We start from the raw sequence: 57,671 nt of genomic DNA, 5'->3' as shown, positions 1-57,671 counted from the left end.
ATCGAGGTGTGCCGGCTCATCAGGGCCGAGTCCGGTGTACCCATCGTCATGCTGACGGCCAAGAGCGACACCGTCGACGTGGTGGTGGGGCTCGAGTCCGGGGCCGACGACTACATCGTCAAGCCGTTCAAGCCGAAGGAGCTCGTCGCCCGTATCCGGGCGCGGCTGCGGAGGTCGGAGGAGCCCGCGCCGGAGCAGCTCGCCATCGGCGATCTGGTCATCGACGTGGCCGGTCACTCGGTGAAGCGGGACGGGCAGTCCATCGCCCTGACGCCGCTCGAGTTCGACCTGCTCGTCGCGCTGGCCCGTAAGCCGTGGCAGGTGTTCACCCGTGAGGTCCTGCTGGAGCAGGTCTGGGGCTACCGGCATGCCGCCGACACCCGGCTGGTGAACGTGCACGTCCAGCGACTGCGCTCGAAGGTCGAGAAGGATCCCGAGCGCCCGGAGATCGTGGTGACCGTGCGCGGTGTCGGGTACAAGGCGGGGCCGAGCTGATATGAGCGTAGGCAGTACTGCTCCGAAGCCCGGGGACCCGGGAGTCCGGTCGGGGCGGGCTGCCGGACCGAGGCGGGGGGGCTCGCGATTCGGCCGCCTGTTCCATGGCGGACGTCTGCTCCAGGACGGGGCGCCGGGTGGACCGGTGCTCCGGCTCTTCGCACGCTGGGTGCGTCGTCCGCTGCTGCCCGCCGTACGGCTGTGGCGGCGCAACATCCAGCTGCGGGTCGTCGCGGGCACCCTGCTCATGTCGCTCGGCGTGGTGCTGCTGCTCGGCCTGGTCGTCATAGGCCAGGTCCGCAACGGTCTGCGCGACGCCAAGGAGCAGGCCGCCCAGAGCCAGGCCGCCGGCGGTTTCTCGGCTGCCCAGGACAAGGCGGCGACGACCCCCTATGTGCCCGGCGGGCAGGACGGCGGCCGCGCCGGTGCCTCGCTGACCTGGCGTTCCACGCTGGTCGAGCAGCTCGCCAGTGGTGGCCAGAGCGCGTACAACGTGGTCGCCCTGTCCCTGGAGGACTCGGACGGGCCCGCGAGCCGTGGCGCCCGCGCCTCCGGCGAGGTCGACCCGGCCACGAGCATCCCCGACGACCTGCGGCACTCCGTGGCCCAGGGCGCGGGCACCTTCCAGACGTACACCCGGATCCACTACACCAACGGCAAGGACTCCGAGGCGGGGCTCGTCGTCGGCAAGCGGCTCAACGACGCCGAGGGCACCCAGTACGAGCTGTACTACCTCTTCCCGCTGACGCACGAGGAGGACTCCCTCGCCCTGGTGAAGGGCACGCTGGCGACCGCCGGGCTGTTCGTGGTCGTGCTGCTCGGTGCCATCGCCTGGCTGGTGGTGCGCCAGATCGTCACGCCCGTGCGGATGGCGGCGGGCATCGCCGAGCGGCTCTCGGCGGGCCGCCTCCAGGAACGGATGAAGGTCACCGGCGAGGACGACATCGCCCGGCTCGGTGAGGCCTTCAACAAGATGGCGCAGAGCCTCCAGCTGAAGATCCAGCAGCTGGAGGAGCTCTCACGGATGCAGCGGCGCTTCGTCTCGGACGTGTCGCACGAGCTGCGTACCCCGCTGACGACGGTACGGATGGCGGCGGACGTCATCCACGAGGCCCGGGTCGACTTCGACCCCGTCACGGCGCGCTCCGCCGAGCTGCTCGGCGATCAGCTCGACCGCTTCGAGTCGCTGCTCGCCGATCTGCTGGAGATCAGCCGGTTCGACGCGGGCGCCGCGGCGCTGGAGGCCGAGCCGATAGACCTGCGCCAGGTCGTCCGGCGGGTGATCGGCGGTGCCGAGCCGCTCGCCGAGCGCAAGGGCGGCCGGATCGTGGTCGTCGGCGACGAGCAGCCGGTCGTGGCCGAGGCGGACGCCCGCCGGGTCGAGCGGGTGCTGCGCAACCTCGTCGTCAACGCCGTCGAGCACGGCGAGGGCAAGGACGTCATCGTCCGGCTGGCCGCCGCGGGCGGCGCGGTCGCGGTCGCGGTGCGGGACTACGGCGTGGGCCTCAAGCCGGGCGAGGCGACCCGGGTCTTCAACCGGTTCTGGCGGGCGGACCCGGCACGCGCGCGTACCACCGGCGGTACGGGCCTGGGCCTGTCGATCGCGGTGGAGGACGCGCGGCTGCACGGAGGCTGGCTCCAGGCGTGGGGCGAGCCCGGCGGTGGCTCGCAGTTCCGGCTGACCCTGCCGCGGACGGCGGACGAGCCGTTGCGCGGGTCCCCGATCCCGCTGGAGCCGGAGGACTCACGGCGTAATCGTGAGCAGGCGGCCGCCGGGCCGCGGGAGTCGGAGAACGGCACACGCCGGGTGACGCTGCCGGTGCAGCCCGTGGGGGACCGTCCGGCCCTGTCCGTACCGCCGCGGATGCCCGTGGTGCCGCGGGCCATGGCGGATCCGACGGCCCTGCCGGGCAGTGGTGCGCGGGTGGTCGCGCGGACGGCGGCCGAGGCCGACAGCGGTGAGGCGATGGCGTCGGCGAACGCCGAGGGGGAGGACGGAACAGGTGAGCGCTGACGCCCGAGGACTGCGGTCGTCCGGTGTCGTGCGGGCAGGTGTGCTGCTCGCCGGCGGTGGTCTGCTGGTGACCGGTTGCGCGACGATGCCCGACAGCGGGGACGTACGGAGTGTGAAGGCGTCCAACCCGGGCGACTCGCAGGTCCGGGTGTACGCCGTGCAGCCGCGGGAGAACGCGGAGCCCGACGAGATCGTCGACGGCTTCCTGGAGGCCATGACCAGTGACGACCCCGGTTTCGCCACGGCCCGGAAGTATCTGACCAAGGACGCCGCGCGCTCCTGGAAGCCCGCGCAGAGCATCACCGTGCTCACCACGGCGCCCGACCGTGAGCAGGCCGACCGGCTCGCGGACCCGGAGAGCCAGGGGCGGACGTATCCGATCCGCGGCCGGCAGATCGCCACGGTGGACGCCCGGCACGCGTACCAGCCGATGAGCCCTGCCGAGTACAAGGACTTCATCCACGTGGTGCAGCAGCCCACCGCCGACGGCAAGGGCAAGGAGTGGCGCATCGACCACCTGCCGTCGGGGCTGGTGCTCAGTGAGGCCGACTTCCAGCGCAACTACCGCTCCGTCAACAAGTACTACTTCGCCTCGGGGGAGGACTGGGTCGTCGCCGACCCGGTCTACATCCGGCAGCGGCAGGACCCGGTGACCCGGATGGATCCGGTGACCCAGACCGTGAAGGCGCTGCTTGAGGGGCCCACGAACTGGCTTAAGCCGGCCGTGGATTCGCGTTTCCCCTCCGGTACGGCGCTGAAGGAGGGCGTCACCACGCTCGCGACGGACGACCAGTCCACGCTGAAGGTGCCGCTCAACGCCAAGGCGGACCGGGTGGGCGGCGAGGTGTGCCGGCGGATGGCGGCTCAGTTGCTGTTCACGCTCGGCGATCTGACGTCCGTACGGGTCGAGCAGGTGGAGCTGCAGCGTGCCGACGGCGGGCGGCTGTGCGTGCTGTCCAAGGCGCAGGCGGAGGAGTTCGCCCCGGTGCACGATTCGGGCAGGGCGGAGAACCCGTTCTTCGTCGACGAGCACGGCCTGTTGAAGACGCTGCCGGTCGGCGGCAAGGAGGACGCGGAGGCGGACGCGACGCTGGGGCCGTTCGGCAAGGGCGTGATGCCGCTGCGGTCGGTCGCGGTGGACCGTGAGGAGAGCCGGGCGGCCGGGGTCGGCAAGGACGGGCGGGAGCTGCGCGTCGCGTCGATCCTCTCCGATGACGAGCTGCCCCCCGCGCTGGTGTCGAGCGGTGCGGTGCGGCCCGAGGACCGGTTGTCCGCGCCGAGCTGGGACGGGCGGGGCGATCTGTGGGTGGCGGACCGCGACCCGGTGAAGCCGCGCCTGTGGGTCGTCCCGGGCGGTGACGGGGAGCCCGTCGAGGTCCGGGCCCCCTGGCTCGCGGACGGGGCGCGGGTCGAGTCGCTGCGGGTCTCCGCGGACGGTGTACGGATCGCGCTGCTGCTGAAGGAGAAGGACGGCCGCACCACCCTGAAGATCGGCCGGGTGGAGCGCGAGGGCGGCGGGACGCAGCAGACCGTGTCGGTGGCGGATCTGCAGCCCGTGGCGCCGCGGATGGAGGCCGTCACCGCCGTGTCCTGGGCCGGTCCGAGCCGGCTGGTCGTGGTCGGCAAGGAGGCGGGCGGGGTCCAGCAGGTCCGCTACATCCAGACGGACGGTGCGACCTCTACGGCCTCGGTGCTGCCGGGCCTGAACGGGGTGACGGCGGTCGCCGCGCCGAACGACGAGCGCGCTCCGGTGGTCGCCGACTCGGGCAACGACGGCATCGTGCGGCTGATGCCGGGCGCGAACTGGCAGCGGATGATCAAGGTCGCGGGCTCCGCACCGGTCTATCCGGGGTAGCCGCCGACGTACCGCCGGCCGGTCACCCGCCCGGCCCAGCGCCGTCCCACCGGCGCCGGCCAGCCCCCGCAGCCTCTTTGTCCACAGGGGTGGCCGGAGGGGACCGGCAGGAGGACAGTGGAGCCATGCGGGGGTGGTTGCGCGAGATCGCCGGACTGGTGCTGCCGGTCGCCTGCGGAGGCTGCGGCAGGCCCCGTACGGAGCTGTGCCCGCGGTGCCGGGAGGAGCTGGCAGGCCCCGGCCCTCGCCGGGTACGGCCCGTTCCCGAGCCGGCCGGACTGCCGGTCGTCCATGCCACTGCGCCCTATGCCGACGCCGTACGGTCCGTGCTCCTGGCCCACAAGGAGCGCGGCGCGCTGTCCCTCGCCGGACCCCTGGGGTTCGCCCTCGCCGACGCCGTGGAGGCTGCTGCAGGGCGCTGTGACGCCTCGGAGGCCGGCCCCCTTCTCCTGGTACCGGTGCCCTCGTCATGTCGCTCGGTGCGGGCGCGTGGCCACGATCCGACCCGGCGCATCGCGCTGGCCGCGGCGGGCCGGCTGCGCGGTCGGGGGCGGGCCGCCCGGGTGATTCCGGTGCTGCGCCAGCGCCGGCCCGTGGCGGACCAGTCGGGGCTCGGTGCCCGTGGGCGGTTCGCCAATCTGGCCGGGGCGTTGGAGGTCGTGGCCGGCGGCGCACGGCTCATGGAGGGCGGGCGGGTGGTGCTCGTGGACGATCTGATGACCACGGGTGCCTCGTTGACGGAGGCGGCGCGGGCACTGAGTGCCGTACACCTGCCGTTCATTCGAGGGCGGAGCGCGGGCACGGCGCAAAACGGCGCGGCGGAAAGCGGATTCGTACGGCCCGCGGCGGCGGTAGTCGCATGTTCTCCGTCGTCGTTCGAGATAAACCGGAACTGATGGAGATCTTGCATCGTTGCAGGTGGTGAGAGGTGAAAACACCCGAACGGAGGTATGTGGCTGCAGCGGGTGCCGACACCCGTCCGAACGAGCTATGTTCGGTTGTGAGGAATGGCGAATGCTACGCCTCAGCGAATGCACGGGTGCGCCTACAGGACAGGAGTTCAGGGCGAATTAACCTCGGGTCGGTGGGGTGGGGATCTTGCCGGCTGGGGAGGAGGAGGTGAAAGTCGCCAAGTCCGAGGCTCCGGCATTCACCGGAGTCTGGTGCAAAGGGAGATGCTCAGCGGCCCAGGAGCCGTTCTGAGCGATCCGGGAACGGAGTTCTGCGTGGACATCGTCGTCAAGGGCCGCAAGACCGAGGTGCCCGAGCGGTTCCGCAAGCACGTGGCCGAGAAGCTGAAGCTGGAGAGAATCCAGAAGCTCGACGGCAAGGTGATCAGCCTCGACGTCGAGGTGTCCAAGGAGCACAACCCGCGGCAGGCCGACAGGTCCGACCGTGTGGAGATCACCCTCCACTCCCGAGGCCCGGTGATCCGGGCAGAAGCGGCGGCAGGCGACCCGTACGCAGCGCTGGACCTCGCCAGCGACAAGCTCGAGGCGCGACTGCGCAAGCAGCACGACAAGAGGTACACCCGCCGTGGCAACGGCAGGCTGTCGGCGGCCGAGGTCGCCGATGTGGTGCCGGGCGTCGCCCAGCTCAACGGAAGCGGCGAGCTCGTGAGCGAGGAGTCCGGCGGGGTGCCCACCACGATGATGGGCTCGATCGAAGTGCAGGGCGAAGGCCCGCTGGTGGTCCGCGAGAAGACCCACAGCGCCGCCCCGATGACCCTCGACCAGGCGCTCTACGAGATGGAGCTCGTCGGTCACGACTTCTACCTGTTCGTCGACTCCGACACCAAGCAGCCGAGTGTCGTCTACCGGCGGCACGCGTACGACTACGGCGTCATCCATCTGGAGAGCGACCCGCTCGCCGAGGGCGGCGGCGCCGGTGGTGCCCTCGGCGGCTGACCCGCAGCCGCAGCACCACACCCCACTCTGTCCGTCACGGTGCCCCTGGAGCGCCCCTTGCGCCCCCAGGGGCACCCCCGTGCGATCCCGTGGTGACCACGGGATCACCGCGCCGTCGTCCGGGCATGAAATCATGGCGTGCACGCCAACCGCTGCTTTGAGAGCAGTGGTTGGAGGACCGAACACGAATTCAGGCCACGGCCTTCAGGGGGAGGAACGATGGCGGACAGCTTCGGGCCGGTGCACAGCGGGCGAGAGCCCAATGGCGCGGCCACCCCGGAGGGATCGGATTCGGACAGCGGGGAGTCCCGCAAGGAGCCGATCCGGGTCCTCGTGGTGGACGACCACGCCCTTTTCCGCCGAGGCCTCGAGATCGTCCTCGCCCAGGAGGAGGACATCCAGGTCGTCGGCGAGGCGGGAGACGGGGCGGAGGCCGTCGACAAGGCCGCCGACCTGCTGCCCGATATCGTGCTGATGGACGTCCGGATGCCGAAGCGCGGCGGTATCGAGGCCTGCACCTCCATCAAGGAGGTGGCCCCCAGTGCGAAGATCATCATGCTGACGATCAGCGACGAGGAGGCCGATCTCTATGATGCGATCAAGGCGGGCGCGACCGGGTATCTCCTGAAGGAGATCTCCACCGACGAGGTCGCCACCGCGATTCGCGCGGTGGCCGACGGCCAGTCGCAGATCAGCCCCTCGATGGCGTCCAAGCTCCTCACCGAGTTCAAGTCGATGATCCAGCGGACGGACGAGCGCCGGCTGGTCCCGGCGCCCCGGCTGACCGACCGCGAGCTGGAAGTCCTCAAGCTCGTCGCGACCGGGATGAACAACCGGGACATCGCCAAGGAGTTGTTCATCTCCGAGAACACGGTGAAGAACCACGTCCGCAACATCCTGGAGAAGCTGCAACTGCACTCCAGGATGGAGGCGGTCGTCTACGCGATGAGGGAGAAGATCCTCGAGATCCGCTGAGCCGGAAAGATCCTCGAGATCAGGTGAGCGCGGCCGTCAGCGGGGCGATCAGCTCCGGGCGGTCCGCGCGCTCGATCCGTACCGCGTCGCAGCCCACCCACTCGGCCGCCTCGCGCAGCGCCTGTGCCATCGGAGCGACCGCCTTGGGGGAGTCCAGCGACACCTGCCGGGCCACCAGCGTCCTGCCCTCGCGCGCCGGGTCGACACGGCCCAGAAGCTTCCCGCCCGACAGCAACGGCATGGCGAAGTAGCCGTACACCCGCTTCTGCTTCGGCACGTACGCCTCCAGGCGGTGTGTGAAACCGAAGATCCGCTCCGTGCGCGGCCGCTCCCAGATCAGCGAGTCGAACGGGGAGAGCAGCGTCGTACGGTGCCGGCCGCGCGGCTCCGTCGCCAGCGCCGCCGGGTCGGCCCAGGCCGGCTTGGACCAGCCCGCCACCGTCACCGGCACGAGCCCGGAGGCCTCGACCACCGCGTCGAACGCCTCGCCCTTGAGCCGGTGATAGTCGGCGATGTCCGTGCGCGTGCCCACGCCCAGCGCCTCGCCGGCCTGTCGGACCAGCCGCCGCAGGCACTCGGTGTCGTCCAGGTCGTCATGGAGCAGGGCGTCCGGGATGGCCCGCTCGGCCAGGTCGTAGACCCGCTTCCAGCCGCGCCGCTCGGTGCACACCACCTCGCCGTACATCAGCGCCCGCTCCACGGCGATCTTCGACTCGGACCAGTCCCACCACTCGCCCTTGTTCTTCGCGCCGCCGAGCTCGGTCGCGGTCTGCGGGCCCTCGGTCCGCAGCTGCTTGATCACGGCGTCGTACGCACCGTCCGGCAGGTCGTGGTGCCACTGCGGGCGGGAGCGGTAGGCACGGCGCCGGAAGGCGAAGAGCGGCCACTCCTCGACCGGCAGGATGCAGGCCGCGTGCGACCAGTACTCGAAGGCGTGGCCGTCGGTCCAGTACGCGTCCTCGACCGTCGTACGGCCCACCGCGCCCAGGCGTGCGTACGGGATCAGCTCGTGCGAGCGGGCCAGGACCGAGATCGTGTCCAGCTGCACCTGCCCGAGGTGACGCAGGACGCCCCGCACCCCCGCCCGACGGTCGGGCGCGCCCAGGAATCCCTGGGCACGCAGCGCGATCCGGCGGGCTTCGTCCGCGGACAGTTCGGCGATGGGAGGCGGCACAGTGGTCATGATCCGCACCCTAGAGGGCGGCACTGACACTCAGGCCTCGGACGGGGGAAACGGCAGATACGGCAGCGGGGAGGGCAGGCCCAGATCGGACGGGAGCAGCGCGCCGATCCAGACGTCGCGCAGGGTGCCCTTGTTCGGCAGCGCGGCCCGCAGCGTGCCCTCGATCGTGAAACCTGCCTTCTCGGCGGTCGCGCGCGAACCCGCGTTGCCGACCTCGGCGCGCCACTCCAGGCGCGTGCAGCCGAGCTCCGTGAAGGCCCACCGGGCCAGGGCGAGGACGGCCTCCGTCATGTAGCCGCGGCCGCGGTGCTCCTTGGCTGTCCAGAATCCGACCTCCCACGCCCCCGAGCGGGGGTGGTGGAGCGCTGCGGCGGCCAGGATCGGACCGCCCTCCCGGAGTCGTACGGCGAAGCTGTAGTCGGTGTCGTCGCGCCAGCCGTCGGGGACGAGGCGGTTGAGGAAGAACTCGGCGTCCTGACGCCCGTAGGGCGAGGGGATGGTCGTCCAGCGCTGGATGTCGGGGTCCTGGCAGATCGTGTGGACCTCGTCGGCGTCCTCCGGCACGAACCTGCCGAGGGTCAGACGCTCCGTGGTCAGTGTCTTCGGCTCCATGACGGAATTCTGGTGACGGGACCGGCGGGAAGCGAGCACTTTTCGGGCCCGGCGGCACCTTCGGCGCGTCTCGAGCGTTCTCATTCGGGGCAGCCGTGACGCTCCGGGCCTTCGGGCCTCCCGGCGCAGCGGCGGTCTCGCTTACGATGGCCGTTGCGGTGGGGACCACCTGCCGTGCCCGCGCCAGAGTCCATCACACGACCCAGTGCCAGGCCCGACCGGCAAGGAGACCAGCCTCAGTGTCCGTCTTCAACAAGCTCATGCGTGCAGGCGAAGGCAAGATCCTGCGCAAACTGCACCGCATCGCGGACCAGGTCAACTCCATCGAAGAGGACTTCGTCAACCTCTCCGACGCCGAGTTGCGTGGGCTCACCGAGGAGTACAAGCAGCGGTACGCCGACGGTGAGAGCCTCGACGACCTGCTCCCCGAGGCGTTCGCGACCGTCCGTGAGGCCGCCAAGCGCGTCCTCGGCCAGCGTCACTACGACGTCCAGCTGATGGGCGGCGCGGCGCTGCACCTCGGCTACGTGGCCGAGATGAAGACCGGTGAGGGCAAGACCCTCGTCGGCACGCTCCCGGCGTACCTGAACGCGCTGTCCGGCAAGGGCGTGCACCTGATCACGGTGAACGACTACCTGGCCGAGCGCGACTCCGAGATGATGGGCCGCGTCCACAAGTTCCTGGGCCTGCAGGTCGGCTGCATCCTCGCCAACATGACGCCGGCCCAGCGCCGCGAGCAGTACGCCTGCGACATCACGTACGGCACGAACAACGAGTTCGGCTTCGACTACCTGCGCGACAACATGGCGTGGTCCAAGGACGAGCTCGTCCAGCGCGGCCACAACTACGCCTGTGTCGACGAGGTCGACTCCATCCTCGTCGACGAGGCCCGTACGCCACTGATCATCTCCGGCCCGGCCGACCAGGCCACCAAGTGGTACGGCGACTTCGCCAAGCTGGTCACCCGCCTCACCAAGGGCGAGGCCGGAAACACGCTCAAGGGCATCGAGGAGACCGGCGACTACGAGGTCGACGAGAAGAAGCGCACCGTCGGCATCCACGAGTCCGGCGTCGCCAAGGTCGAGGACTGGCTGGGCATCGACAACCTCTACGAGTCGGTGAACACCCCGCTCGTCGGGTACCTGAACAACGCCATCAAGGCCAAGGAACTCTTCAAGAAGGACAAGGACTACGTCGTCATCGACGGCGAAGTCATGATCGTCGACGAGCACACCGGCCGTATCCTCGCCGGCCGCCGCTACAACGAGGGCATGCACCAGGCGATCGAGGCGAAGGAAGGGGTGGACATCAAGGACGAGAACCAGACCCTCGCCACGATCACCCTGCAGAACTTCTTCCGCCTCTACGACAAGCTCTCCGGCATGACCGGTACGGCCATGACCGAGGCGGCCGAGTTCCACCAGATCTACAAGCTCGGCGTCGTCCCGATCCCGACGAACAGGCCCATGGTCCGCAAGGACCAGTCGGACCTGATCTACCGGACCGAGGTCGCCAAGTTCGCCGCCGTCGTCGACGACATCGCGGAGAAGCACGAGAAGGGCCAGCCGATCCTCGTCGGCACGACGTCGGTCGAGAAGTCGGAGTACCTCTCCCAGCAGCTCTCCAAGCGCGGCATCCAGCACGAGGTGCTCAACGCCAAGCAGCACGACCGTGAGGCGACGATCGTCGCCCAGGCCGGCCGCAAGGGCGCCGTCACCGTCGCCACGAACATGGCCGGCCGAGGCACCGACATCAAGCTCGGCGGCAACCCGGACGACCTGGCCGAGGCCGAGCTGCGCCAGGCGGGCCTGGACCCGGTCGAGCACGTCGAGGAGTGGGCCGCGGCCCTTCCGGCCGCCCTGGAGCGCGCCGAGGCGGCCGTGAAGGCGGAGTTCGAGGAGGTCAAGGACCTCGGCGGGCTGTACGTCCTGGGCACCGAGCGCCACGAGTCCCGCCGGATCGACAACCAGCTGCGCGGTCGTTCCGGCCGTCAGGGCGACCCGGGCGAGTCCCGCTTCTACCTGTCCCTCGGCGACGACCTGATGCGCCTGTTCAAGGCCCAGATGGTCGAGCGCGTCATGGCCATGGCCAACGTGCCGGACGACGTGCCGATCGAGAACAAGATGGTCACGCGCGCCATCGCCTCGGCGCAGTCCCAGGTCGAGACCCAGAACTTCGAGACGCGTAAGAACGTCCTGAAGTACGACGAGGTCCTCAACCGGCAGCGTGAGGTCATCTACGGCGAGCGCCGCCGCGTCCTGGAGGGCGAGGACCTGCACGAGCAGATCCGCCACTTCATGGACGACACGATCGACGACTACATCCGCCAGGAGACCGCCGAGGGCTTCGCGGAGGAGTGGGACCTCGACCGGCTGTGGAACGCGTTCAAGCAGCTCTACCCGGTGAAGGTCACCGTGGACGAGCTGGAGGACGCGGCCGGCGACCGCGCGGGCATCACCGCCGAGTTCATCGCCGAGTCCGTCAAGGACGACATCCACGAGCAGTACGACGCCCGTGAGAAGTCGCTCGGCTCGGACATCATGCGCGAGCTGGAGCGCCGCGTGGTCCTCTCCGTGCTCGACCGCAAGTGGCGCGAGCACCTCTACGAGATGGACTACCTCCAGGAGGGCATCGGCCTGCGCGCGATGGCGCAGAAGGACCCGCTGGTCGAGTACCAGCGGGAGGGCTTCGACATGTTCACCGCGATGATGGAGGGCATCAAGGAGGAGTCCGTCGGCTACCTGTTCAACCTGGAGGTCCAGGTCGAGCAGCAGGTCGAGGAGGTCCCGGTGCAGGACGCGGCCAAGTCCCTCAGCAAGGAGGACGCGGTGCCGGCCGCCGCCGGGCGCCCGGAGATCCGCGCCAAGGGGCTCGACGCCCCGCAGCGTCCGGACCGGCTGCACTTCACCGCGCCGAAGGTGGACGGCGAGGGCAGCATCGTCGAGGGCGACTTCGTCAGTGACGACGCCTCCGCGGGTGGCGACGGGATGACGCGCGCCGAGCGTCGCAAGGCGCAGAAGAGCAGCGGCGGGCGTCGCCGCAAGAAGTAACCCCTTGTGGGGAGGAGGGGCCGGGCACCTGGTGAGGTGGCCGGCCCCTTCGTCATGTGGGGCGTCGTGTCCGGCGTCAGGGCCCGCGTCATGTCCGGGTCGCCCGCGACTGCGTCGGCACGCGCGCGTGGAGGCCGTCCAGCTCGACGGCGGCGCAGCGCCAGCGGCGGTCGGCGCCGAGCTCGAGCCGGAAGGCCATGGCCCGTACGCCGCGGGCCGTGGCGATGCTGGCGAACGCCTCCATGGCGCCAGGGGCGGGCTGGACGCGGCAGCTGCGGAGTACGGGGCGGATGCCGTGACCCGCGAAGGGAGCCGTGGGGGCGAGCTGAACCAGCTGCTCGTACGCCTCGCCCACGGTCTGGCCCAGCATCCAGTGGACGGGCCGCTGACCGCTCAGGACGAGCAGCAGGCGCTCGGCGAAGTGGGCGTGGGCGGGGAGGGTCCGGGGCGCCGTACGGACGCGTGGTGTCGTACCGGGGCTTCCGGGGAGGGTGCCGGCGGCGCCGCGGGGGCCGGTGCCGGCGGGGCCCCGTGGAGCGGAGCGAGGGCGTGGGGTGCGGGGGGTGCGGGGGCGGGTCGTGGCCATGGGCGTGGCGTCCGGTCCGGTGCCGGGCGTGACCACGGGCGTGAGCACGGGCGTGGTGTCGGACGTGGTGTCGGGCGTGCGCGTCGTCGTGGCGGTGATGTCCATGAGTGGTCCCCGTTCGCCTCGCACCCGGCGGTCTACCGGGCGGTAACTTCTGTTGGGGATCTTGTACGGGGATGCTCGGCGCCCTCGCAAGACGCCGTGGGTGCCCGCGCGACGTTCGGCAGGTTCACCTATCAGAGTGAGGAGGCGGTCCGCCGGGTCTGTCGGTGCAGGGGTGGGGGATGCCTCGGGTGGACCGGCCGGACGGCGGCCTGGAGACCCCGAAGGGGGACTCCGCACGTATCCTGAGGGCGTTTCCGACTACGAAAGCGGCCAGCCATGCGCGTGTACGTCCCCCTGACCCTCCCCGGTCTCGCACAGGCGCACAAGGCGGGCGAGCTGGGCCCCGGTCCCCTGACCGCGTACGCCGTGACCCCCGCCCTGCGCGAGTGGTACGTCTCCGACGACATCGAGGAGCTCGAGTACGCGGCGCTCAGCCGGGCTGCGTCGGCCTCCCTGCGGCTTCTCGCCGGGGACCCCTCGGCCGCGCGGCGCCGGATCGTCGTCGCCGTCGACGTGCCGGACAAGGAGGCCGTCGTCGACCCCGACCGCGGCCTGGACGCCGGCTCGCTGGGCGAGGTCCGGATCGCCGGAGCCGTACCGCTGGCCAAGGCGGCGGCGGTGCACGCCGACGCGGACGACGCCGAGGCGGACGTATCGGCGGCGGCGGACGCGCTGGGCGCGGCGGACCAGGGCGACGACGACGCGCAGTTCACGGTGGACGGGGCGGAGGACCACGAGCTGCTGTGGTTCGGGGTGCAGGAGATCCCCGGGCTGCTGGGCTGACAGCTGTCCTCACCGCTCTCCTGACCGCTCTTCTGGGGGCCTGTCGGTGAAGGCCGGTACCGTCTTCGCATGGGGACGCACGGGAAGAACGGGAAGCGCCAGGGGAAGCACCTGGTCTGGGACTGGAACGGCACGCTGCTCGACGACATCGAGGCGGTCATCGGGGCGACGAACGCGGCCTTCGCCGAGCTGGGCCTGGAGCCGATCACGCTCGCGCGGTACCGGGATCTGTACACGGTGCCGGTGCCGAAGTTCTACGAACGGCTGATGGGGCGGCTGCCCACGGACGCTGAGTGGGCGCTGATGGACGGCGCCTTCCACCGTCATTACTGGCAGCGGGCCGAGAGCTGCGGGCTGACGGCCGGGGCGGCGGAGCTGCTGGCCGCGCGGCAGGAATCCGGGTTCACGCAGTCGCTGCTCTCGCTGGCGCCGCACGCCGAGCTGGTACCGCTGGTGCGGAGGCACGGGATCGAGGAGCGGTTCGTGCGGGTGGACGGGCGGGTGGGGTCGTCGACGGCCGGGAAGGCCGGGCACATGGTGCGGCATCTGGCCGCGCTGGAGGGCGTGGATCCCGAGCGGATCGTCGTCATCGGTGACGCGGCGGATGACGCGCGGGCGGCGGCGCATGTGGGGGCGCGGGCGGTGCTGTACACCGGGGGGTCGCACAGCCGGGCGTCGCTGGAGGCGGTGGGAGTGCCGGTCGTGGACTCGCTCGCGGAGGCGGTTGCCGTGGCGGAGGGCCTGGTCTAGGGGCGGGTGGAGCCGGGTGCGGCTCGGTGGGGGTGCCGCCCGACCTTCGGCCGGGCTGGGGCTCCCACCCTCCCCCAGAGCTTCGCCTGGGGGTACCCCATCTCGCTGCGCTCGCCCGTGCAGCTGAGACTTCGGCTGACGGCCTCCCCGTCGGGGCCGAGCGCCATCGGCGGCTACAGGGTGGGTGGGCGCACAGCCCCTGGCGGAGTGGGTGGGCACGACCACCCACCCAGGGACGGGCAGGATGCCGGATCGTCCCCGGCGTCAGCCCGCTGCCCTCAGGATCTTCAGGAATTCGCGCATCCAGGTCGGGTGGTCCGCCCAGGCCCTGGAGGAGACCAGGGTGCCGTCGACCACCGCCTCCGTGTCCTGGAAGCTCGCGCCCGCCGCCTGCATGTCGAGTTCCAGCGCCGGGTACGCCGTGACCCTGCGGCCCTCCAGGCCGCCGATCGCCGCCGTCAGGAGCGGGCCGTGGCAGATCTGGGCCACCGGCTTGTCCGCGTCGAAGAACGACTTCAGGATCTTGCGGAGCTCCGGGTCGTTGCGGAGGTACTCCGGCGCCCGGCCGCCCGGGATCACGACGGCCACGTAGTCACCCGGATCCACCTCGGAGAACGCCAGGTCGGCGGGCCAGGTGTAGCCCGGCTTCTCGGTGTACGTGTCGAAGCCCGGCTCGAAGTCGTGCACCACGAACCGCAGCTGCTTGCGCGCCGGGGCCGCGATGTGCACCTCGTACCCCTCTTCGAGGAGGCGCTGGTACGGGTACATGACCTCCAGCGACTCCGCCGCGTCCCCGGTCACGATCAAGATCTTCGCCATGATGACTCCCAGATCCGTGGTGCCCCGCGTACACGTTGCCCGCGGCGGCCCGCTTTGCCAAGAGGACATGTGTCGCTGTCCATAACGTCAAACTTCCACCCCCTCTTTTGTACACATACGGACCATGACGGGTCCGGGGTGGAGAGCGATAGGCTTTTCCCGTGATCAGCGCGATACGCCGAGGGGGCAGCGAAGCCCCCGGCTCTCGCCCGGTCCGCTACCGCGGCCGGGCCGACATGGCGTTCGCTGATCCCTTCCGTCCGGGCCTCCCGCCGGCAATGGCCGATATCGGCTCGGACTTCTCTCATCCCGGCATAACGTCGACCTCGACCGGTAACCCCGCGTCGTGGCGTTGTGCCATCTCTTCCACAGACGTCACGCAACGGCGCGCGACAGGAGCCAGAGGACATGCAGACCAAGCTGGACGAAGCCAAGGCCGAGCTGCTCGCACGGGCCGCCCGGGTAGCTGAGACCGGCCCGGTCGGGGGGCAACTTCCGACGGGGCCCGAGACAGGGGAGCGCCCTGACAGGGACACCCTGCTCGACTACCTCCAGCGCTACTACCTGCACACCGCGCCCGAGGACCTCACCGACCGAGACCCGGTGGACGTCTTCGGCGCCGCTCTCTCGCACTACCGGCTCGCGGAGAACCGCCCCCAGGGCACCGCGAACGTCCGCGTCCACACCCCGACGGTCGAAGAGAACGGCTGGACCTGCAGCCACTCCGTCGTCGAGGTCGTCACCGACGACATGCCCTTCCTCGTCGACTCGGTCACCAACGAGCTCTCCCGCCAGGGCCGCGGCATCCACGTCGTGATCCACCCGCAGGTCCGCGTCCGCCGCGACCTGACCGGCAAGCTCATCGAGGTCCTGACCACCGAGCCCAAGGGCGAGCAGGCCCACGACGTCCTCACCGAGTCCTGGATCCACGTCGAGATCGACCGCGAGACCGACCGCGCCGACCTCAAGCAGATGACCACGGACCTGCTGCGCGTCCTGTCCGACGTCCGCGAGACCGTCGAGGACTGGGAGAAGATGCGCGAGGCCGCGCTGCGCATCGCCGAGAACCTCCCGAAGGAGCCCACCGCCGACGACCTGCGTCCCACCGAGGTCGACGAGGCGTGCGAGCTGCTGCGCTGGCTCTCCGCCGACCACTTCACCTTCCTCGGCTACCGCGAGTACGAGCTGGTCAACGGTGACGCGCTGGCCGCCATCCCCGGTACCGGCCTCGGCATCCTGCGCTCCGACCCGCACCACACCGGCGACGACGACCACCACGCCCACCCCGTCTCGCCGTCCTTCAGCCGGCTGCCGGCCGACGCCCGTGCCAAGGCGCGCGAGCACAAGCTGCTGATCCTCACCAAGGCCAACAGCCGCGCGACCGTGCACCGCCCCTCGTACCTCGACTACGTGGGCGTGAAGAAGTTCGACGCCGAAGGCAACGTGATCGGGGAGCGCCGCTTCCTCGGCCTGTTCTCCTCGGCCGCGTACACCGAGTCCGTCCGCCGCGTGCCGGTGATCAGCCGCAAGGTCCAGGAGGTCCTGGAGGGCGCCGGCTTCTCGCCGAACAGCCACGACGGCCGCGACCTGCTCCAGATCCTGGAGACGTACCCGCGCGACGAGCTCTTCCAGACCCCGGTCGACGAGCTGCGCGAGATCGTCACCAGCGTCCTGTACCTGCAGGAGCGGCGCCGGCTGCGGCTCTACCTGCGCCAGGACGAGTACGGCCGCTACTACTCGGCTCTCGTCTACCTGCCGCGCGACCGCTTCAACACCACCGTCCGTGAGCGTCTGACCGACATCCTCAAGGAGGAGCTCGGCGGCACCAGCGTCGACTTCACCGCCTGGAACACCGAGTCGATCCTCTCCCGGCTCCACTTCGTCGTCCGGGTCGCGCCGGGCACCGAGCTCACCCACCTCACCGACGCCGACAAGGAGCGCATCGAGGCCCGGCTCGTGGAGGCCGCCCGCTCCTGGGCCGACGGCTTCGCCGAGGCCCTCAACGCCGAGACCGGCGAGGAACGCGCCGCCGAGCTGCTGCGCAAGTACGGCAACGCCTTCCCCGAGGGCTACAAGGCCGACCACTCGCCGCGCGCCGCCGTGGCCGACCTGGTCCACCTGGAGCAGCTGACCCGGACCGGCAAGGAGTTCGCGCTCTCGCTGTACGAGCCGGTCGGTGCCGGCCCCGGCGAGCGCCGCTTCAAGATCTACAAGTCGGGCGCTCAGATCTCCCTCTCCGCCGTGCTTCCGGTGCTCAACCGGCTCGGCGTCGAGGTCATCGACGAGCGTCCGTACGAGCTGCGCTGCGCCGACCGTACGCACGCCTGGGTCTACGACTTCGGCATGCGTATGCCCGCTCCGACGGCCAACGGCGCCTCCTTCGGCGACGACGCCCGCGAGCGGTTCCAGGAGGCGTTCGCCGCCACCTGGACCGGCGAGGCCGAGAACGACGGCTTCAACGCGCTGGTGCTCTCCGCCGGGCTGACCTGGCGTCAGGCGATGGTGCTGCGCGCCTACGCGAAGTACCTGCGCCAGGCCGGTTCGACGTTCAGCCAGGACTACATGGAGGACACCCTCCGCAACAACGTCCACACCACCCGGCTGCTCGTCTCCCTCTTCGAGGCCCGGATGTCGCCGGAGCGCCAGCGCGCCGGCGTCGAGCTCATCGACGCGCTCCTCGAAGAGCTGGACGCCGCCCTCGACCAGGTCGCGAGCCTGGACGAGGACCGCATCCTGCGCTCCTTCCTCACCGTCATCAAGGCGACCCTGCGGACGAACTTCTTCCAGAGCGCGGTCGACGGTCACCCGCACTCCTACGTGTCGATGAAGTTCGACCCGCAGGCCATCCCCGACCTCCCCGCGCCCCGCCCGGCGTACGAGATCTGGGTGTACTCGCCGCGCGTCGAGGGCGTCCACCTGCGCTTCGGCAAGGTCGCCCGAGGCGGCCTGCGCTGGTCCGACCGCCGTGAGGACTTCCGTACCGAGATCCTCGGCCTGGTCAAGGCGCAGATGGTGAAGAACACCGTCATCGTGCCCGTCGGCGCCAAGGGCGGCTTCGTCGCCAAGCAGCTCCCGGACCCGTCCGTGGACCGCGACGCCTGGCTGGCCGAGGGCATCGCGAGCTACAAGACCTTCATCTCGGCGCTGCTCGACATCACCGACAACCTGGTCGCCGGCGAGGTCGTGCCCCCGGTCGACGTGGTCCGCCACGACGAGGACGACACGTACCTCGTCGTCGCCGCCGACAAGGGCACCGCGACCTTCTCCGACATCGCCAACGAGGTCGCCGTCTCCTACGGCTTCTGGCTCGGCGACGCCTTCGCCTCGGGCGGCTCGGCCGGCTACGACCACAAGGGCATGGGCATCACCGCCCGTGGCGCCTGGGAGTCCGTGAAGCGGCACTTCCGCGAGCTGGGCCACGACACCCAGACGCAGGACTTCACCGTCGTCGGCGTCGGCGACATGTCCGGCGACGTCTTCGGCAACGGCATGCTGCTGAGTGAGCACATCAGGCTCGTTGCGGCCTTCGACCACCGGCACATCTTCATCGACCCCACCCCGGACGCGGCCGTCTCGTACGCCGAGCGGCGCCGCCTCTTCGAGCTGCCCCGCAGCTCCTGGGCCGACTACAAGACGGAGCTGCTGTCCGCGGGCGGTGGCATCCACCCCCGTACCGCCAAGTCGATCCCGGTCAACGCGCAGATGCGCGCGGCCCTCGGCATCGAGGCGGGCGTCACCAAGATGACCCCGGCCGAGCTGATGCAGACGATCCTCCACTCGCCCGTCGACCTGCTGTGGAACGGCGGCATCGGTACGTACGTCAAGTCGTCCGCCGAGTCGAACGCGGACGTCGGCGACAAGGCGAACGACGCCATCCGCGTCAACGGCGAGGACCTGCGGGTCAAGGTCGTCGGCGAGGGCGGCAACCTCGGTCTGACCCAGCTCGGCCGCATCGAGTTCGCCCGCAAGGGCGGCCCCGAGGGCGCGGGCGGCAAGGTCAACACCGACGCCATCGACAACAGCGCCGGCGTGGACACCTCCGACCACGAGGTGAACATCAAGATCCTGCTGAACGGTCTCGTCACCGAGGGCGACATGACCGTCAAGCAGCGCAACAAGATCCTCGCCGAGATGACCGACGAGGTCGGCTCGCTCGTCCTGCGCAACAACTACGCGCAGAACGTGGCGCTGGCCAACGCGGTCGCGCAGTCGCCGTCGCTGCTCCACGCCCACCAGCGGTTCATGCGCCGCCTGGGCCGGGACGGGGCCCTCGACCGCTCGCTGGAGTTCCTGCCCAACGACCGGCAGATCCGCGAGCTGCTCAACAACGGCAAGGGCCTGAGCCAGCCGGAGCTCGCCGTCCTCCTCGCGTACACCAAGATCACGGTGGCCGACGAGCTGATCGGGACCGAGCTGCCGGACGACGCCTACCTGCGCCGCCTGCTCCACGCGTACTTCCCGACGCAGCTGCGCGAGAAGTTCGCCGACGCGGTCGACAACCACCCGCTGCGCCGGGAGATCGTCACCACGGTCCTGGTCAACGACACCGTCAACACCGGTGGCTCGACCTTCCTGCACCGCCTCCGCGAGGAGACCGGCGCGTCGATCGAGGAGATCGTCCGCGCGCAGACCGCCGCCCGCGCCATCTTCCGGCTCGGCGAGGTCTGGGACGCCGTCGAGGCGCTCGACAACCGGGTCCCGGCCGACGTCCAGACCCGGATGCGCCTGCACTCCCGCCGTCTGGTCGAGCGCGGTACGCGCTGGCTGCTCGGCAACCGGCCGCAGCCGCTCCAGCTCGCCGAGACGATCGACTTCTTCGGCGAGCGCGTCGAGGCGGTCTGGGCCGAGCTGCCGCAGCTGCTGCGCGGCGCGGACCTGGAGTGGTACCAGTCGATCCTGGAGGAGCTGACCGAGGTCGGCGTGCCGGAGGAGCTCGCCCTGCGGGTCGCCGGCTTCTCCTCCGCCTTCCCGACGCTCGACATCGTCGCGATCGCGGACCGCACCGCCAAGGACCCGATGGCGGTCGCCGAGGTCTACTACGACCTGGCCGACCGGCTGCGGATCACCCAGCTCATGGACCGCATCATCGAACTGCCGCGCGCCGACCGGTGGCAGTCGATGGCCCGCGCCTCCATCCGCGAGGACCTGTTCGCCGCGCACGCCGCCCTCACCGCGGACGTGCTGTCGGCGGGCAACGGCACCTCGACGCCGGAGGAGCGGTTCAAGGCCTGGGAGCAGAAGAACGCGGCGATCCTCGGCCGGGCGCGCACCACGCTGGAGGAGATCCAGGGATCGGAGACCTTCGACCTGGCGAACCTGTCCGTGGCGATGCGGACCATGCGCCAGCTGCTGCGCGCGCACAGCTAGTCGGCACGTGTGAAGGGGCCCCGCCGGTATCCGTACCGGCCGGGCCCCTTCGTCATGCCGGGACGGCGGCGGTCGAGGTCCACAGGCGCCGGGCGGCCAGCAGCGCCGCCGCGAGCAGCAGCCCGTTGCGGACCACCATGACGGCCACCCCCGGCCAGGTGGCGGCCACCACCTCGTCGTACAGGATCGGGTACGCGAGGGAGCTCAGCGCGGCCGCCGGCAGGAGCAGCAGCGCCACCGGCCGCATCACGGTCCGCCGCGAGGTGAGACAGACGGCGGTGAGACCGAGCAGCCAGATCATGTACTGCGGGCTGATCACCCGGCTGGTGACGGTGAAGAGGAGCACGGCGGCCAGTGCCGCGTCCAGCGGGGTCGCCGCGTTCCAGGTGCGGGCGCACACCCGCCACAGCACCAGCCAGACGAAGGCGAGGACCGTCAGGAGCAGCGCGACCCGGCCCACGCTGGAGACGTACGGGCCGACGTACTCGTAGGCGCCGTAGCGGTACTGGACGGTGCCCGGCCAGCCGGCCGTCGCCTTGGCCAGCGCGAGCGCGGTGCCGCCCAGCGACTCGATCTGGATGCCGCGGCCGCCCTGCTGGCGCAGGAAGCCGAACGAGTGCGAGAAGAGCAGGCCGAGGGTGGCGAGGAGGGCGGCGGCGGTGACGGCGGCGGAGACCCAGGCGTCACGGGTGGTACGGCCCCGGGGCGTGCCGATCAGGGTCAGCACCGGCCACACCTTCACCAGCGCGCCGACCGCGGCCAGCGCCCCGCCGAGCCGGTGCCCTTGGGCCGAGCGGGATTTCAGCGCGAGCAGGGCGAGGACGGCGAGGGCGGTGACCTGGACGTCGTAGCGGACCAGCGGGAGGTGCAGGAGCAGCGGGAGTCCGCAGACCCAGACCCAGGCGCCGTGGGTGACCCGGTCGCTGTCGGCGAGGGCGAGGGCCAGCGCGATCGCTGCGTCGGCGAGGAGGGTGAGGGCGACGAAGGCCTGGAAGTACGTGAGCCACGGCAGCACCCCGGGGGACATGATCACCAGCCCCGCGCCGGGCGGGTACTGCCAGGTGACGTCGTCCACGGGGAAGGCGCCCTGGGCGAACTGCCGGTACCACTGCTGGTAGAGGACGTACACCTCGCGGCCGACACCGCCCACGCCCAGGCTGTCGCGCAGCAGGAGCAGCGCCATGCCGGCGCGGGTGACGGCCCAGACGACGGCGAGGGTGAGGGCGGGGCCCAGGCCGACCGAGACGAAGGTGGCCGAGGTGAAGGTGTCCGAGTCGAAGGGGGAGCCGGTGAGGGCGGGCGGCGCCGGGGCACAGGTGTGCTTGTCGCCCGGTTCGGGCGGCGGCTGGGGGGTGTGGTCGCGATGCGTCGTCATCGAAACCGCACTCTATTTGGGTTTGTGGGGATTACGGGTGTTTTGTCAGGCCTTCTTGGTGAACGCCTCGTACGCCGCCACGACCTCCTTCGCCGGTCCGTCCATCCGCAGGGTGCCCGCCTCCAGCCACAGTGCGCGGTCGCAGGTCTCGGTGATGGTGGAGTTGGAGTGGGAGACGAGGAAGACGGTGCCCGCCTCGGCGCGCAGCTCGTCGATCCGCTGTTGGCTGCGGCGGCGGAACTTCGCGTCGCCGGTGGAGAGCGCCTCGTCGATGAGCAGCACGTCGTGGCTCTTCGCCGCCGCGATGGAGAAGCGGAGGCGGGCGCCCATGCCGGAGGAGTACGTCCGCATGGGCAGCGAGATGAAGTCGCCCTTCTCGTTGATCCCGGAGAACTCGACGATGTCGTCGTAGCGGGCGGCGACCTCCGCGCGGGTCATGCCCATCGCGAGCCCGCCGAGGATCGCATTGCGCTCGCCGGTCAGATCGTTCATCAGGGCCGCGTTCACCCCGAGCAGCGAGGGCTGGCCGCGGGTGTAGATCCTGCCCTCGTTGACGGGCAGCAGGCCGGCCACGGCCTTCAGGAGGGTGGACTTCCCCGATCCGTTCGAACCGATCAGGCCAATTGCCTCGCCCCGGTGCGCGACGAAACTGACGCCCTTGACCGCGTGCACCTTGCGGGCGCCCGGGGCGACGCGCTTGGAGAAGATCCGGCTGAGCGCGGCGGTCGCGCTTCCCTTGCCGGTACGGGCGCCGTTGACGGTGTACGTGATGTGGACGCCGTCGGCGACGACGGTGGGGGTGCGCTCCGACGTGGGCGCCACGGTCTTCGTCAGGGTCTGCTCAGCCACGGCCGTAGGTCTCCTCTGCCTTCCAGAAGTAGATGAATCCGCCCGCGAAGGCCACCAGCGCCCAGCCGGCGGCGAGCGCCCAGACGTGCGGCGGCAGCTGGTCGGGGGTGAAGCTCTCGATGAGCGCGAAGCGCATCAGGTCGATGTAGACGGCCGCCGGATTGCCCTGCAGGACCGCGATCGCCGCGTCCGGGAGCCGGCCGCTCGCCGCCAGGTGCTGGATGGACCACATGGCGCCGGAGACGTACATCCACGTGCGCAGCAGGAACGGCATCAGCTGGGCGATGTCCGGGGTGCGGGCGGCCAGGCGGGCCGTCACCAGCGCGATCCCGAAGTTGAAGAGCGCCTGGAGGAGCAGCGCGGGAACGGCCAGGAGCCAGCTCCAGCGGGGGAACTCGCCGAAGCAGAACAGGATCGCGACCAGCACGCCGAGCGAGAGGACGAGCTGCTGGAGCTGCTGGAGCGCGAGGGCGAGGGGGAGGCTCGCGCGGGGGAAGTGCAGGGCGCGGACGAGTCCGAGGTTCCCGCTGATCGCCCGGGTGCCGGCCATGATCGACTGGGAGGTGAAGGTCCAGACGAAGATGCCCGTGATCAGGAACGGGACGTAGTCCGGGATGCCCTGCTGGACGTTCATCAGGACGCCGAAGATCAGGTAGTACACCGCCGCGTTGAGGAGCGGGGTCATCACCTGCCATACCTGACCGAGCTTCGCCTGGCTGTACTGCGCGGTGAGCCGGGCGGTCGCGAAGGTGGCGATGAAGTCGCGCCGCGACCAGAGCTGCCGGACGTACGCGGGGACGGTGGGGCGGGCGCCGCTGACGGACAGGCCGTGGCGGAGGGCGAGCGCACGCAGGTCCTGCAGGGGCGGGTCGTGCGGGAGCGGGTCCTGTGGGAGCGGGTCCTCCGCGCGCGGGGGCGTGATCGGCTTCTCGAGCGTCTCGGTCGTCACGAGGTCGCTTTCGACGAGGGTGCAGGGCAGCGCTGGCGATGGAACGGGTCCGTATCGTCGCTACGGTGAGAGTAGGTCGGGCGCACGTCGGAACGCAACCGTCTCGTCGTGACGTCGCCGTTCGCCGTTGGTTAGGATCCCGTTCATGACGACACCCTCCGGGTCCCCCCGCCGCGCCCCCGCGGGAGCCGCCGTGCTCCGCGAGGACGTCACGGAGGCCATTCGCATGGCCGTCTTCGAGGAGCTGGCCGCCGTCGGATTCGCCCGCATGTCCATCGAGGGCATCGCGCGCCGCGCGGGCGTCGGCAAGACCGCCGTCTACCGCCGCTGGAAGTCCAAGCTCTCCCTCGTCCTCGACCTCGTCGGCGCCTTCGCCACGCAGGGGCTGCCGGCGCCGTCGACCGGTTCGCTCCACGGTGACGTGCGCGCGCTCCTCGAAGTCGCCTCGCACGCCCTGCGCCACCCGGTGGCCTCGCAGGTCATCCCGGACCTGCTGGTGGAGGCCGCCCGGCAGCCCGAGATCGCCCAGGCGATCAAGGCGGCCCTGCTCGACAGCCAGCAGGGGGTCGTCGCGCAGATCGTGCGCGAGGCCGTGGAGCGCGGCGAGCTGCCCGAGGGCGCGGACCCGGACCGGGCCCTCGACGTGGTCGTCGGGCCGCTGTACTGGCGGCTCGTGGTGGTGCGCGGCGAGCTGCCGAAGGGATACCTGGACGACCTCGCCCGGTCGGCGGTCGCCGCGCTCACGGCGTGAGTACGTGCATTACGGGTACGGGGGCGCCGGCCTCGTACCCGTACCCGTACCCGTAAGGCCGCGTGGCGGGGCTACTTCACCGCGCCCGCCATCACCCCCGAGACGAACTGCCGCTGGAAGGCGAAGAACACCGCCAGCGGAATCACCATCGACACGAACGCGCCCGGCGCCAGCACGTCGATGTTGTTCCCGAACTGCCGCACCTGCTGCTGCAGCGCCACCGTGATCGGCGGGGACTCCGAGTCCGCGAAGATCAGCGCGACCAGCATGTCGTTCCAGACCCACAGGAACTGGAAGATGCCGAGCGAGGCGATCGCCGGCCCGCCCAGCGGCATGACGACCCGGGTGAAGAGCCGGAACTCGCCCGCCCCGTCCAGCCGTGCCGCCTCCAGCAGTTCCCTGGGGATCTCCGCGAAGAAGTTCCGCAGCAGGAAGATCGCGAAGGGCAGCCCGAAGGCGGTGTGGAAGAGCACGACCCCGAGCGTCGTCTCGAAGATGCCGATCGTGCCGAAGAGCTTCGACACGGGGACGAGCGCCACCTGCACCGGGACCACCAGGAGCCCCACGACCACCAGGAACCACCAGTCGCGGCCGGGGAAGTCCAGCCAGGCGAAGGCGTACCCGGCGAGCGAACCGATGACGACGACCAGGACCGTGGCCGGGACGGTGATCAGGACCGTCGACAGGAGCGAGCCCGTGATCGTGTCGTTGGCGAGGAGCGCGGAGTAGTTCTCCACGGTCAGCTGGGCGGGGGAGGTGAAGACCTGCCACCAGCCGCTCTCGCTGATGTCGGAGGGGCCGCGGAGGGACGACAGCAGCAGTCCCACGGCCGGCATCAGCCAGAACAGGCCGACCAGGATCAGGAAGATCCGCATCGCGCCGCCCCCGGCGCGGGCGGCGAGCCGTGACGCCGGGCTCTTCTTGGCCGGACTGCTCATCGGCGGGCCTCCCTTCGCATCCGGCGGATGTTGAACGCCATCACCGGGATCACCAGGAGCAGCAGCAGGACGGCGATGGCGGAGCCGACCCCGAGATCCGCGTCCGTCCCGAACGACGAGCGGTACAGCTGGAGCGCCAGCACGTTCGCGTCGTCCTGGGCCGAGCCCGGCGCGATGATGAAGACCAGGTCGAAGACCTTCAGCACGTTGATCATCAGGGTGACCAGGACGACGGCGAGGACCGGAGCGAGGAGCGGGACCGTGATCCGGCGGAACACCTGCCACTCGTTCGCCCCGTCGACGCGGGCCGCTTCGAGGAGTTCACGGGGCACGCTCGCGAGACCGGCCGCGATCAGGACCATCGCGAACCCGGCCCACATCCACACGTAACTGCCGATGACGGCGGGCGTGACGAGCGAGGGGCCGAGCCACTCCACCCCGTTGTACTGCTCGCGGAAGTTGCTCGCGGGCAGCCGCAGCAGGGATCCGTCGGCGGACGCCGGAAGGCTGAACGTGCCGTCGGCGGCCACGGTCGTCGACGCGACGACCTTCCCGTCCTTCACCGCCTCCACGCGCAGCCCCTTCAGGCCCAGCTCCTTCGTGTCGACGACGTTCGTCCTCCCGCCGCCGCCCCGGGTGAAGTCCAGCCAGGCGGTGCCGGTGATCCGGCCCTCCTGGCGGGGTGGATCGACCGCCGGGCGGGCGTCCTTCGGCATCTGCGCCGGGGCGACGCCGATCAGCGGAAGCCGCGCGGTCTCTCCCGTGCGGACCGGGCTCTTGGTCACGTACGCCCCGCCGCCCGCCGACGTGAGCGGGTGGACGGGCAGCGGGCGCGCCCGTGGGAAGCCCGAGGACTCGGCGAAGGTGTCGTGGACGCCGACCCAGACGGCGTTCGCGACCCCGCGGTCCGGATCCTGCTCGTAGACGAGCCGGAAGATGATCCCGGCTGCGAGCATCGAGATCGCCATCGGCATGAAGACGATCAGCTTGAACGCCGTACCCCAGCGCACCCGTTCGGTCAGGACGGCGAAGATCAGGCCGAGCGCGGTGGCGACGGTCGGGGCGAGGACCACCCAGATCGCGTTGTTCTGCACGGCGGTGAGGATCGTGTCGTCCGTGAAGAGCTCGACGTAGTTGTCGAGTCCGGCGAAGGAGTCCCCGGACTTGTCGAAGAACGAGCGGTGGACGGAGTACCCGATCGGGTAGACGACGAGCGCGCCGAGCAGGACCAGCGCGGGGAGGAGGAACCCCGCCGCGACGGACCTGCGCGTGCCGGTGACCCTGTGGGCGGAGGGCACGGCGTCAGCTCTTGTACGCCTTGGCCGCGTCGGCCTCCAGCCTCGCCTGGGTCCCCGCGATGTCCTTCGGGTTCTTCAGGAAGTCCTGGAGCGCCTTCCACTCGCCCTTGCCGGGCGTGCCGCCGAAGGACTGCGGCATCTGGTCCGACATGTCGAAGCGGAACTCGTCCCCGGACTCGAGGAGCGCCTTGGCGATCTCGCGCTGGACCTCGTTCGGGTAAGCGGTCAGGTTCAGGTTCTTGTTGGGGGAGAGGAAGCCGCCGGCGCCCGCCCAGACCGCGGCCGCGTCCGGGGAGGCGAGGAAGGTCAGCAGCGCCTGAGCGCCCTTGGTGTCCTTCAGGGCCACCGCCGCGTCGCCGGCGGTGACCACCGGGGACGTCGCGCCCACGGCGGGGAACGGGAAGACCTTCGCGTCCGTACCGATCTTCGCGGTGGTCTGCGCGATGTTGATCGCGGCGAAGTCGCCCTCGAAGACCATCGCGCCCTTCGGCTGGTCGCCGCCCGTGAAGGTCTGGGTGACCGAGACGGGGAACTCCGTCTGCAGCGCGCCGTCCGCGCCGCCCGCGATCAGGTTCGGCTTGCCGAACAGCTCGGCGAGGGTGGTGAGCGCCTGCGTGACGGACGCGTCCGTCCACTTGATCTCGTGCTTGGCCAGCTGGTCGTACTTCGCCGGGCCAGCCTGCGAGAGGTAGATGTTCTCGAACCAGTCGGTCAGGGTCCAGCCGTCCGCGCCGCCGACGGAGACGGGGGTGACGCCGGAGGCCGAGATGGTCTCGGCGGTGGCGAGGAAGCCCTTCCAGGTCTTGGGCTCGGTGGCGCCCGCGTTCTCGAAGGCGGCGTTGTTGTACCAGATCAGGGACTTGTTGGCGGCCTTGAAGTACACGCCGTACTGCTTGCCGTCGACCGCGCCGAGGTCCCGCCAGCCCTGGGAGTAGTTCTTGGCGAGCTGCGCCTCGGCCTCGGGGCCGACGGGCTTGAGCCACTTCTGGGCGGCGGCCTGCTGGATCGCGCCGACCTGGGGGAGCATCGCCACGTCGGGCGGGGAACCGCCGGCGATCTTCGTACCGAGGAAGTTCACGATCGGGTCCTGTGCGGGCACGAAGGTGACGGTGGCGCCGGTGCGCTTCTCGAACTCCTTCAGGACCTTGGTGAAGTTCTCCTGCTCGGGGCCGGTCCAGACGGCGGCGACCTCGATCTTCTCGCCCTTGAGAGAGGGCAGCGTCAAGGAGCTGCCGGAGGTGGTCGGAGCCCCGGGGTCCTTCTCGTTCACATCGCTGTCGCCGCCGCAGCCGGCGAGGGCGAGGGTGAGGGTGAGGGTCGTGACCGTGGCGGCTGTCCGTGCGGCCGTGCGTGTACGAAGAGTTGTACGCATTCCTGCCCCGTCTCTCCTGTGCGCTGCTCGTCCCGTGCGCTCAGGTCTACGCCGGGGGCTCGGGCCCCGCAATACCGCCTTCCGTGTCAACCAGGTGATCGTGATGGGCTCGTGACGTCTCGTCAGGCGCGGGTCGCGGGCGTGAGGGGTGGTACGGGCGAGGCGTCGACCGAGCGGGCGGCACGGTCGAGAGCGCTCGCGAGGAGCGCCAGATCGGTCGGGCCGTTGCCCAGCTCGCGGACCGGCCGGCGGGTGGGCGGGTCGCCCATCCGCTCCCACTCCAGCGGCACGACCGTCGGCCGCAGCGTCGCCGTGCGCGGGATGCGGCCGGTGACCCGGCCGGACTGGAACGGGGTCACCCGACCGTCCGGATGCCCGAGCCGTCCCCGGCCGGGCGCGGGCTCGTCGGGACCGGCGGCCACGGGGGCCGGGTCGAGCACGATCCGCAGCCGGGCGCCGTGGGCGAGCTCCGTGTCCGCCGTACGGTCCGGGCGCGCGGACGTCGCGACCAGGTGCACCCCGAGCCGCTCCCCGGACCGCGCCACGGCTTCGAGGGCCCGTACGACGGATCCGGCGGCGGGCCGCCCCGGCGATCCGAGCGCGGGTGCCACGAGCGCGTCGAAGTCGTCGACGAGCACGACGAGCCGGGGGAGGGCGGTGCCGCCGCCCGTCTCGGCCCGCATCCGCGGCGCCGCGCCGGCGTACGCGTCCGGCTCCCCGCCGGGACGGGGGACACGGCCGGACGGCCGGTCGTCGAGCGTGGCATCGCCGGTGCGGGCCGTCCGCCCGCTGGGGTGGTACGTGAGGTCGTCGGCGCCGGTGCGGGTGGTGCGGGTGCTGGGGCGGTCGTCGAGGGTGGCGTCGCCGGGGTGTGGGGTTCGGCCGCTGGGGTGGTACGTGAGGTCGTCGGCGCCCGCGCGCGCGGTGCGGGTGCTGGGGCGGCCCTGGAGGTCGTCGGCGCTTGCTCGGGAGGCGGGGCGGGCGCCCACGGTGCCGTCTCCGGTGCGGAGCGTCCGGCCGCTCGGGCGGTCGGAGAGGGGGGCGTCGCCGGTCGGGCGGGGGGTCCGGCCGCTCGACGCGTCGGACAGGGAGCCGTCCCCCACCCGGGCGTCGGGGACACGGGCCGTCGCCCGGGCGCCCGGTGACACCGATTCCGCCGCACTCGGCGGGCGCTGGCCGATCAGGCGCCCCGCGGCCCGCCGGTCGGAGAAGTGGCCGTCGCCCAGGATCTCCGCGCGACGCTTCAGCTCGGCCCCCAGCGCCTGCGCGAACTCCCGCATCCGGACCGGGTCGGAGGCGACCAGGTGCTCGGTGACGTGCGGCAGCTCCGTACACGCGGCCAGGCCCTCGCCGCGCTCGCCTCCCGCGCCGTCCACCAGGAGCAGCCCCAGGCGGTCGGGGCGGCCGCCGGCCGCCAGTGAGGCGGCGACGGAGCGCAGCAGCTCCGTGCGTCCGCTGCCCGCGGGCCCCTCGATCAGCAGGTGGGGTCCTTCCTCGGCCAGATCCACCGACACCGGCCCGCGCTGCCCGGCGCCCAGGACGACCGTCCCCTCCGCGGCGGCGGCCCAGCGCGCCATCAGGGAGGCGGGTGTGGCCCGGGCGAGACCGAGCTCGTCGAGCAGCCGGGCGGACCGCGGCAGCGCCGTCGCGGCCGTCCGACCGTGCGCGGCGGGGGCGTCCGTGCGCAGCGGAGCCACCGCCCGCGCGAAGCGCTCGGCCCAGGCGACGGAGACCGCGTCCACCACGCCGACGGTCCCGTGGCCCGCGGCCCGGCCCCCCGCCGTACGCAGCAGCCGCAGCGCCGTCGCCACGTCGCCGCTCAGCAGGGCCACGGCCCCGCACTCGCGGAAGGCGAGCGAGGCCGCGCAGGCGCTTTCGTAGGTCGCGGCGACCGGGGACTCCGGGGAGGCGGCCGGCGCCTCGGCCAGGCAGAGCAGATGGATGCCCGCGGCCGCCCCCGCTCCGGCGAGCCGCGCGGTGGTCTCGCGCAGCGCCGCGGAACCGGGGTCGCCGTCCACGATCACGACCGTGGCCGGACCCTCGTAGCGCGCCGCGGCCTCGGCGACGGCCGCGCGGTCGGCGCTCGGCCAGCCGGGCCCGAGCGGCCCGTCGTCCAGCCTGCGGGTGAGCTCGGCCGCACGGGCGTGGGCCTGGTCGCGGTCGTACGCGAGGAGGAGTCGGCAGTCCTGGCCGTGCGCCGGACGCAGATGGGGGAGCCAGCCGAGCCAGCCCCAGGCGCGGCGCCGCTCCTCCAGGGGGCGGCTCCGGTCCGCGCTGATCAGCACGATCTCCAGGTCGGCGGGGGAGTGCAGGGCGGCGAGCTGGGCCACGACGGAGCGGGCGAGCCCGGCCAGCCGCTTGCCGGGGCCCGCGAGCCCGAGCGATCCGGCCTCGCGGAGCCCGACGGTGACGGGCACCCCGGACAGCTCGGCCCGGTCGGTCGTGCCGAGCCGGACGACGAGGGACTCGGGGTGATCCGGGCCACGCTCCCAGAGCCGGGGGCCGGGGCCGAGCGCGGTGAGCAGCACGGCGGCCGGGTCGGGCCAGGTCTCGGCGGCCTGCGGATGACCGGCGCCCGGGTCCGTACCGGAGACGGCGCCGGCCTCCGCACCGGGCTCGGCACCGGGGACCGGCAGGTCCTCGCGGGGCCCGGTGAACCGGCGGGCCCAGGCCCCGATGCCGCGCTTGCCGCGCGGGGGCGTCGCATGGCGGGAGGTCTGCCGGGTCCTGCTGTGCGCCTCGCCCGCGCCCTCGCCTTCCGTGGGTTCCTCGGCGCGTGCGTGCGTGGGGGAGGGCGTGCCGCCGCGGGTCGCGTCCTGGGACACGGAGGCGTGCGGCCAGGCATCGCGCCCGTGCCCGTGTCCGTACGGGCTGCTGTCCCGGCCCGCGTCGGGGAGCCCGGACCCGCCGAGCGCCGCACCGCGCCCCGTACCCGCACCGGCGTCCGCATCCGCACGGGCGTCCGGACCCGGCTCGTACCGTCCGGAGCCGTACGGGTCCACCCGCAGGTGCCCCTCGCCGTCCGGGGCCGTCGGCAGGGAGTCCGCATCGCGCCCGTCCGGTCCCGACAGCCGGAGAGCGGACTCGCCGAGGCGCAGCAGCGCGCCGGGCAGCAGCCGGACGGGGCGGTCGCCGACCGCCGCGCCGTCCAGCGTCGTGCCGTTCGTGGAGCCGAGGTCCGCGACCGTCACCCGGCCGTCGTGCCCGACCGTCACCGTGCAGTGCACCCGGGAGACGTCCGGGTCGTCGAGCGGGACGTCCGCGTCCATGGAGCGGCCGATCCTGATCGGGCCGCCGTGCAGCAGGTGCACCCCGCCCGCGTCGGGCCCCGCGACCACGTGGAGCCGGGCCTGGGCGTCCTCTCCGAGCCGGTCGTCCTCGCCGGGGACCTGGAGCGTGAGGGCCGCGCCGTCGACGAGCGGGGGCTCGCCGAGCGCGCAGCGCCGGGCGTCGAGCCGCTCCTGGCCCACGTAGAACACGGTCGAACCGGACAGAGAGGTGTCCGGGCCGGAGACGGCCGCGGCGAGACCGGAGGCCACGGCGGCCAGCGCCGTCCCCGTGGGGGCGGTGACAAGCACGTCGCAGGCGCGCCCCGCGCCGTGGCCGGCGTGCGGCGAGAGGACGGTCAGCCGGATCTGCATCGCCGTCAGCGGTCCCTTCTGCGCGTGTGCCCGGCAGGGGTACCGCCCTGTGTCTCCCCCCACCCGGCACGGACGCGTCGTCCGGTACAGGTCGGCACGGCGCGGGGGCTCCCGACCCCACGATGCGACGTGCTGTGTGCATCCTCGCACCTGCCACTGACAACCCGCCCGCGGGTCGCCTCCAAGTGATCTTGAATGGTCGGCTGTGGACGCAAAAGTGCCTGGTTGGGTACGCCTTCCGATCCTCCCGGCAACCACCGGTACGACAAACGCGTCTTGTTTTCGGACAAGTCGACAGCCGGAATCAGCCGTCTCGCGGTCGACCGTCGAGCCGTTCCGCGGCACTAAAGTGGGTCGGACACCCGGACGGGTCACTACAGATGACAGGGACCCCGGGAACCCCAGGACCACGATCAGCAGGGAGCGCGTGACGTGCGGCCAATCGGCAGCAAGTACCTGCTCGAGGAGCCGCTCGGACGCGGCGCCACGGGCACCGTCTGGCGAGCCCGCCTGGGGGTCCCCCCAGGAGGGACTCCTAGGGGGAGGGAGGCGGCGGGCGAATACGAGACCGTGGCGATCAAGGTCCTCAAGGAGGAGCTGGCCAACGACGCGGACATCGTGATGCGCTTCCTGCGCGAACGGTCCGTGCTCCTGCGGCTCACCCACCCGAACATCGTGCGCACCCGCGACCTGGTCGTCGAGGGCGATGTCCTCGCCCTGGTCATGGACCTCGTCGAGGGCCCGGACCTGCACCGCTACATCCGGGACAACGGCCCGCTCACCCCGGTCGCCGCCGCCCTGCTCACCGCGCAGATCGCCGACGCGCTCGCCGCCAGCCACGCCGACGGCGTCGTCCACCGCGACCTCAAGCCCGCCAACGTCCTGCTCGCCGAGCGGGACGGCCAGATGCACCCGATGCTCACGGACTTCGGCATCGCGCGCCTCGCGGACTCCCCGGGCCTGACCCGGACGCACGAGTTCGTCGGCACGCCCGCGTACGTCGCGCCGGAGTCCGCCGAAGGCCGCCCGCAGACCTCCGCCGTCGACATCTACGGCGCGGGCATCCTGCTCTACGAGCTGGTCACCGGCCGTCCGCCGTTCGCCGGCGGCACGGCCCTGGAGGTCCTGCACCGGCACCTCAGCGAGGAGCCGCGCCGTCCCTCGACCGTTCCCGGCCCGCTGTGGACGGTCATAGAGCGCTGCCTCAGCAAGAACCCGGACCACCGGCCCAGCGCCGAGAACCTGGCCCGCGGACTGCGCGCGGTCGCCGCGGGCATCGGTGTGCACTCCACCCCCGCCCAGATCGAGGCGGCCGACGGCGTCGGCGCGCTGCTCGCCCCGGACCCGGCGCCCGCGCCGGTCCCGGAGACCCCGGGGGCCGCCGACCCGACCCAGGTGCTGCCCAGCGGGGCCGGCGCCCAGTACGACCCCGCCGCGGCGACCAGCGTCATGCCGACCAGCGGCCCCGCGGGCGGCGGCGCCGACCCGACCGCGGTCATGCCCCCCGTACCGCCGCAGCCGCCGCAGGATGCCGCGGGCGAGGACCCGCACCCCTGGCAGAACCAGCTGCGCGCGGCCCGCGACCGCAATGAGCAGACGCAGGTGCAGTACCTGGACCCGAGCCAGGACCCGCTGCGCCGCCGTCCGCAGCGCCAGCCCCAGCCGCCGCAGCACCAGCCTCACCAGCACCAGCCTCAGCCGTACGCGCAGCAGCCCCCGCCGCCTCAGCCGTACCAGCAGCCCCAGCGGCCGCCGCAGCGCCAGCAGTACGCCCCCCAGCCGCAGCAGCAGCAGTACGCGCCGCCGCCCCAGCAGCAGTACGCGCCCCCGCAGCCGCCGCCCCAGGCGCCGGCCCCGCGCGAGCCGCGTCCGCCGCGTCAGCGCAGCGCCAACCCGATGCGCATCCCGGGACTGGGCTGTCTGAAGGGCTGCCTCTTCACGATCCTGCTGTTCGTCGTCGCGGGCTGGCTCATCTGGGAGCTGACCCCGCTCCAGGACTGGGTGGCCCAGGGCAAGGGCTACTGGGAGGCCATCGGCGACGGGATCACGTCCTTCACGGACTGGGTCTCCGAGCTGACGGGCTCCGAGAGCGGCACGACGAGTGGTACTACTACCGGCGGTACGGGGCAGTAGTACTGCCGATTTATCGACTTCCGAGGGGTGATTTCCCCTCGGAAGTGACGACCAGCGCCTGCGGACGCGTAACTTTGTCGCGACCGCCAGCCGCTGAGGGAGCAGTCTTGGCACGGAATATCGGCAGCCGCTACACGGCCCACCAGATCCTCGGGCGGGGCAGCGCCGGCACGGTGTGGCTCGGCGAGGGTCCCGAGGGCCCCGTCGCCATCAAGCTGCTGCGCGAGGACCTGGCCTCGGACCAGGAGCTCGTCGGACGCTTCGTCCAGGAGCGCACCGCCCTGCTCGGTCTCGACCACCCCCGGGTGGTCGCCGTCCGCGACCTCGTCGTCGACGGCAACGACCTGGCGCTCGTCATGGACCTGGTCCGCGGCACCGACCTGCGCACCCGTCTCGACCGCGAGCGCAGGCTCGCACCCGAGGCGGCCGTCGCGATCATCGCCGACGTCGCCGACGGTCTCGCCGCCGCGCACTCCGCCGGAGTCGTCCACCGCGACGTCAAGCCGGAGAACATCCTGCTCGACATGGAGGGCCCGCTCGGCCCCGGCGGAGCCCACCCGGCGCTCCTCACCGACTTCGGCGTCGCCAAGCTCATCGACACCCCCGGCCGCACCAAGGCGACCCGGATCATCGGCACGCCGGACTACCTGGCCCCCGAGATCGTCGAGGGCCTGCCCCCGCGCGCGGCCGTCGACATCTACGCCCTCGCGACCGTCCTGTACGAGCTCCTGGCCGGCTTCACGCCCTTCGGCGGCGGCCACCCCGGCGCGGTGCTGCGCCGGCACGTCACCGAGACCGTCGTCCCGCTGCCCGGCATCCCCGAGGAGCTGTGGCAGCTGATCGTCCAGTGCCTGGCCAAGGCCCCGGCCTCGCGGCTGCGCGCCTCGGAGCTGGCCAGCCGGCTGCGGGAGTGCCTGCCCCTGCTGGCCAGGCTGCCGCCGCTGGACGTGGACGAGCCGGACGACGCGGAACAGCAGGCGGAGGCGTACGAGGAGGAGTCCTACGCGACCCGGTCCGGCCAGGGCTCCGGCCCCGGCTCGGGCGAGGGCGCGCCCCGCCGGGCCGCCGTCCCGCTGGTTCCCGGCGCCTCGCCCGACTCCAACCGGGACACCCACACCTCCATGCGCGTCCCCGCCCCCGACGAGCTGGCCGGCGGCCCGCTGGGCACCGCCAGGGCCCCCCGCCCGGCCGGCGCCCGGCGTCCCGGCTCCGCCCGCCACAAGGCGGAGGCCGTCCGCAAGCGCCGCATCACGCTCTCGATCGCGGCGGCCGCCCTCGCGGGCGCCCTGGGCGTGGGCGGGTACCTGGCGACCGCCGGGGACTCCGACGCATCGCCGCAGGACTCCAAGACGTCCACACAGCCGTAGGCCGGCGGGTCCGGTCGCTTGCCACGAGCCGTTACGCTGGACGCGTGGCAGTCGTCGATGTATCCGAAGAGCTGAAGTCCCTCTCCTCGACCATGGGGTCGATCGAGGCCGTCCTGGACCTCGAAAAGCTGAGGGCCGACATCGCCGTGCTCGAAGAGCAGGCCGCGGCCCCGTCCCTCTGGGACGACCCGGAGGCGGCGCAGAAGATCACCAGCAAGCTTTCGCACCTCCAGGCCGAGGTCCGCAAGGCCGAGGCCCTGCGCGGCCGGATCGACGACCTCGGGGTGCTCTTCGAGCTCGCCGAGGAGATGGACGACCCGGACACCCGCGCCGAGGCCGAGACGGAGCTCGTCTCCGTCCGCAAGGCGCTGGACGAGATGGAAGTCCGCACGCTGCTCTCCGGCGAGTACGACGAGCGCGAGGCGCTGGTCAACATCCGCGCCGAAGCGGGCGGTGTCGACGCCGCCGACTTCGCCGAGCAGCTCCAGCGCATGTATCTGCGCTGGGCCGAGCGGCACGGCTACGGCACGGAGGTCTACGAGACCTCGTACGCGGAAGAGGCCGGCATCAAGTCGACCACCTTCGTGGTCAAGGCCCCGTACGCCTACGGCACGCTCTCGGTCGAGCAGGGCACGCACCGCCTGGTGCGCATCTCCCCCTTCGACAACCAGGGGCGCCGTCAGACCTCGTTCGCGGGTGTCGAGATCCTCCCGGTCGTCGAGTCGTCCGACCACGTCGAGATCGACGAGTCCGAGCTGCGCGTGGACGTCTACCGCGCGTCGGGCCCCGGCGGCCAGGGCGTCAACACGACCGACTCGGCGGTGCGCATCACGCACATCCCGACCGGCATCGTGGTCTCCTGCCAGAACGAGCGCTCGCAGATCCAGAACAAGGCGAGCGCCATGAACGTCCTCCAGGCCAAGCTCCTCGAGCGCCAGCGCCAGGAGGAGCGCGCCAAGATGGACGCCCTGAAGGGTGACGGCGGCAGCTCCTGGGGCAACCAGATGCGCTCGTACGTCCTCCACCCGTACCAGATGGTCAAGGACCTCCGGACGGACTTCGAGGTCGGCAACCCGCAGTCGGTCCTGGACGGCGAGATCGACGGCTTCCTCGAGGCGGGCATCCGCTGGCGCAAGCAGCAGGAGAAGTAGGACGGTTCGTCTTCGTACGGCGTCGGGACTCCGCGAGAGCGGGACCGGCGCCGTCGTCGTATGTGCGGGATTCGCGGGCGCAAGGGGAAAGTTGACTCTCCTGACGCTTTGTCGACAAGGGAACTGGCGCGACGGGACCGGAAGTTCAGCGTTTACGTCACAGTTGCATCCCCGCATGGCGGGCAACTCGTGATCTTTCGGGCATCGCACGCGCAACGACCTTGACGCGTATGCGGAAACTCGGGAGGGTGGCGCATGGCATGCGTATCTCTGGGGCGTGTGTGAACGGGGGCCGGCTGAGTGATACGCCGCTCCCGATGCCCGAGGCCCCCGAGCGCTGCTCCAATGACGAGATGAGCTACTGGGGGTAGCAGCCAGATGACGAAGAAGACGCGGATCCGCGTAGCGCGCATAGCGGCCGGCGCGGTGATCGCCGCCGGTGCGTCGCTCACTGCGGCGGGTGCCGCTTCGGCCGTTGGTGTGTCCTTCGGGGCCGAGGTGAACGACGGCACTGTCGAGGTCCAGGCCGGAGTCACCACCGGCAACGAGGACGGCGGCAACACGACCGTCGGTACGACCGAGGGCACCACGGAGGGGACCACCGAAGGTACGACCGAGGGGACCACCGAGGGCACGACCGAGGGGACCACCGAAGGTACGACCGAGGGGACCACCGAGGGTACGACCGAGGGGACCACCGAGGGCACCACGGAGGGGACCACCGAGGGTACGACCGAGGGGACCACCGAGGGCACCACGGAGGGGACCACCGAGGGTACGACCGAGGGGACCACCGAGGGCACGACCGAAGGTACGACCCAGGGCACGACCCAGGGCACCACCCAGGGCACGACGACGGGTAACAACGGCGGCAACCCGACCACGGGTGGCAACTCCGGCGGTAACCAGACCACGGGTGGCAACTCCGGCGGCAACCAGACCACCGGTGGCAACACCGGCGGTTCCTCGACCACCGGTGGCGGTTCCTCCACCGACGGTGGCGCCGGCACCTGCACCGTCGACCTCGACGGCGCCGAGTGCGTCGACAACAACCCGGGCACCAACAACGCCGGCTCGCAGCCGGTCGAGCAGGGCAAGGCCAAGGAGGAGCTGGCGGAGACCGGCGCCGCCGAGACCTCCTTCCTGCTCATCGGTGCCGCCACGATGATCGCCGGTGGCATCGGCTTCCGGATGCTGCCGCGTCTCGTCGGTGGCGGTCGCGCCGCCGTCTGAGGCTCCTGAAGCATGACGAAGAGGGCCGGGGAGATCCCCGGCCCTCTTCTCGCGTTCCGGCTTGTATGCGGAGTGCTACGCGGTCTGCAGCGCCGCGAGCAGCGCCACCATCGCCACCAGGGCGATCACCAGCGTCAGCAGCATCGCCGGGGTCAGGCCCGTCGACGGGGTCAGACGCTCCCGGTTCGCGCGGCAGACGGGGCAGCGGCCCTCTGCGACGGGGGCCGCGCAGTTGGCGCACACCAGTCGGTCGTAGGTCATGCGCTCTCCTCCTCCCGCACGGGGGTCCACACGGGGTTCACACCAAGGACAACGCCCGGCCGTACCCGAGCGTTCCCCCTACCACTGTGCCAGCTCCGGGGCGTTTCGGCGCGCCCCGTCGGATTACACCCGGATCGCATCCGTTCCGCCCCGAAGGGCGAAAAGGATAAAGCACGCAAGCCGGGACCGCGACTGCGCGGTGCATCCCCGGTCGCGTAAGGTCGCGCACACCTACTCCCGGCCGACCGTGGTGCATCCGTGATCCGATTCGACAATGTGTCCAAGTCCTATCCGAAGCAGAACCGCCCCGCGCTTCGGGACGTCTCCCTGGAGATCGAGAAGGGGGAGTTCGTCTTCCTCGTCGGGTCTTCCGGCTCCGGAAAGTCCACCTTCCTCCGGCTGATCCTGCGCGAGGAGCGCTGCAGCCACGGCCAGGTGCACGTCCTCGGCAAGGACCTCGCCCGGCTCTCCAACTGGAAGGTGCCGCAGATGCGGCGCCAGCTCGGCACCGTCTTCCAGGACTTCCGGCTGCTGCCCAACAAGACCGTCGCCGAGAACGTGGCCTTCGCGCAGGAGGTCATCGGCAAGCCGCGCGGAGAGATCCGCAAGGCGGTGCCCCAGGTCCTCGACCTCGTCGGCCTCGGCGGCAAGGAGGACCGCATGCCGGGCGAGCTCTCCGGTGGTGAGCAGCAGCGCGTCGCCATCGCCCGGGCCTTCGTCAACCGGCCGATGCTGCTGATCGCCGACGAGCCCACCGGCAACCTCGACCCGCAGACCTCCGTCGGCATCATGAAGCTGCTCGACCGCATCAACAGGACAGGGACCACCGTCGTCATGGCGACCCACGACCAGAACATCGTCGACCAGATGCGCAAGCGCGTCATCGAGCTCGAAAAGGGCCGTCTCGTCCGCGACCAGGCGCGCGGCGTCTACGGATACCAGCACTGAGCAGGTAGGGGATAGAACACCATGCGCGCTCAGTTCGTGCTCTCCGAGATCGGCGTCGGCCTCCGGCGCAATCTCACGATGACCTTCGCCGTCATCGTCTCCGTGGCCCTCTCGCTCGCCCTCTTCGGCGGTGCGCTGCTCATGCGCGAGCAGGTCAGCACGATGAAGGACTACTGGTACGACAAGGTCAACGTCTCCATCTTCCTCTGCAACAAGACCGACGCGGCCACCTCTCCCAAGTGCGCCAAGGGTGCGGTGACCGCTCAGCAGAAGGAGCAGATCGAGGCCGATCTGAACGAGATGGACATCGTCGAGACCGTGCACCACGAGTCGACCGACGAGGCCTACAAGCACTACAAGGAGCAGTACAGCGACACCGCCATCGCCTCGGTGATCACGCCCGACCAGATGCAGGAGTCGTTCCGGGTCAAGCTGGACGACCCGGAGAAGTACAAGGTCGTCGCCACCGCCTTCGCCGGTCGGGACGGCGTGGAGTCCGTCCAGGACCAGCGCAACATCCTGCAGAACCTCTTCGACCTGATGAACGGCATGAACATCGCCGCCCTCGGCGTCATGGGGCTGATGCTGGTCATCGCGCTGATGCTGATCGTCAACACGGTGCGCGTCTCCGCCTTCAGCCGACGGCGTGAGACCGGCATCATGCGACTGGTCGGCGCCTCCAGCTTCTACATCCAGATGCCGTTCATCATGGAGGCCGCCTTCGCCGGTCTCCTCGGCGGCGCCGTCGCCTGCATCATGCTCCTGGTCGGCCGGTACTTCCTGATCGACCACGGCATCGCGCTCGCCGACAAGATGCAGCTCGTCAACTTCATCGGCTGGGACGCCGTCCTCGCCAAGCTGCCGCTCGTCATCGCCATCGGCCTGCTGATGCCGGCCCTGGCCGCCTTCGTGGCGCTGCGCAAGTACCTCAAGGTGTGAGAAGAGCCCTTCGCGTACCCGGGGCGCCGTACGGTCAACCACCGTACGGCGCCTTTCGCTTGTCCTAGAGTGGGCGCCATGCCGGTGGGCCCCGGGTCGCGACCCGACCTCTGTCTCCGGCCCCGCGGAGTCCTCCGTGGGGCCGCTTTGACGTTGGTCTTCGCCGGGGTGCTCGCCACCGCCGCGGCCACCGGGTCCCTGCCCCGGCAGGAGACCTCCGCCGTGAAGCGCGAACAGGCCGCACCGGCGCGCGACACCGTCGACCCCACCGCCCTCGCCCGCGCCGCCGCCGACGCGATGGCCGACGGCAAGTCCGGCAAGAAGGCCGCCGAGGAGTTCGTCAGCCGCAGCGGCGACCGGTGGGGCGCGGTGTACGACCCGGCGGAGTTCGAGGAGTTCGCGCAGGCGCTGGACGGCTCGTACACCGGCGTCGGACTCTCCGCGCGGAAGGCGGCGCAGGGGCGCATCGAGATCTCCCGCGTCCAGGACGGCGGACCCGCCGCGAAGGCCGGGCTACGGGCCGGCGACCGCCTCGTCGCCGTCGACGGGCGCTCCGTCGACGGACTCTCCGTCTCGGAGGTCGTCTCCCTGCTGCGCGGTGACGGCGCTGCGGAGGCCGGCTCCACCGTCGCCCTGGGCGTCGAGCGCGGCCGCTCCGTCTGGACCGAGACCCTCACCCGGGCCCGGCTCGCCACCGAGGACGTCACCGTGCGCCGCCTCGACGACGGCACCGTACTGATCAAGGTCACCGCCTTCACCAAGGGCGCGGGCGAGCGGGTACGGGAAGCGGTACGGGACGCCCCGACCGGCGCCGGCGTCCTCCTGGACCTGCGGGGCAACGCCGGCGGCCTGGTCGCCGAGGCCGCCGTCGCCGCCTCCGCCTTCCTCGACGGCGGTCTGGTCGCCACGTACGACATCGACGGCGAGCAGCGCGCCCTGTACGCGCAGAGCGGCGGGGACACGGCAAGGCCGGTGGTCGCGCTGGTCGACGGCGGCACGATGAGCGCGGCCGAGCTGCTCACCGGCGCCCTGCAGGACCGCGGCCGGGCGATCACCGTCGGCTCGCGCACCTTCGGCAAGGGCTCGGTGCAGATGCCGAGCACCCTGCCCGACGGCTCCGTCGCCGAGCTCACCGTCGGCCACTACCGCACCCCCGCCGGGCACGGCGTCGACGGCCGGGGCATCACGCCCGACCTGATCGTCGGCGATGCCACCGGCAAGCGGGCCGAGGAGCGGGCGAGAACGGTATTGAGTGGCCTCGGAGGGGGCTCGTAGTGCGAAAATAGCTGCACTATGGCAAAGGGACTCGTGAACGTGCAGGGCAAGCCTGCCAAGAAGAAGGACCCGGAGAAGGGTCCTGAGCGCAAGATCATCGCGCAGAACAAGAAGGCGCGCCACGACTACCACATCATCGACACCTACGAGTGCGGTGTGGTGCTCATGGGCACCGAGGTGAAGTCGCTCCGGATGGGCCGGGCGTCGCTGGTCGACGGCTTCGTGCAGATCGACGGGCACGAGGCGTGGCTGCACAACATCCATGTGCCCGAGTACATGCAGGGCAGCTGGACCAACCACTCGGCGAAGCGGAAGCGCAAGCTGCTGCTGCACCGCGCCGAGATCGACAAGCTGGAGGCGAAGTCCCAGGAGACGGGTCACACGATCGTGCCCCTCGCGCTGTACTTCCTGAAGGGCCGCGTCAAGGTCGAGATCGCGCTGGCCAAGGGCAAGAAGGAGTACGACAAGCGACAGACGCTGCGGGAGAAGCAGGACACCCGCGAGACGAACCGGGCGATCGCGGCGGCGAAGCGGCGCCAGCGGGCGGCGGCCGTCTAGGACGCCTTCCGTCCAGGGGCCCTTAATACGCTGGCAACCGTGCGCGGTCGTCGCGTACGATGGGCTCTGCACCTCAGAGCGGGTGCGCGCCTTGAAAAAACAACATGGGGATGATCGGTTTCGACAGCGGATGTCGAAGCAGGGGAAGCGTGTCGAGGAAGCGGCAATGATCTCGTAAACCATATGTCGCAACCAATAATCGCCAACTCCAAGAGCGATAACTCCCGCTTCGCCCTCGCTGCCTAATCTAGGTATCGAGTAGAAGCCTCTGTGAGGAGCGTCAGCCCGGGGATGGTCCCGACCCGGATCCTGGCGTCATTTAGGGATCTAAACCTCTAGCCCCGGTCACGGGGGCCTGAGGGAAATCAAACAGTGACTGAGCCCGTCGGAGACTTGTCCGCGTGATCTCCGGGGCTGAGAAACTCGTAGCGGACTGCACACGGAGAAGCCCTGGTTCTGCACCGTTGGACGCGGGTTCGATTCCCGCCATCTCCACCGAGAGTCCGAGGGGGGCATGCCCCGCCCGGACACCTCATCCCATGTGGGCACAGGCCCGGCAGTCGTCACGACGACCGCCGGGCCTTTGTCATGTTCGTCGGCTGTCTCGGTCGGTCCTCCCGGTGTCGGCGCGGCGGCCCACCCGGGCCGTCGCGCACAGGGTGAGGGCCAGGGCGGCCGCGGCCGCCGGGACCAGGAAGGCGTACGTCGTCGTCGGGCCGTGTTCGGCCGCCCAGCCGCCGGTGGCCGCGCCGGCCGCGATGCCGCCGAGGAGGGCGGTCACCGCGAGCGTCATGCCCTCGTTGAGCCGGCCGGCCGGGGTCAGGCGCTGGACCAGGGTCATGCCCGTGACCATCGTCGGGGCGGTCGCCATGCCCGCCACGAGCAGGCCGCCCGCGAGGGCGAGCAGAGAGCCGGTCGAGGCCCCGAGGAGCGGCAGCGTCATCAGCACGGTCATCGCCGCGAGACAGCTGCGCAGCCGGACCGAGCGTCCCGTGCGGCCGTACACCAGGCCGGCCGCGCAGGAGCCCGCCGCCTGGAGGGCGAGGACGGGGCCGGCGGCCGGGCCGTCCACGTGCGCGAGCGTCACCACCTCCATCGCACCGAAGACCGCGCCCGTGGCCAGGAAGACCCCCAGCAGCGGCGCCATGCCGGGGGCGCGCAGCAGAGAGCCGGGCGCGGCGGCGGAGCGGGGCGCGACCGGGGGTTCGGTGGAGCGCTGGGCCGCGAAGATCAGGACGCCGCCGAGCAGCAGGACCGCGCCGATCAGGGTGCCGGCTTCCGGGAACAGGGCCGAGCAGAGGACGGCGGCCAGGACCGGGCCGATCATGAAGCAGAGCTCGTCGACGGCCTGCTCGAAGGCGTTGGCCGTGTGCAGGGCCGCCGGGTCGCCCCGGTGGAGGTGGGCCCAGCGGGCCCGGGACATGCCACCGGTGTTGGGCGTGGTGGCCGTCGCCGCGTACGCCACGAAAAGGGTCCAGGCAGGTGCCTCGTGGTGCACGCACAGCAGCAGGGCGAGCGAGCCGAGCACGGCCGCCGCGGTCGCGGGGACCGCGATCCGGGCCTGTCCGTACCGGTCGACGAACCGGGCCGTCCACGGCGCGACGAGGGCCGTGGCCGCGAGCCCGGTGGCGGTGACCGCGCCCGCCAGGGCGTACGAGTCGTACGACCCCGCGATCATGATCACCGCGCTGACGCTGAACATCCCCATCGGCAGGCGCGCGATGAGGTTCCCGAGGGTGAAGGCGCGGGTGCCGGGGGTGGTGAAGAGACGGAGGTAGGGGTTGGAGGGGGCGGTGATGGTGCGTGGTTCGCGGTAGCGGGGGACGAGCGTCGGGCCCGCGGGGGTCATCACGAGGTCGTGTTGCGGCATGGAAGAAGCCTCGTGGGAGCGGCGGCGAGCGGTCCAACACCTGCTCCGTGGGCATTCACGCGCCAGTGTTGTTAAATGCGGGGTGGCCACTTCGTACGACATCGACCCACGGCTCCTGCGGGCCTTCGCCGCCGTCGCCGACGAGCTGCACTTCACCCGCGCCGCCGCCCGCCTCTACCTCGCCCAGCAGGCGCTCAGCCGCGACATCCGGCGTCTGGAGCGCGAGTTGGGTACGGAGCTGTTCGTACGGACCACCCGACAGGTATCCCTCACGGCGGACGGCGAACGGCTCCTGCCGTACGCGCGACGCGTGTTGGCCGCCTGCGACGACCTCGCCGACGCCTTCCGCGCGGCCACCCGTCCTCTCCTCGTCGACCTCAACGGCGCGGGCTTCGCGCACGGCCGGGTCCTGGAGCGGGCGCGCGAGCTCGCCCCGGAGCAGGAGCTGATGGCCCGCTACGAGAGCGGTCTCACCGGGGCCGCGGCGCAGATCCTCGCCGGGCGGCTCGATGTCTCCTTCGGGCGGTACGGGGGACTGGAACCGGCCACGCGGGCGCGGCTCGCCTCGCAGTTCGTACGGTACGAGCCGATGGCGGTGCTGCTGCCCGAGGACCACCCGCTGGCGGATCTGGACGCCGTCCCGCTGGCCGCGCTCGCCGGGATGAGCGTCTACGCGGGCGCGGGCAACGACCGCACCCTCGAGTGGACCGGCCTGGCTGCCCAGCTCTTCGAGGGGCGGGGCATCGCGGTCGCACCGCCGGCGCCGATGGTGGTGGGGAAGGAGGAGTTCCGCCGGATCATGGCCAAGCTCCGCACCCCGGCCCTCGCGGTCGTCGACTTCCCGCCGATTCCCGGCAGCGTGCTGCGGCCCCTCGTCGACCCCGTGCCGATCTCCCCGGTGAGCCTCGTGTGGCGCAAGGGGCTCCGCCACCCCGGCCTGGACGCGCTCCGCGCGGCGGCGACGGAGATCGGCGAGCGCGAGGGCTGGCTGGAGCGTCCCGAGGGAGCCTGGCTCCCGGAGGGGGAGCCGGGGGTCCCGGTGGGCTGAACCCGGGGTCGGTCGAGCCCGGCTTCCGCGCCCCGGCGCTCACACCGGTCCCGCGCGCCGGGTGAGAGCAAGGTTCCGTCCGTGTCACTTCCCGCCACCGGTCCGAAACGCGGCCTCCCTAGTCTCTCCTCCCAGAGGTCCAGAGCATCTGGACGCTCGGGACCCGACACCTGGAGGTACGTGATGGGCGGCCGATGGATCGAACGGTGGGAACCGGAGGACGAGACCTTCTGGCGTGAGCAAGGAGAGCGGATCGCCCGGCGCAATCTCGTCTTCTCCGTCCTCTCCGAGCACATCGGCTTCTCCATCTGGAGCCTGTGGTCGGTCATGGTCCTGTTCATGGGACCGCAGTACGGCATCGACCCGGCGGGGAAGTTCTTCCTCATAGCGACCGCCACCTTCGTCGGCGCGCTCATCCGGATCCCGTACACCTTCGCCGTCGCCCGCTTCGGCGGCCGGAACTGGACGATCGTCAGCGCGCTGCTGCTGCTCCTGCCGACCGGCGTCGCCTACGCGGTGATGGAGCCGGGCACCTCGTACGGCACCTTCCTGCTGGTCGCCGCGCTCACCGGCGTCGGCGGCGGCAACTTCGCCTCCTCCATGACCAACATCAACGCCTTCTTCCCGCTGCGGAAGAAGGGCTGGGCGCTCGGCCTCAACGCGGGCGGCGGCAACATCGGCGTCCCCGTCGTCCAGCTCGTCGGCCTGCTGGTCATCGGCACCGCCGGCGCCATGCACCCGCGGATCGTCCTCGGCGTCTACCTCCCGCTCATCGTGATCGCCGCCCTGTGCTCCGCGCTCTTCATGGACAACCTGGTCCCGGTGAAGAACGACACCGGGGCGGTCAAGGAAGCCGTGGCGGCCAGGCACACCTGGATCATGGCCTTCCTCTACATCGGCACCTTCGGTTCCTTCATCGGCTACAGCTTCGCCTTCGGGCTCGTCCTGCAGACCCAGTTCGGGCGCACCCCGCTCCAGGCCGCCTCGCTCACCTTCATCGGCCCGCTGCTCGGCTCGCTGATCCGGCCCGTCGGCGGCTCGCTCGCCGACAAGTACGGCGGCGCCCGCATCACCCTGTGGAACTTCGCCGGGATGGCCGTCGCGACCGCCGTCGTGATCTACGCCTCGGTCGTCGAGTCGCTCGCCGTCTTCCTCGTCGGCTTCATCGTGCTCTTCGTCCTCAGCGGCCTCGGCAACGGCTCCACGTACAAGATGATCCCCGCGATCTTCCTCGCGCAGGGCCACCGCAAGGGGCTGTCCGGCGAGGCGGCGGAGTCGTACGGCCGCAGGCTCTCCGGGGCCTCCATGGGACTGATCGGCGCGGTGGGCGCGCTCGGCGGGCTCGGCATCAACCTCGCCTTCCGGCAGTCCTTCCAGGCGGCCGGCACCGGCACCGCGGCCTTCGTCGCCTTCCTGGCCTTCTACGCGGCCTGCATGGTCGTGACCTGGGCGGTATACCTTCGGCGCCCGGCCGCCGTACCGGACACCGCAGAAGGCGCGGCAGCTGCCTCGGGCGACAAGACGCCGCAGCCCGGTTACGCCGAGGTGTGATCGGGAGTGGTCCGTAACGGCCAGGAAATACCGGCGAACCGAGTCTGTCACGCATCCCCGTCAGGCTCGGTCGTCATGTACGAGCAAGAGCAGGGTCCCCTCGCGGGGTTCACCGTCGGAGTCACGGCGGCACGCCGCGCCGACGAGCTGGGCGCGCTCCTGCGCCGCCGGGGCGCGGCCGTCGTCCACGGCCCGGCGCTGCGGATCGTGCCGCTCGCGGACGACACGGAACTGCTCGCCGCCACCAAGGAACTCATCGACCATGCCCCGGACGTCGTCGTCGCCACCACGGCGATCGGCTTCCGGGGCTGGGTCGAGGCGGCGGACGGCTGGGGCTACGGCGAGGAGCTCCTCGACTGCCTGCGGGGCGTGGAACTCCTCGCCCGCGGGCCCAAGGTCAAGGGAGCGGTACGGGCGGCGGGGCTCACCGAGTCGTGGTCGCCGTCGTCCGAGTCCATGGCCGAGGTGCTCGACCGGCTGCTCACGGAGGGGGTGAGCGGGCGGCGCATCGCGCTCCAGCTGCACGGGGAGCCGCTCCCGGGGTTCGTCGAGGCACTGACGGCGGGCGGCGCGGAGGTCGTCGGCGTACCGGTCTACCGGTGGATGCCGCCGGAGGACATCGGCCCGCTGGACCGGCTGCTCGACGGGGTCCTGTCCGGCACGCTGGACGCGGTGACGTTCACCAGCGCACCGGCTGCCGCGTCCCTGCTGACCCGGGCCGTGGACCGGGGCGTCCTGCCGGAACTCCTCGCGGCGCTGCGGCACGGAGTGCTCGCCGTGTGCGTGGGGCCGGTGACGGCGCTGCCGCTCCAGGCGCACGGCATCGACACGCTCCAGCCCGAGCGCTTCCGGCTCGGGCCGCTGGTGCAGCTGCTCTGCCAGGAACTGCCCTCCCGGGCCCGTACGCTCCCGGTGGCGGGCCACCGGATCGAGATCCGGGGGCACGCGGTCCTCGTCGACGGCTGTCTGCGCCCGGTGCCGCCGGCCGGGATGGCTCTGCTCGACACCCTGGCCCGGCGACCCGGCTGGGTCGTCTCCCGCGCCGAACTGCTGCGCGCCCTGCCGGGCGCGGGCCGCGACGAGCACGCCGTGGAGACGGCGATGGCCCGGCTGCGCACGGCCCTCGGCACGCCGAAGCTGATCCAGACGGTGGTCAAGCGGGGGTACCGGCTGGCGCTCGATCCGGTGGCGGACACGAAGTACGCGGACGAGTAGGCGAGGGAGCGAGGCGGGACGGGCGGCTGCGCCGGCCCGCTGCCACCGCCCCCCGCCCGCCGTCACCGCCCCCGCCCGTCACCGCCCCCGCCCGTCACCGCCCCCGGCGCACCGACAGGGCCCGCAGCAGGCAGGCGAAGCCCACGGTCGTCAGGACCGCGCGGACGAGGTTCCAGGCGACCCACGGGGTCTCGAAGTCCGCGCGGGCCCGCACCGGGTCCGTGGCCGCCGCGAGGGCGTCGTTGAGCGGGACGTTCACCGCCGCGGTGACCACGAAGACGGCCGCGTACAGGACCAGCGCCGCGAGGACCCAGATCTTCGCCGCCGTGCCCCGCAACTGCCACGCGGCGATCGCCGTGAGGATCAGCGCCCCGAAGAACGGCGTGAAGAAGACCGGGTTCTGGATCACGTCGTTGATGTTCCGCATCACCTCGACGAAGACCCGGTCGTCGCTGCGCCCCAGCGCCGGCATCACCGAGCACACGTACGCGAACCACACCCCCGCGATCAGTCCCGTCGCCACCGTCGCCGCGGCCAGTACCGTCCCGGCCGCCGTCCCGCCCCTGTTGTCTGTCATGACCACAGTCAAGCGGCCGGGGGAGCGCGGATCCATGGATCCGCGTCCAGGATCCATACGCGGGCGTCCACGGTGGCGCGATCACCACCTCTTCCGGCGGATCCTCCACGACGACCCGCCGCCGGGGGTCTAGCCGGAGCCGCCCCGCCTTGCCAGTCTGGTCGGGACGCCGGACCTCTCCAAGGTGGTGACAGGGTCATGACCGTACGGTTCGACTCCGGGCGGATCTGCCTGGACCTGGCCGCCCAACAGCTCGACCGCGCCGAAGCGCTCGACGCCTTCCTGCACACCACCGGACTCGTCCCGGCCGCCACCCCGTTGGGCGCGCTCGACGCCCACTGGGTCGCCCGCTTCCGCGAACTGCGCGACTGCGTCGGCGAACTGGTGAGCGCTCAGCTCGACGGCAGGCGCGCCGACCTCGCCCTGGAACGGCTCAACGAGCTCGCCGCCGCCTCCGCACCACCCGCGCCCCGCGCCGTACGCACGGAGACCAGCGGGCTCGTCCGGGCCCTGAGCGACGAACCCGACTGCCGCGCGCTGCTCGCCGCCGTCGCCCGGGACGCGGTCGACCTCCTCACCGACCCGGCCGCCCGCGCCCTGCTCCGGCGGTGCGAGGGCGACAACTGCCGCCGCTGCTACCTCGACACCTCGCGAGGACACCGCCGGCGCTGGTGCTCCAGCGAGACCTGCGGAAACCGCGAGCGAGTTGCCCGCCATCGGGCAGCACGGCGCGGAATCGTGGCCGTGTAAAAAATCTTCGAACACCGTTGAGTCGAACCCGCACCGGCTCCGTACCTCTCCACGACAACAGGGTCTCGACCGGGAGGTTCAGGTGCGCAAGGATGCGGCCGTGGCCGATGACCGTCCGCATCGGGCCCGGCATCGCAGCGAGGTGTCACGCTTCCGACCCGACGTCCCTGACGAGGAGTTGATGCGTGCTCTCTACCGCGAACATGCCGGGCCCCTGCTCGCCTATGTACTCCGCCTCGTCGCCGGCGACCGCCAGCGTGCCGAGGACGTCGTACAGGAGACGCTCATCCGTGCCTGGAAGAACGCCGGCCAGCTCAACCGGGCTACCGGCTCAGTCAGACCTTGGCTCGTGACGGTTGCCCGGCGCATCGTCATCGACGGCCACCGCAGCCGGCAGGCCCGGCCTCAGGAGGTCGATCCGTCACCGCTCGAGGTCCTGCCCGCGGAGGACGAGATCGACAAGGCGCTGTGGCTGATGACGCTCTCTGACGCGCTCGACGATTTGACCCCCGCCCACCGGGAAGTGTTGGTCGAGACCTACTTCAAGGGGCGTACGGTCAACGAGGCGGCCGAGACCCTCGGCATACCCGCCGGGACCGTGCGTTCCCGGGTGTTCTACGCACTGCGTTCGATGAAGCTCGCGCTGGAGGAGAGGGGGGTATCGGCATGAGCAGCGGTATGACACCGCCGCACGACGCCGCGGGTGCGTACGTACTCGGCATCCTGGACGACGTCGACGCCGCCGCCTTCGAGGCGCACCTGGTGGACTGCGACCTCTGCGCCGCGCACGTGGAGGAATTCGCCGGCATGGAGCCGATGCTGGCCATGCTGGCGGACGCCGACGCGGCCCCGGCCGGGCCCACGGGTCCCGCGGCCGATCCGTACGCCGACGAGGCCTTCGACGCCTTCGCGCCCCGGCCGCCGGCCCCGCCCGGTCCGCGCCGCGTCCCCGTCGCACCCGTCACCCTCGACTCCGCCCCCGGGCCGCAGCTCCTCGACCGGCTCATCGACGAGGTGGGCGCCAAGCGGGCCCGCTCCCGCCGCCGCTCCTTCTACCTCGTCGCGGCCGCCGCCGTCCTCGTCATCGGCGGCCCCGCCGTCGCCGTCGTCGCCACCTCCGAGGGAGGCAAGGAGAACCGGGCGATCGAACCCCACCCCACCAGCCCCGCCGAGGACGCCTTCTTCCACCACATGGAGGAGAAGATCCAGGCCACCGACCCGACGACCAAGATCAGCGCCACCGTCGGCATGGAGAAGAAGGGCTGGGGCACCCACACCGTCCTCGAACTCAAGAACGTCAAGGGCCCCCTCAAGTGCCGGCTCGTCGCCGTCTCCAAGAGCGGCGAGGAGGAGGTCGTCACCTCCTGGGCCGTGCCGAAGTGGGGGTACGGCATCCCCGGCGCCACGCAGGAGAGCGCCAAGAACCCGCTGTACGTGCACGGCGGAGCGGCCATGGAGCGCAACGACATCGACCACTTCGAGGTCCGGACCTTCGACGGCGAACGCCTCGTGGAGGTCGAGGCCTGACATTTCGGCCCCCTGTGGCGTACGCTCGACGGCTGCCCAGTGCACGTCAGAAGGGGGCCTTAGTGGCCGCGCAGGAAGCCGTGGACACCGTGGACACGGTCCGGGACCGTGAGATCGGTGTCGAGCAGGAACATCTGGATCAGGTCTACCGCCGCCTCGAGGAGAAGATCCGCGAGGCGGAGTTCCTGATGAACGACGCCGCCAAGCGCGGCCAGGTCGGCACGCCCGGCGCGCTCGCCGAGCGCGACGCGCAGGTCTTCCGGGCCGGCGTGCACCTCAACCGGCTCAACAACGAGTTCGAGGACTTCCTCTTCGGCCGGATCGACCTGCTCTACGGCAAGGACGGCAAGAAGGGCCCCGACGGCGCGTACACCTCCGTCGAGCCCGCCGAGGACGCCGTACGGCCGGACAACACGGCCGACATCGGCGAGACCCTCCACATCGGCCGGATCGGCGTCCTCGACTCCGACTACGCGCCGCTCGTCATCGACTGGCGCGCACCCGCCGCCGCGCCCTTCTACCGCTCCACGCCGGTCGACCCCGGCCGCGTGGTGCGCCGTCGGGTCATCCGTTCCAAGGGCCGCAAGGTCCTCGGCGTCGAGGACGACCTGATGCGTCCCGAGCTGAAGGCGACCCTCGACGGGCGCGAGCTGCCGGTGATCGGCGACGGCGCCCTGATGGCCGCGCTCGGCCAGGCCCGCAGCCACACCATGCGTGACATCGTCTCCTCCATCCAGGCCGAGCAGGACCTGGTCATCCGCGCGCCCGCCGCCTCCGTCACGTACGTCGAGGGCGGCCCGGGCACCGGAAAGACGGCGGTCGCCCTGCACCGGGCCGCCTATCTGCTCTACCAGGACCGGCGGCGGTACGCGGGCGGCATCCTGATCGTCTCCCCGACCCCGCTGCTCGTCTCCTACACCGAGGGCGTCCTGCCCTCGCTCGGCGAGGAGGGCCAGGTCGCCATCCGCGCCCTCGGATCGCTCGTGGACGGAATGGAGGCCACCACGTACGACGAGCCGGCCGTGGCCCGCGTCAAGGGCTCCTCCCGCATGCTCGCCGTGCTGCGCAAGGCGGCCCGCGGAGCCCTGGAGACGCCGGCGCCGAGGTCCGCGCCCGGTGACCAGCTCTCCTTCGGAGAGGACCTGGGCGACGAAGGGGCCGCCCCGGCCCCCGCCGGCACCCCCACGCGCCTGCGGGTCGTCGCCTTCGGCCGCCGCCTGGAGCTGGAGGCCGACGAGCTCCAGCGCATCCGGCACAACGTGCTCGGCGGCTCCGCGCCCGTCAACCTGCTGCGCCCGCGCGCCCGCCGGCTGCTGCTCGACGCGCTGTACGCCAAGTCCGGCGCCGCCGGGCGGCACAGCGACCCCGAGCTCGCCGCCGAGCTGCGCTCCTCCTTCGACGAGGACGTCTCCACCGAGGACTCCTTCCTCTTCTTCCTCGACGCCTGGTGGCCCGAGCTCACGCCCCGCCAGGTCCTCGACGCGATGGCCGACGAGAAGCGCCTCGGCCGCTGGGCCCGGCGCATCCTCAACCCGGGCGAGGTCCGCCGCGTCGCCCGCTCCCTGCGCCGTGACGCGCTCTCGGTGCACGACGTGGCGCTCCTCGACGAGCTCCACACCCTCCTCGGCGCCCCGGCCAGGCCCCGCAAGAAGCGGGAGTACGACCCGCTGGACCAGCTGACGGGGCTGGAGGAGCTGATGCCCGTACGGGAGGAGACACAGCGGGAGCGGGCGGAACGGCTCGCCGCCGAGCGCGTCGAGTACGCCCACGTCATCGTCGACGAGGCGCAGGACCTCACCCCGATGCAGTGGCGGATGGTCGGGCGGCGCGGCCGGCACGCGACCTGGACGGTCGTGGGCGACCCGGCGCAGTCGTCCTGGTCGTCACCGGACGAGGCCGCCGAGGCCCGCGACGAGGCGCTCGGCAGCCGCCCCCGGCGGCGCTTCGAGCTGACCGTGAACTACCGCAACCCCGCCGAGATCGCCGAGCTGGCCGCCAAGGTGCTCGCCCTCGCCATGCCGGGCAGCACGTCGCCGCGCGCGGTCCGGTCCACCGGTGTGGAGCCGCGTTTCGTGGCGGTGGCGGAGAAGGCCGATCTGGCCGAAACCGTACGGGCGGAGGCGCGCCGTCTCCTCGAACGGGTGGACGGCACCGTCGGTGTCGTGGTCGCCATGAACCGGCGCGAGCAAGCCGCCCGCTGGCTGGCCGAACTCGGCGACCGGGTGGTGGCGCTGGGCTCCCTGGAGGCCAAGGGCCTGGAGTACGACGCCACGGTGGTGGTCTCGCCCGCGGAGATCGCGGACGAGTCCCCGGCCGGACTGCGGGTGCTGTACGTGGCGCTGACCCGCGCCACCCAGCAGCTGACGGTGGTCTCGGGCGCCCGTGACGTACCGGACGAGGCGGGGGTCCCCGACCTGCTCAGGGACTGATTTCCGGTCAACCTGCGTCGCAGGAATCACTTACCAGGGTGGTTTGTTAGCCTGTCTATGGCACCGGCTCGATCCAAGCCCCCGGGCCCAACCTTCGTCCCTTAGAGGGACCACTTGCCGCGAGGCGAGCATGGCGGGTCGGTGCCATCTTGTACGTACATACAGAAGAGGTCCGCGTCACCCACGGGTGATCGCGGACCTCTTCTGTTTCCCCATGGGTTCTCGTATGGTGGAAACTACTTTCCGAAAACAAAATGACCGCATTACCTGCTACCGGCAGGTAGGTGCGACGATCGGAGGGCGCCGCCGGGCAACCAGCCGGGGCGGCGTAGCAACGAAGCTCAGGGAAAGCAGAGGAACTCGGCCATGGCAACGGCGCCCAGCGTCTCGTACTCGATGACGGTCAGGCTGGAGGTTCCCGCCAGCGGAACCGCGGTCTCCCAGCTCACCACGGCGGTGGAGTCCCACGGCGGTTCCGTCACCGGCCTCGACGTGACCGCCTCCGGCCACGAGAAGCTGCGGATCGACGTCACCATCGCCGCGACCTCGACCGCGCACGCCGACGAGATCGTCGAGCAGCTGCGCACCATCGAGGGCGTCGTCCTCGGCAAGGTCTCCGACCGTACGTTCCTGATGCACCTCGGCGGCAAGATCGAGATGGCGTCCAAGCACCCCATCCGCAACCGCGACGACCTCTCCATGATCTACACCCCGGGCGTGGCCCGGGTGTGCATGGCGATCGCCGAGAACCCCGAGGACGCCCGCCGCCTCACCATCAAGCGCAACTCCGTCGCAGTCGTGACGGACGGCTCCGCCGTCCTCGGCCTCGGCAACATCGGCCCCAAGGCCGCCCTGCCCGTCATGGAGGGCAAGGCGGCCCTCTTCAAGCGCTTCGCGGGCATCGACGCCTGGCCGATCTGCCTGGACACCCAGGACACCGACGCCATCGTCGAGATCGTCAAGGCGATCGCCCCCGGCTTCGCGGGCATCAACCTCGAGGACATCTCCGCCCCCCGCTGCTTCGAGATCGAGGCGCGCCTGCGCGAGGCCCTCGACATCCCCGTCTTCCACGACGACCAGCACGGCACCGCGATCGTGGTGCTCGCCGCCCTCACCAACGCCCTGCGCGTGGTGGGCAAGGGGATCGGCGACGTACGGGTCGTCATGTCCGGCGCCGGCGCGGCCGGTACGGCCATCCTCAAGCTGCTCATCGCGGCGGGCGTCAAGCACGCCGTCGTCGCCGACATCCACGGTGTCGTGCACGCCGGTCGCGAGGACCTCGTCGAGGCAGAGAAGGACTCGCCGCTGCGCTGGATCGCCGACAACACCAACCCCGAGGGCGTCACCGGCACCCTCAAGCAGGCCGTCGTCGGCGCGGACGTCTTCATCGGCGTCTCGGCCCCGAACCTGCTCGGCGCGGACGACGTCGCCGCGATGGCGAAGGACTCCATCGTGTTCGCGCTCGCGAACCCGGACCCCGAGGTCGACCCGGCAATCGCCCGCCAGACGGCGGCCGTTGTGGCCACCGGCCGCTCGGACTTCCCCAACCAGATCAACAACGTGCTGGTCTTCCCTGGCGTCTTCCGCGGCCTGCTGGACGCTCAGTCCCGCACGGTCAACACGGAGATGATGCTGGCGGCCGCCTCGGCCCTCGCCGACGTCGTCACCGAGGACGAGCTGAACCCGAACTACATCATCCCGTCGGTCTTCAACGACAAGGTCGCGGGCGCGGTGGCGGGCGCCGTCCGCACCGCCGCGAAGGCGGCGGGCGCGGGCGCCGACAACGGGACGAACGGGCTCTGACGGGGCCCTGGAGGGGCGGCGTGGGGCTGTGACCGGCCCCACGTCCGCCGCGCAAACGGCGCGTCGCGGGTCGCCGTCCCACAAACCCGCCTTTAGGGTGGCCCTTCGGCTCCAAAGAGTTTCCGCGGAGTCGACGGAACGTCACCATGCCAGAGGCCGTGGCGCTTTTCGTGTGACCCCAGAGGGTGCCGGATTGGCGTTCCCGCCGCTGGTGGGGGCAGGATGCCTATTCGGGCGCGAGGGTCTGTCAGCAGACCCGGGTCCGGGGACTGTCCGAGGGCCCTGGCAGCATCGGCATCGATCTCACGCCTCACAGGCAAGAAGAACACGGGAGTAACAACATGAACCGCAGTGAGCTGGTGGCCGCCCTGGCCGACCGCGCCGAGGTGACCCGCAAGGACGCCGACGCCGTGCTGGCCGCTCTCGCCGAGACCGTCGGCGAGGTCGTCGCCAAGGGCGACGAGAAGGTCACCATCCCCGGCTTCCTGACCTTCGAGCGCACCCACCGTGCCGCTCGCACCGCTCGTAACCCGCAGACCGGCGACCCGATCAACATCCCGGCCGGCTACAGCGTGAAGGTCTCCGCGGGCTCGAAGCTCAAGGAAGCCGCCAAGGGCAAGTAAGGCGCCGAGGGCCTGGAAACGGGCCTGAAGCGACGAAAGGGCGGCCACCCTGTCAGGGGGTGGCCGCCCTTCTGTTTGCCCGTGTGCGGGCGCGCTGTGCCCTGCCCGGGGGATGACCCCCGGACCCCCGGCACGAGGGCGCCGGGGCGTCAGGAGATCGTGGCGTGCCGCGTCACACGAGCGCGCTGCCGTGTACGGGCGCTATACGAGCGCGCTGCCCGGGAGCTCGACCTTCGCGCCGAGCTCCACGAGCTTCTCCATGAAGTTCTCGTAGCCGCGGTTGATCAGGTCGATGCCGTGGACGCGGGAGGTCCCCTGCGCCGCCAGCGCCGCGATCAGGTACGAGAAGCCGCCCCGGAGGTCCGGGATGACCAGGTCGGCGCCCTGGAGCTTCGTCGGGCCGGACACGACCGCCGAGTGGAGGAAGTTCCGCTGGCCGAAGCGGCAGTCCGAGCCGCCCAGGCACTCGCCGTACAGCTGGATGTGGGCACCCATCTGGTTCAGCGCGGAGGTGAAGCCGAGCCGCGACTCGTACACCGTCTCGTGGACGATGGAGAGGCCCGCCGCCTGCGTCAGCGCCACCACCAGCGGCTGCTGCCAGTCGGTCTGGAAACCGGGGTGCACGTCCGTCTCCAGGGCGATCGCGTTGAGCGAGCCGCCCGGGTGCCAGAAGCGGATGCCCTCGTCGTCGATCTCGAAGGCGCCACCCACCTTCCGGTACGTGTTCAGGAAGGTCATCATCGAGCGCTGCTGGGCGCCGCGGACGTAGATGTTGCCCTCGGTCGCCAGCGCCGCCGACGCCCAGGAGGCGGCCTCCAGGCGGTCCGGGAGCGCGCGGTGCGTGTAACCGTCGAGCTTGTCGACACCGGTGATGCGGATGGTGCGGTCGGTGTCCATGGAGATGATCGCGCCCATTTTCTGCAGCACGCAGATCAGGTCCTCGATCTCCGGCTCCACGGCGGCGTTGGAGAGCTCGGTGACGCCCTCCGCCAGCACGGCCGTGAGCAGCACCTGCTCGGTCGAGCCGACCGAGGGGTACGGCAGACGGATCTTGGTGCCGCGCAGGCGCTGCGGGGCCTCCAGGTACTGGCCGTCCGCCCGCTTCTCGATCGTCGCGCCGAACTGGCGCAGCACGTCGAAGTGGAAGTCGATCGGCCGGCCGCCGATGTCGCAGCCGCCCAGGCCAGGGATGAACGCGTGGCCGAGGCGGTGCAGCAGCGGGCCGCAGAAGAGGATCGGGATGCGCGACGAACCGGCGTGGGCATCGATGTCAGCCACGTTGGCGGACTCGACGTGCGTCGGGTCGAGGACCAGCTCGCCCGGCTCCTCGCCGGGGCGGACCGTCACACCGTGCAGCTGCAGCAGCCCGCGGACCACGCGGACGTCACGGATGTCGGGCACGTTGCGCAGTCGGCTCGGCCCGCTGCCGAGGAGGGCGGCGACCATCGCCTTGGGCACGAGGTTCTTCGCGCCGCGGACACGGATCTCGCCCTCCAGCGGGGTTCCGCCGTGGACAAGCAGTACATCGTCTGTGCCGGTCATGAATCTCGCGTTCCGGAGAGGTCGGGCAGGGGGCCAGGGAAAAGGGTAAGGGGCTGGAGCACCCCACTTGGAAGCCCTGGGGGCCCTGTCAGATGTAATGAATTCGGCACAACACCCTCTGTTCATCCGATCTTGCGGAGCGTCACCGTCCGTTTGTGTCCGGGTGCGCCGCTCGTATCCGCCCTGAACTGCGTCGGCGTCCCGTGTGCGTCCACTGCGTCGGACGACCCCCGTAATCGGCGAAGATGCGGGATCATGTGTCGCATGACCGAGGTGTCCTCGCTCACAGGACGGCTGCTCGTCGCCACCCCCGCCCTGGCCGACCCCAATTTCGACCGCGCGGTGGTCCTGCTCCTCGACCACGACGACGAGGGCTCGCTCGGCGTGGTCCTCAACCGGCCGACCCCCGTCACGGTCGGTGACATCCTCGCGCCCTGGGCCGACCTCGCCGGCGAGCCGGGCGTGGTCTTCCAGGGCGGCCCGGTCTCCCTGGACGCGGCCCTCGGCGTCGCGGTGATCCCCGGCGACGAGGGCCCGCTGGGTTGGCGACGGGTGTACGGCGCGATCGGCCTGGTCGACCTGGAGACCCCGCCGGAGCTGCTCGGCCCCGCGCTGGGCTCGCTGCGGATCTTCGCAGGCTACGCGGGCTGGGGACCGGGCCAACTGGAGACGGAGCTCGGCGAGGGCGCCTGGTACGTGGTCGAGTCCGAACCGGGCGACGTGTCCTCGCCGCGCCCGGAAACCCTGTGGCGGGAGGTCCTGCGACGCCAGCGGAGCGACCTCGCGATGGTGGCGACGTACCCGGACGACCCTTCGCTCAACTGACCCGTCCGGTCTTCAGTACCCTTGGTTCCCATGAGCACTCTCGAGCCCGAGCGCGGGGCAGGTACGGGAACCCTCGTCGAGCCGACGCCGCAGGTGTCCCACGGTGACGGCGACCACGAGCGCTACGCCCATTACGTCCAGAAGGACAAGATCATGGCGAGCGCCCTCGACGGCACTCCCGTGGTGGCACTCTGCGGCAAGGTCTGGGTACCGGGGCGCGACCCCAAGAAGTACCCGGTCTGCCCGATGTGCAAGGAGATCTACGAGTCCATGGGCCCCGGCGGGGACAAGGACAAGGGCGGCAAGGGCGGCGGCGACAAGTAGTTCGCTCCGCGTCCGCGGGGACGGCCCCCGGCGCGCGTACTTCGGTAC

45 protein-coding genes and 1 other RNA gene (1 of these 46 running past the window's edge) are annotated in these 57,671 nt (G+C 71.4%); 31 read left to right on the top strand and 15 right to left on the bottom strand.

Annotation, left to right across the window (positions count from 1 at the left end):
- From mtrA to ACFV9D_RS32945, 6 genes are all read left to right on the top strand, one after another.
- On the top strand, window positions 1-495 hold the 3' portion of the coding sequence (mtrA, locus tag ACFV9D_RS32970; protein ID WP_009333493.1) for a two-component system response regulator MtrA. It extends 183 nt beyond the left edge of the window; the window shows 495 of its 678 coding nt (coding positions 184-678); its start codon lies off the left edge, out of view; the stop codon is at window positions 493-495.
- A 1-nt stretch (window position 496) separates the two neighbouring features.
- Complete coding sequence (mtrB, locus tag ACFV9D_RS32965) at window positions 497-2,509, top strand: MtrAB system histidine kinase MtrB (protein WP_385154527.1); 2,013 nt, start codon at window positions 497-499, stop codon at window positions 2,507-2,509.
- The gene (locus ACFV9D_RS32960) at window positions 2,499-4,364 is read left to right on the top strand and encodes an LpqB family beta-propeller domain-containing protein (protein ID WP_385154524.1); all 1,866 of its coding nucleotides are present in this window, start codon (window positions 2,499-2,501) and stop codon (window positions 4,362-4,364) included. Before mtrB ends, ACFV9D_RS32960 begins: the two co-directional genes overlap by 11 nt.
- Window positions 4,365-4,489: 125 nt before the next feature.
- Complete coding sequence (locus tag ACFV9D_RS32955; RefSeq protein WP_385154521.1) at window positions 4,490-5,260, top strand: ComF family protein; 771 nt, start codon at window positions 4,490-4,492, stop codon at window positions 5,258-5,260.
- 330 nt (window positions 5,261-5,590) lie between these two features.
- The gene (gene hpf, locus ACFV9D_RS32950) at window positions 5,591-6,271 is read left to right on the top strand and encodes a ribosome hibernation-promoting factor, HPF/YfiA family (RefSeq protein WP_385154518.1); all 681 of its coding nucleotides are present in this window, start codon (window positions 5,591-5,593) and stop codon (window positions 6,269-6,271) included.
- Between the two features lie 219 nt (window positions 6,272-6,490).
- Complete coding sequence (locus tag ACFV9D_RS32945) at window positions 6,491-7,246, top strand: response regulator (RefSeq protein ID WP_385154515.1); 756 nt, start codon at window positions 6,491-6,493, stop codon at window positions 7,244-7,246.
- A gap of 19 nt (window positions 7,247-7,265) precedes the next feature.
- Here ACFV9D_RS32945 and ACFV9D_RS32940 read toward each other — a convergent pair whose 3' ends face one another.
- Both ACFV9D_RS32940 and ACFV9D_RS32935 read right to left on the bottom strand, forming a co-directional pair.
- Complete coding sequence (locus ACFV9D_RS32940) at window positions 7,266-8,429, bottom strand: winged helix-turn-helix domain-containing protein (protein ID WP_385154512.1); 1,164 nt, start codon at window positions 8,427-8,429, stop codon at window positions 7,266-7,268.
- 30 nt (window positions 8,430-8,459) lie between these two features.
- Window positions 8,460-9,041, bottom strand: a complete 582-nt coding sequence (locus ACFV9D_RS32935) for a GNAT family N-acetyltransferase (RefSeq protein ID WP_385154509.1) — start codon at window positions 9,039-9,041, stop codon at window positions 8,460-8,462.
- Between the two features lie 239 nt (window positions 9,042-9,280).
- Between ACFV9D_RS32935 and secA the strand changes: the two genes are divergently transcribed.
- Window positions 9,281-12,091, top strand: a complete 2,811-nt coding sequence (gene secA / locus ACFV9D_RS32930) for a preprotein translocase subunit SecA (protein WP_385154506.1) — start codon at window positions 9,281-9,283, stop codon at window positions 12,089-12,091.
- An 88-nt stretch (window positions 12,092-12,179) separates the two neighbouring features.
- Here secA and ACFV9D_RS32925 read toward each other — a convergent pair whose 3' ends face one another.
- Entirely contained in the window at window positions 12,180-12,782 is a 603-nt protein-coding gene (locus tag ACFV9D_RS32925; RefSeq protein WP_385154503.1) for an Rv3235 family protein, read from the bottom strand.
- A gap of 276 nt (window positions 12,783-13,058) precedes the next feature.
- Here ACFV9D_RS32925 and ACFV9D_RS32920 point away from each other — a divergent pair, with 276 nt between their 5' ends.
- Together ACFV9D_RS32920 and ACFV9D_RS32915 are read left to right on the top strand one after the other, a co-directional pair.
- A complete protein-coding gene (locus ACFV9D_RS32920) occupies window positions 13,059-13,565 on the top strand; it encodes a DUF6912 family protein (RefSeq protein WP_385154500.1) in 507 nt (168 codons plus the stop codon).
- A gap of 69 nt (window positions 13,566-13,634) precedes the next feature.
- Window positions 13,635-14,315, top strand: a complete 681-nt coding sequence (locus ACFV9D_RS32915; RefSeq protein ID WP_385154497.1) for an HAD family hydrolase — start codon at window positions 13,635-13,637, stop codon at window positions 14,313-14,315.
- A 264-nt stretch (window positions 14,316-14,579) separates the two neighbouring features.
- Here ACFV9D_RS32915 and ACFV9D_RS32910 read toward each other — a convergent pair whose 3' ends face one another.
- A complete protein-coding gene (locus tag ACFV9D_RS32910) occupies window positions 14,580-15,137 on the bottom strand; it encodes a DJ-1/PfpI family protein (protein ID WP_385154553.1) in 558 nt (185 codons plus the stop codon).
- Between the two features lie 405 nt (window positions 15,138-15,542).
- Between ACFV9D_RS32910 and ACFV9D_RS32905 the strand changes: the two genes are divergently transcribed.
- Window positions 15,543-20,501 (top strand): NAD-glutamate dehydrogenase, encoded by a 4,959-nt coding sequence (locus tag ACFV9D_RS32905; protein WP_385154494.1) that lies wholly within the window; start codon window positions 15,543-15,545, stop codon window positions 20,499-20,501.
- 52 nt (window positions 20,502-20,553) lie between these two features.
- Here ACFV9D_RS32905 and ACFV9D_RS32900 read toward each other — a convergent pair whose 3' ends face one another.
- Genes ACFV9D_RS32900 through ACFV9D_RS32890 form a run of 3 tightly spaced genes read right to left on the bottom strand, consistent with a single transcriptional unit; the run spans window position 20,554 to window position 23,587 of the window.
- The gene (locus ACFV9D_RS32900) at window positions 20,554-21,876 is read right to left on the bottom strand and encodes a glycosyltransferase 87 family protein (protein ID WP_385154491.1); all 1,323 of its coding nucleotides are present in this window, start codon (window positions 21,874-21,876) and stop codon (window positions 20,554-20,556) included.
- A gap of 45 nt (window positions 21,877-21,921) precedes the next feature.
- Window positions 21,922-22,725 carry an ABC transporter ATP-binding protein gene (locus ACFV9D_RS32895; RefSeq protein ID WP_385154488.1) on the bottom strand — a complete coding sequence of 268 codons (804 nt, stop codon included), beginning with the start codon at window positions 22,723-22,725 and terminating at the stop codon, window positions 21,922-21,924.
- Window positions 22,718-23,587 carry an ABC transporter permease gene (locus ACFV9D_RS32890; protein ID WP_385154550.1) on the bottom strand — a complete coding sequence of 290 codons (870 nt, stop codon included), beginning with the start codon at window positions 23,585-23,587 and terminating at the stop codon, window positions 22,718-22,720. Before ACFV9D_RS32890 ends, ACFV9D_RS32895 begins: the two co-directional genes overlap by 8 nt.
- A 232-nt stretch (window positions 23,588-23,819) precedes the next feature.
- Here ACFV9D_RS32890 and ACFV9D_RS32885 point away from each other — a divergent pair, with 232 nt between their 5' ends.
- Window positions 23,820-24,425, top strand: a complete 606-nt coding sequence (locus ACFV9D_RS32885) for a TetR/AcrR family transcriptional regulator (protein ID WP_385154485.1) — start codon at window positions 23,820-23,822, stop codon at window positions 24,423-24,425.
- Between the two features lie 71 nt (window positions 24,426-24,496).
- Here ACFV9D_RS32885 and ACFV9D_RS32880 read toward each other — a convergent pair whose 3' ends face one another.
- The 4 genes from ACFV9D_RS32880 to ACFV9D_RS32865 all read right to left on the bottom strand — a co-directional run bounded on the left by ACFV9D_RS32880 (window position 24,497) and on the right by ACFV9D_RS32865 (window position 31,674).
- Window positions 24,497-25,363 (bottom strand): carbohydrate ABC transporter permease, encoded by an 867-nt coding sequence (locus tag ACFV9D_RS32880; protein ID WP_385154482.1) that lies wholly within the window; start codon window positions 25,361-25,363, stop codon window positions 24,497-24,499.
- On the bottom strand, window positions 25,360-26,661 hold the full coding sequence (locus ACFV9D_RS32875; RefSeq protein ID WP_385154479.1) for a carbohydrate ABC transporter permease: 1,302 nt from the start codon (window positions 26,659-26,661) through the stop codon (window positions 25,360-25,362). Before ACFV9D_RS32875 ends, ACFV9D_RS32880 begins: the two co-directional genes overlap by 4 nt.
- Window positions 26,662-26,665: 4 nt before the next feature.
- On the bottom strand, window positions 26,666-28,033 hold the full coding sequence (locus ACFV9D_RS32870; protein ID WP_385154476.1) for an ABC transporter substrate-binding protein: 1,368 nt from the start codon (window positions 28,031-28,033) through the stop codon (window positions 26,666-26,668).
- Window positions 28,034-28,155: 122 nt separating this feature from the next.
- On the bottom strand, window positions 28,156-31,674 hold the full coding sequence (locus tag ACFV9D_RS32865; RefSeq protein ID WP_385154473.1) for an FtsK/SpoIIIE domain-containing protein: 3,519 nt from the start codon (window positions 31,672-31,674) through the stop codon (window positions 28,156-28,158).
- Between the two features lie 432 nt (window positions 31,675-32,106).
- On the opposite strand from ACFV9D_RS32865, the gene ACFV9D_RS32860 reads away from it, so the two are divergent.
- The 4 genes from ACFV9D_RS32860 to ACFV9D_RS32845 all read left to right on the top strand — a co-directional run bounded on the left by ACFV9D_RS32860 (window position 32,107) and on the right by ACFV9D_RS32845 (window position 37,558).
- The gene (locus ACFV9D_RS32860; protein WP_385154470.1) at window positions 32,107-33,807 is read left to right on the top strand and encodes a serine/threonine-protein kinase; all 1,701 of its coding nucleotides are present in this window, start codon (window positions 32,107-32,109) and stop codon (window positions 33,805-33,807) included.
- A 107-nt stretch (window positions 33,808-33,914) separates the two neighbouring features.
- Complete coding sequence (locus ACFV9D_RS32855) at window positions 33,915-35,174, top strand: serine/threonine-protein kinase (RefSeq protein WP_385154467.1); 1,260 nt, start codon at window positions 33,915-33,917, stop codon at window positions 35,172-35,174.
- A gap of 44 nt (window positions 35,175-35,218) precedes the next feature.
- Window positions 35,219-36,325 (top strand): peptide chain release factor 2, encoded by a 1,107-nt coding sequence (prfB, locus tag ACFV9D_RS32850; protein ID WP_385154464.1) that lies wholly within the window; start codon window positions 35,219-35,221, stop codon window positions 36,323-36,325.
- A 378-nt stretch (window positions 36,326-36,703) separates the two neighbouring features.
- Window positions 36,704-37,558, top strand: coding sequence for an LPXTG cell wall anchor domain-containing protein (locus ACFV9D_RS32845; RefSeq protein ID WP_385154461.1), 855 nt, complete (start codon window positions 36,704-36,706; stop codon window positions 37,556-37,558).
- Between the two features lie 75 nt (window positions 37,559-37,633).
- On the opposite strand, the gene ACFV9D_RS32840 is transcribed toward ACFV9D_RS32845, so the two are convergent.
- Window positions 37,634-37,819 (bottom strand): hypothetical protein, encoded by a 186-nt coding sequence (locus ACFV9D_RS32840; protein ID WP_385154458.1) that lies wholly within the window; start codon window positions 37,817-37,819, stop codon window positions 37,634-37,636.
- A gap of 258 nt (window positions 37,820-38,077) precedes the next feature.
- Between ACFV9D_RS32840 and ftsE the strand changes: the two genes are divergently transcribed.
- From ftsE to ssrA, 5 genes are all read left to right on the top strand, one after another.
- Window positions 38,078-38,767, top strand: coding sequence for a cell division ATP-binding protein FtsE (gene ftsE, locus ACFV9D_RS32835; RefSeq protein ID WP_260229593.1), 690 nt, complete (start codon window positions 38,078-38,080; stop codon window positions 38,765-38,767).
- Window positions 38,768-38,788: 21 nt separating this feature from the next.
- Complete coding sequence (gene ftsX, locus ACFV9D_RS32830; RefSeq protein WP_385154454.1) at window positions 38,789-39,706, top strand: permease-like cell division protein FtsX; 918 nt, start codon at window positions 38,789-38,791, stop codon at window positions 39,704-39,706.
- 78 nt (window positions 39,707-39,784) lie between these two features.
- On the top strand, window positions 39,785-40,981 hold the full coding sequence (locus ACFV9D_RS32825) for a S41 family peptidase (RefSeq protein ID WP_385154451.1): 1,197 nt from the start codon (window positions 39,785-39,787) through the stop codon (window positions 40,979-40,981).
- Between the two features lie 18 nt (window positions 40,982-40,999).
- Window positions 41,000-41,539, top strand: a complete 540-nt coding sequence (gene smpB, locus ACFV9D_RS32820) for an SsrA-binding protein SmpB (protein ID WP_260229596.1) — start codon at window positions 41,000-41,002, stop codon at window positions 41,537-41,539.
- Between the two features lie 106 nt (window positions 41,540-41,645).
- Window positions 41,646-42,037: a transfer-messenger RNA gene (gene ssrA / locus ACFV9D_RS32815) on the top strand.
- Window positions 42,038-42,125: 88 nt separating this feature from the next.
- On the opposite strand, the gene ACFV9D_RS32810 is transcribed toward ssrA, so the two are convergent.
- The gene (locus ACFV9D_RS32810) at window positions 42,126-43,388 is read right to left on the bottom strand and encodes an MFS transporter (RefSeq protein ID WP_385154547.1); all 1,263 of its coding nucleotides are present in this window, start codon (window positions 43,386-43,388) and stop codon (window positions 42,126-42,128) included.
- A gap of 103 nt (window positions 43,389-43,491) precedes the next feature.
- Here ACFV9D_RS32810 and ACFV9D_RS32805 point away from each other — a divergent pair, with 103 nt between their 5' ends.
- The 3 genes from ACFV9D_RS32805 (at window position 43,492) to ACFV9D_RS32795 (ending at window position 47,223) form a co-directional block, all read left to right on the top strand.
- Window positions 43,492-44,457, top strand: a complete 966-nt coding sequence (locus ACFV9D_RS32805) for a LysR family transcriptional regulator (RefSeq protein WP_385154447.1) — start codon at window positions 43,492-43,494, stop codon at window positions 44,455-44,457.
- 183 nt (window positions 44,458-44,640) lie between these two features.
- Window positions 44,641-46,008, top strand: coding sequence for a nitrate/nitrite transporter (locus ACFV9D_RS32800; protein WP_385154444.1), 1,368 nt, complete (start codon window positions 44,641-44,643; stop codon window positions 46,006-46,008).
- A gap of 75 nt (window positions 46,009-46,083) precedes the next feature.
- Window positions 46,084-47,223 (top strand): uroporphyrinogen-III synthase, encoded by a 1,140-nt coding sequence (locus ACFV9D_RS32795; protein WP_385154441.1) that lies wholly within the window; start codon window positions 46,084-46,086, stop codon window positions 47,221-47,223.
- Window positions 47,224-47,317: 94 nt separating this feature from the next.
- On the opposite strand, the gene ACFV9D_RS32790 is transcribed toward ACFV9D_RS32795, so the two are convergent.
- On the bottom strand, window positions 47,318-47,800 hold the full coding sequence (locus ACFV9D_RS32790; RefSeq protein WP_385154438.1) for a DUF1772 domain-containing protein: 483 nt from the start codon (window positions 47,798-47,800) through the stop codon (window positions 47,318-47,320).
- 198 nt (window positions 47,801-47,998) lie between these two features.
- Here ACFV9D_RS32790 and ACFV9D_RS32785 point away from each other — a divergent pair, with 198 nt between their 5' ends.
- The 6 genes from ACFV9D_RS32785 (at window position 47,999) to ACFV9D_RS32760 (ending at window position 54,932) form a co-directional block, all read left to right on the top strand.
- Complete coding sequence (locus ACFV9D_RS32785; RefSeq protein ID WP_385154435.1) at window positions 47,999-48,550, top strand: CGNR zinc finger domain-containing protein; 552 nt, start codon at window positions 47,999-48,001, stop codon at window positions 48,548-48,550.
- An 82-nt stretch (window positions 48,551-48,632) separates the two neighbouring features.
- The gene (locus ACFV9D_RS32780; RefSeq protein ID WP_385154432.1) at window positions 48,633-49,220 is read left to right on the top strand and encodes a sigma-70 family RNA polymerase sigma factor; all 588 of its coding nucleotides are present in this window, start codon (window positions 48,633-48,635) and stop codon (window positions 49,218-49,220) included.
- Entirely contained in the window at window positions 49,217-50,077 is an 861-nt protein-coding gene (locus ACFV9D_RS32775) for an RNA polymerase subunit sigma (protein ID WP_385154429.1), read from the top strand. The genes ACFV9D_RS32780 and ACFV9D_RS32775 overlap by 4 nt, the downstream gene beginning before the upstream one ends.
- Before the next feature lie 62 nt (window positions 50,078-50,139).
- A complete protein-coding gene (locus tag ACFV9D_RS32770) occupies window positions 50,140-52,506 on the top strand; it encodes a HelD family protein (RefSeq protein WP_385154426.1) in 2,367 nt (788 codons plus the stop codon).
- A gap of 366 nt (window positions 52,507-52,872) precedes the next feature.
- Window positions 52,873-54,309: an NAD-dependent malic enzyme gene (locus tag ACFV9D_RS32765; RefSeq protein WP_385154423.1), complete on the top strand. Its 1,437-nt coding sequence runs from the start codon at window positions 52,873-52,875 to the stop codon at window positions 54,307-54,309.
- A gap of 341 nt (window positions 54,310-54,650) precedes the next feature.
- A complete protein-coding gene (locus ACFV9D_RS32760) occupies window positions 54,651-54,932 on the top strand; it encodes an HU family DNA-binding protein (protein ID WP_017237029.1) in 282 nt (93 codons plus the stop codon).
- A 201-nt stretch (window positions 54,933-55,133) separates the two neighbouring features.
- Here ACFV9D_RS32760 and murA read toward each other — a convergent pair whose 3' ends face one another.
- Window positions 55,134-56,474, bottom strand: a complete 1,341-nt coding sequence (gene murA / locus ACFV9D_RS32755; protein WP_385154420.1) for a UDP-N-acetylglucosamine 1-carboxyvinyltransferase — start codon at window positions 56,472-56,474, stop codon at window positions 55,134-55,136.
- A 264-nt stretch (window positions 56,475-56,738) separates the two neighbouring features.
- Between murA and ACFV9D_RS32750 the strand changes: the two genes are divergently transcribed.
- Both ACFV9D_RS32750 and ACFV9D_RS32745 read left to right on the top strand, forming a co-directional pair.
- The gene (locus tag ACFV9D_RS32750; RefSeq protein ID WP_361862781.1) at window positions 56,739-57,299 is read left to right on the top strand and encodes a YqgE/AlgH family protein; all 561 of its coding nucleotides are present in this window, start codon (window positions 56,739-56,741) and stop codon (window positions 57,297-57,299) included.
- 30 nt (window positions 57,300-57,329) lie between these two features.
- Window positions 57,330-57,623 (top strand): DUF3039 domain-containing protein, encoded by a 294-nt coding sequence (locus ACFV9D_RS32745; RefSeq protein WP_385154417.1) that lies wholly within the window; start codon window positions 57,330-57,332, stop codon window positions 57,621-57,623.
- Window positions 57,624-57,671: the final 48 nt, after the last annotated feature.

The organism is Streptomyces sp. NPDC059875, from assembly GCF_042731085.1.
In the GTDB taxonomy this organism is placed as follows: Bacteria; Actinomycetota; Actinomycetes; order Streptomycetales; family Streptomycetaceae; genus Streptomyces.
Note: the sequence above shows the minus strand (reverse complement) of the source record. Positions and strands in the feature narration are given on the sequence as shown.

What these genes read in the sequence shown, in the direction of transcription:
- ACFV9D_RS32750 (WP_361862781.1), top strand. Translation starts at nt 56,739, where the DNA reads ATGACCGAGGTGTCCTCGCTCACAGGACGGCTGCTCGTCGCCACCCCC.
- ACFV9D_RS32900 (WP_385154491.1), bottom strand. Translation starts at nt 21,876, where the DNA reads ATGACGACGCATCGCGACCACACCCCCCAGCCGCCGCCCGAACCGGGC.
- ACFV9D_RS32810 (WP_385154547.1), bottom strand. Translation starts at nt 43,388, where the DNA reads ATGACCCCCGCGGGCCCGACGCTCGTCCCCCGCTACCGCGAACCACGC.
- ACFV9D_RS32800 (WP_385154444.1), top strand. Translation starts at nt 44,641, where the DNA reads ATGGGCGGCCGATGGATCGAACGGTGGGAACCGGAGGACGAGACCTTC.
- mtrB (WP_385154527.1), top strand. Translation starts at nt 497, where the DNA reads ATGAGCGTAGGCAGTACTGCTCCGAAGCCCGGGGACCCGGGAGTCCGG.
- ACFV9D_RS32790 (WP_385154438.1), bottom strand. Translation starts at nt 47,800, where the DNA reads ATGACAGACAACAGGGGCGGGACGGCGGCCGGGACGGTACTGGCCGCG.
- ACFV9D_RS32840 (WP_385154458.1), bottom strand. Translation starts at nt 37,819, where the DNA reads ATGACCTACGACCGACTGGTGTGCGCCAACTGCGCGGCCCCCGTCGCA.
- ACFV9D_RS32870 (WP_385154476.1), bottom strand. Translation starts at nt 28,033, where the DNA reads ATGCGTACAACTCTTCGTACACGCACGGCCGCACGGACAGCCGCCACG.
- ACFV9D_RS32785 (WP_385154435.1), top strand. Translation starts at nt 47,999, where the DNA reads ATGACCGTACGGTTCGACTCCGGGCGGATCTGCCTGGACCTGGCCGCC.
- ACFV9D_RS32825 (WP_385154451.1), top strand. Translation starts at nt 39,785, where the DNA reads ATGCCGGTGGGCCCCGGGTCGCGACCCGACCTCTGTCTCCGGCCCCGC.
- ACFV9D_RS32920 (WP_385154500.1), top strand. Translation starts at nt 13,059, where the DNA reads ATGCGCGTGTACGTCCCCCTGACCCTCCCCGGTCTCGCACAGGCGCAC.
- ACFV9D_RS32795 (WP_385154441.1), top strand. Translation starts at nt 46,084, where the DNA reads ATGTACGAGCAAGAGCAGGGTCCCCTCGCGGGGTTCACCGTCGGAGTC.
- ACFV9D_RS32885 (WP_385154485.1), top strand. Translation starts at nt 23,820, where the DNA reads ATGACGACACCCTCCGGGTCCCCCCGCCGCGCCCCCGCGGGAGCCGCC.
- smpB (WP_260229596.1), top strand. Translation starts at nt 41,000, where the DNA reads ATGGCAAAGGGACTCGTGAACGTGCAGGGCAAGCCTGCCAAGAAGAAG.
- ACFV9D_RS32760 (WP_017237029.1), top strand. Translation starts at nt 54,651, where the DNA reads ATGAACCGCAGTGAGCTGGTGGCCGCCCTGGCCGACCGCGCCGAGGTG.
- ACFV9D_RS32925 (WP_385154503.1), bottom strand. Translation starts at nt 12,782, where the DNA reads ATGGACATCACCGCCACGACGACGCGCACGCCCGACACCACGTCCGAC.
- ACFV9D_RS32745 (WP_385154417.1), top strand. Translation starts at nt 57,330, where the DNA reads ATGAGCACTCTCGAGCCCGAGCGCGGGGCAGGTACGGGAACCCTCGTC.
- ACFV9D_RS32775 (WP_385154429.1), top strand. Translation starts at nt 49,217, where the DNA reads ATGAGCAGCGGTATGACACCGCCGCACGACGCCGCGGGTGCGTACGTA.
- ACFV9D_RS32880 (WP_385154482.1), bottom strand. Translation starts at nt 25,363, where the DNA reads ATGAGCAGTCCGGCCAAGAAGAGCCCGGCGTCACGGCTCGCCGCCCGC.
- ACFV9D_RS32915 (WP_385154497.1), top strand. Translation starts at nt 13,635, where the DNA reads ATGGGGACGCACGGGAAGAACGGGAAGCGCCAGGGGAAGCACCTGGTC.
- ACFV9D_RS32955 (WP_385154521.1), top strand. Translation starts at nt 4,490, where the DNA reads ATGCGGGGGTGGTTGCGCGAGATCGCCGGACTGGTGCTGCCGGTCGCC.
- ACFV9D_RS32845 (WP_385154461.1), top strand. Translation starts at nt 36,704, where the DNA reads ATGACGAAGAAGACGCGGATCCGCGTAGCGCGCATAGCGGCCGGCGCG.
- ACFV9D_RS32765 (WP_385154423.1), top strand. Translation starts at nt 52,873, where the DNA reads ATGGCAACGGCGCCCAGCGTCTCGTACTCGATGACGGTCAGGCTGGAG.
- ACFV9D_RS32935 (WP_385154509.1), bottom strand. Translation starts at nt 9,041, where the DNA reads ATGGAGCCGAAGACACTGACCACGGAGCGTCTGACCCTCGGCAGGTTC.
- ACFV9D_RS32940 (WP_385154512.1), bottom strand. Translation starts at nt 8,429, where the DNA reads ATGACCACTGTGCCGCCTCCCATCGCCGAACTGTCCGCGGACGAAGCC.
- ACFV9D_RS32945 (WP_385154515.1), top strand. Translation starts at nt 6,491, where the DNA reads ATGGCGGACAGCTTCGGGCCGGTGCACAGCGGGCGAGAGCCCAATGGC.
- murA (WP_385154420.1), bottom strand. Translation starts at nt 56,474, where the DNA reads ATGACCGGCACAGACGATGTACTGCTTGTCCACGGCGGAACCCCGCTG.
- ftsX (WP_385154454.1), top strand. Translation starts at nt 38,789, where the DNA reads ATGCGCGCTCAGTTCGTGCTCTCCGAGATCGGCGTCGGCCTCCGGCGC.
- ACFV9D_RS32865 (WP_385154473.1), bottom strand. Translation starts at nt 31,674, where the DNA reads ATGCAGATCCGGCTGACCGTCCTCTCGCCGCACGCCGGCCACGGCGCG.
- ACFV9D_RS32905 (WP_385154494.1), top strand. Translation starts at nt 15,543, where the DNA reads ATGCAGACCAAGCTGGACGAAGCCAAGGCCGAGCTGCTCGCACGGGCC.